General features: G+C 37.4%; 58 protein-coding genes, 1 riboswitch and 1 other annotated feature (2 of these 60 only partly in view). Of the genes, 33 read left to right on the forward strand and 25 right to left on the reverse strand.

Annotation, left to right across the window (positions count from 1 at the left end; translation table 11 throughout):
- The 25 genes from rpsO to topA form a co-directional block, all read left to right on the forward strand.
- Positions 1-222 carry the 3' portion of a 30S ribosomal protein S15 gene (rpsO, locus tag EHW90_RS05810; protein ID WP_009444716.1) on the forward strand. Its footprint begins 45 nt before the window's first position, so 222 of the gene's 267 nt are visible here — the last part of the coding sequence; its start codon lies beyond the left edge, outside the window; its stop codon occupies positions 220-222.
- A 230-nt stretch (positions 223-452) separates the two neighbouring features.
- Positions 453-2,555 carry a polyribonucleotide nucleotidyltransferase gene (locus EHW90_RS05815; RefSeq protein ID WP_124951959.1) on the forward strand — a complete coding sequence of 701 codons (2,103 nt, stop codon included), beginning with the start codon at positions 453-455 and terminating at the stop codon, positions 2,553-2,555.
- A gap of 28 nt (positions 2,556-2,583) precedes the next feature.
- Complete coding sequence (mgtE, locus tag EHW90_RS05820; RefSeq protein ID WP_009444718.1) at positions 2,584-3,933, forward strand: magnesium transporter; 1,350 nt, start codon at positions 2,584-2,586, stop codon at positions 3,931-3,933.
- A gap of 107 nt (positions 3,934-4,040) precedes the next feature.
- The gene (locus EHW90_RS05825; protein WP_124951960.1) at positions 4,041-4,649 is read left to right on the forward strand and encodes a GTP pyrophosphokinase; all 609 of its coding nucleotides are present in this window, start codon (positions 4,041-4,043) and stop codon (positions 4,647-4,649) included.
- Between the two features lie 2 nt (positions 4,650-4,651).
- The gene (locus tag EHW90_RS05830; protein ID WP_124951961.1) at positions 4,652-5,323 is read left to right on the forward strand and encodes a response regulator transcription factor; all 672 of its coding nucleotides are present in this window, start codon (positions 4,652-4,654) and stop codon (positions 5,321-5,323) included.
- Position 5,324: 1 nt separating this feature from the next.
- On the forward strand, positions 5,325-6,581 hold the full coding sequence (locus tag EHW90_RS05835; protein WP_124951962.1) for a sensor histidine kinase: 1,257 nt from the start codon (positions 5,325-5,327) through the stop codon (positions 6,579-6,581).
- 108 nt (positions 6,582-6,689) lie between these two features.
- Positions 6,690-7,322 carry a DUF421 domain-containing protein gene (locus tag EHW90_RS05840; RefSeq protein ID WP_007592062.1) on the forward strand — a complete coding sequence of 211 codons (633 nt, stop codon included), beginning with the start codon at positions 6,690-6,692 and terminating at the stop codon, positions 7,320-7,322.
- 44 nt (positions 7,323-7,366) lie between these two features.
- Complete coding sequence (locus tag EHW90_RS05845; protein ID WP_243113924.1) at positions 7,367-7,747, forward strand: TraX family protein; 381 nt, start codon at positions 7,367-7,369, stop codon at positions 7,745-7,747.
- 102 nt (positions 7,748-7,849) lie between these two features.
- Positions 7,850-7,983: a sequence feature (ribosomal protein L10 leader region), on the forward strand.
- A 43-nt stretch (positions 7,984-8,026) separates the two neighbouring features.
- Positions 8,027-8,521 (forward strand): 50S ribosomal protein L10, encoded by a 495-nt coding sequence (rplJ, locus tag EHW90_RS05850; protein WP_124951964.1) that lies wholly within the window; start codon positions 8,027-8,029, stop codon positions 8,519-8,521.
- A gap of 26 nt (positions 8,522-8,547) precedes the next feature.
- Positions 8,548-8,922: a 50S ribosomal protein L7/L12 gene (gene rplL / locus EHW90_RS05855; RefSeq protein WP_060931458.1), complete on the forward strand. Its 375-nt coding sequence runs from the start codon at positions 8,548-8,550 to the stop codon at positions 8,920-8,922.
- Between the two features lie 99 nt (positions 8,923-9,021).
- Positions 9,022-10,320 carry a dihydroorotase gene (locus EHW90_RS05860; protein WP_124951965.1) on the forward strand — a complete coding sequence of 433 codons (1,299 nt, stop codon included), beginning with the start codon at positions 9,022-9,024 and terminating at the stop codon, positions 10,318-10,320.
- 16 nt (positions 10,321-10,336) lie between these two features.
- Positions 10,337-10,762 (forward strand): HIT family protein, encoded by a 426-nt coding sequence (locus EHW90_RS05865; protein ID WP_124951966.1) that lies wholly within the window; start codon positions 10,337-10,339, stop codon positions 10,760-10,762.
- A 586-nt stretch (positions 10,763-11,348) separates the two neighbouring features.
- Positions 11,349-11,738, forward strand: coding sequence for a GntR family transcriptional regulator (locus EHW90_RS05870; protein WP_009444726.1), 390 nt, complete (start codon positions 11,349-11,351; stop codon positions 11,736-11,738).
- Between the two features lie 6 nt (positions 11,739-11,744).
- On the forward strand, positions 11,745-12,314 hold the full coding sequence (locus EHW90_RS05875; protein ID WP_124951967.1) for a UvrB/UvrC motif-containing protein: 570 nt from the start codon (positions 11,745-11,747) through the stop codon (positions 12,312-12,314).
- Positions 12,304-13,341, forward strand: a complete 1,038-nt coding sequence (locus EHW90_RS05880; RefSeq protein ID WP_124951968.1) for an ATP--guanido phosphotransferase — start codon at positions 12,304-12,306, stop codon at positions 13,339-13,341. The genes EHW90_RS05875 and EHW90_RS05880 overlap by 11 nt, the downstream gene beginning before the upstream one ends.
- A gap of 12 nt (positions 13,342-13,353) precedes the next feature.
- Positions 13,354-15,849, forward strand: coding sequence for an ATP-dependent Clp protease ATP-binding subunit (locus EHW90_RS05885; protein ID WP_124951969.1), 2,496 nt, complete (start codon positions 13,354-13,356; stop codon positions 15,847-15,849).
- A gap of 178 nt (positions 15,850-16,027) precedes the next feature.
- Complete coding sequence (locus tag EHW90_RS05890) at positions 16,028-16,705, forward strand: ABC transporter ATP-binding protein (protein ID WP_124952645.1); 678 nt, start codon at positions 16,028-16,030, stop codon at positions 16,703-16,705.
- 5 nt (positions 16,706-16,710) lie between these two features.
- Positions 16,711-18,456, forward strand: coding sequence for a COG1361 S-layer family protein (locus EHW90_RS05895; protein ID WP_124951970.1), 1,746 nt, complete (start codon positions 16,711-16,713; stop codon positions 18,454-18,456).
- On the forward strand, positions 18,456-19,814 hold the full coding sequence (locus EHW90_RS05900; protein ID WP_124951971.1) for an ABC transporter permease: 1,359 nt from the start codon (positions 18,456-18,458) through the stop codon (positions 19,812-19,814). The genes EHW90_RS05895 and EHW90_RS05900 overlap by 1 nt, the downstream gene beginning before the upstream one ends.
- 8 nt (positions 19,815-19,822) lie before the next feature.
- Positions 19,823-20,521, forward strand: coding sequence for an IMP cyclohydrolase (locus tag EHW90_RS05905; RefSeq protein WP_124951972.1), 699 nt, complete (start codon positions 19,823-19,825; stop codon positions 20,519-20,521).
- Entirely contained in the window at positions 20,521-21,699 is a 1,179-nt protein-coding gene (locus EHW90_RS05910; protein WP_124951973.1) for a phosphoribosylaminoimidazolecarboxamide formyltransferase, read from the forward strand. The genes EHW90_RS05905 and EHW90_RS05910 overlap by 1 nt, the downstream gene beginning before the upstream one ends.
- Before the next feature lie 102 nt (positions 21,700-21,801).
- Positions 21,802-22,869: a UDP-glucose 4-epimerase GalE gene (gene galE / locus EHW90_RS05915; protein WP_124951974.1), complete on the forward strand. Its 1,068-nt coding sequence runs from the start codon at positions 21,802-21,804 to the stop codon at positions 22,867-22,869.
- An 82-nt stretch (positions 22,870-22,951) separates the two neighbouring features.
- Complete coding sequence (locus tag EHW90_RS05920) at positions 22,952-24,472, forward strand: YifB family Mg chelatase-like AAA ATPase (protein WP_124951975.1); 1,521 nt, start codon at positions 22,952-22,954, stop codon at positions 24,470-24,472.
- Between the two features lie 9 nt (positions 24,473-24,481).
- Entirely contained in the window at positions 24,482-25,597 is a 1,116-nt protein-coding gene (gene dprA, locus EHW90_RS05925; RefSeq protein ID WP_124951976.1) for a DNA-processing protein DprA, read from the forward strand.
- Between the two features lie 13 nt (positions 25,598-25,610).
- Complete coding sequence (gene topA / locus EHW90_RS05930; RefSeq protein WP_124951977.1) at positions 25,611-27,686, forward strand: type I DNA topoisomerase; 2,076 nt, start codon at positions 25,611-25,613, stop codon at positions 27,684-27,686.
- 36 nt (positions 27,687-27,722) lie between these two features.
- Here the strand turns inward: topA and EHW90_RS05935 are convergent, their stop codons facing one another.
- Both EHW90_RS05935 and abc-f read right to left on the reverse strand, forming a co-directional pair.
- Positions 27,723-27,923, reverse strand: a complete 201-nt coding sequence (locus EHW90_RS05935) for a hypothetical protein (RefSeq protein ID WP_060931444.1) — start codon at positions 27,921-27,923, stop codon at positions 27,723-27,725.
- Between the two features lies 1 nt (position 27,924).
- Positions 27,925-29,850 carry a ribosomal protection-like ABC-F family protein gene (gene abc-f / locus EHW90_RS05940; RefSeq protein WP_124951978.1) on the reverse strand — a complete coding sequence of 642 codons (1,926 nt, stop codon included), beginning with the start codon at positions 29,848-29,850 and terminating at the stop codon, positions 27,925-27,927.
- A 181-nt stretch (positions 29,851-30,031) separates the two neighbouring features.
- On the opposite strand from abc-f, the gene EHW90_RS05945 reads away from it, so the two are divergent.
- From EHW90_RS05945 to EHW90_RS05980, 8 genes are read left to right on the forward strand one after another with little or no spacing between them, the layout of a single operon-like run.
- Complete coding sequence (locus tag EHW90_RS05945) at positions 30,032-30,688, forward strand: redox-sensing transcriptional repressor Rex (RefSeq protein ID WP_060931442.1); 657 nt, start codon at positions 30,032-30,034, stop codon at positions 30,686-30,688.
- The gene (acpS, locus tag EHW90_RS05950) at positions 30,681-31,049 is read left to right on the forward strand and encodes a holo-ACP synthase (RefSeq protein WP_124951979.1); all 369 of its coding nucleotides are present in this window, start codon (positions 30,681-30,683) and stop codon (positions 31,047-31,049) included. The genes EHW90_RS05945 and acpS overlap by 8 nt, the downstream gene beginning before the upstream one ends.
- 15 nt (positions 31,050-31,064) lie before the next feature.
- Positions 31,065-31,943 carry an NAD(P)H-hydrate dehydratase gene (locus EHW90_RS05955; protein ID WP_124951980.1) on the forward strand — a complete coding sequence of 293 codons (879 nt, stop codon included), beginning with the start codon at positions 31,065-31,067 and terminating at the stop codon, positions 31,941-31,943.
- Entirely contained in the window at positions 31,930-33,108 is a 1,179-nt protein-coding gene (alr, locus tag EHW90_RS05960) for an alanine racemase (protein ID WP_124951981.1), read from the forward strand. The genes EHW90_RS05955 and alr overlap by 14 nt, the downstream gene beginning before the upstream one ends.
- Before the next feature lie 39 nt (positions 33,109-33,147).
- Positions 33,148-34,494, forward strand: a complete 1,347-nt coding sequence (locus EHW90_RS05965) for a hemolysin family protein (RefSeq protein ID WP_124951982.1) — start codon at positions 33,148-33,150, stop codon at positions 34,492-34,494.
- A complete protein-coding gene (locus EHW90_RS05970; protein ID WP_243113925.1) occupies positions 34,472-35,875 on the forward strand; it encodes an MATE family efflux transporter in 1,404 nt (467 codons plus the stop codon). Before EHW90_RS05965 ends, EHW90_RS05970 begins: the two co-directional genes overlap by 23 nt.
- Before the next feature lie 46 nt (positions 35,876-35,921).
- Positions 35,922-36,650, forward strand: a complete 729-nt coding sequence (locus tag EHW90_RS05975) for a YebC/PmpR family DNA-binding transcriptional regulator (protein ID WP_009444833.1) — start codon at positions 35,922-35,924, stop codon at positions 36,648-36,650.
- A 1-nt stretch (position 36,651) separates the two neighbouring features.
- Complete coding sequence (locus EHW90_RS05980; protein WP_040457857.1) at positions 36,652-36,828, forward strand: DUF4250 domain-containing protein; 177 nt, start codon at positions 36,652-36,654, stop codon at positions 36,826-36,828.
- Positions 36,829-37,045: 217 nt separating this feature from the next.
- On the opposite strand, the gene EHW90_RS05985 is transcribed toward EHW90_RS05980, so the two are convergent.
- The 23 genes from EHW90_RS05985 to cbiD all read right to left on the reverse strand — a co-directional run.
- Positions 37,046-38,692 (reverse strand): CAP domain-containing protein, encoded by a 1,647-nt coding sequence (locus tag EHW90_RS05985; protein WP_124951983.1) that lies wholly within the window; start codon positions 38,690-38,692, stop codon positions 37,046-37,048.
- 220 nt (positions 38,693-38,912) lie between these two features.
- The gene (locus EHW90_RS05990) at positions 38,913-39,569 is read right to left on the reverse strand and encodes a precorrin-8X methylmutase (RefSeq protein ID WP_124951984.1); all 657 of its coding nucleotides are present in this window, start codon (positions 39,567-39,569) and stop codon (positions 38,913-38,915) included.
- Positions 39,570-39,580: 11 nt separating this feature from the next.
- A complete protein-coding gene (locus EHW90_RS05995; RefSeq protein ID WP_124951985.1) occupies positions 39,581-41,086 on the reverse strand; it encodes a cobyric acid synthase in 1,506 nt (501 codons plus the stop codon).
- A 3-nt stretch (positions 41,087-41,089) separates the two neighbouring features.
- A complete protein-coding gene (locus tag EHW90_RS06000) occupies positions 41,090-42,121 on the reverse strand; it encodes a pyridoxal phosphate-dependent aminotransferase (RefSeq protein ID WP_124951986.1) in 1,032 nt (343 codons plus the stop codon).
- Positions 42,108-42,869: a precorrin-4 C(11)-methyltransferase gene (cobM, locus tag EHW90_RS06005; RefSeq protein WP_124951987.1), complete on the reverse strand. Its 762-nt coding sequence runs from the start codon at positions 42,867-42,869 to the stop codon at positions 42,108-42,110. The genes EHW90_RS06000 and cobM overlap by 14 nt, the downstream gene beginning before the upstream one ends.
- Positions 42,854-43,873 (reverse strand): adenosylcobinamide-phosphate synthase CbiB, encoded by a 1,020-nt coding sequence (cbiB, locus tag EHW90_RS06010; RefSeq protein ID WP_124951988.1) that lies wholly within the window; start codon positions 43,871-43,873, stop codon positions 42,854-42,856. Before cbiB ends, cobM begins: the two co-directional genes overlap by 16 nt.
- A gap of 6 nt (positions 43,874-43,879) precedes the next feature.
- On the reverse strand, positions 43,880-44,638 hold the full coding sequence (locus tag EHW90_RS06015; RefSeq protein WP_124951989.1) for an adenosylcobinamide-GDP ribazoletransferase: 759 nt from the start codon (positions 44,636-44,638) through the stop codon (positions 43,880-43,882).
- A 2-nt stretch (positions 44,639-44,640) separates the two neighbouring features.
- The gene (locus EHW90_RS06020) at positions 44,641-45,159 is read right to left on the reverse strand and encodes a bifunctional adenosylcobinamide kinase/adenosylcobinamide-phosphate guanylyltransferase (protein ID WP_124951990.1); all 519 of its coding nucleotides are present in this window, start codon (positions 45,157-45,159) and stop codon (positions 44,641-44,643) included.
- Positions 45,156-46,316: a nicotinate-nucleotide--dimethylbenzimidazole phosphoribosyltransferase gene (locus tag EHW90_RS06025; protein WP_124951991.1), complete on the reverse strand. Its 1,161-nt coding sequence runs from the start codon at positions 46,314-46,316 to the stop codon at positions 45,156-45,158. The genes EHW90_RS06020 and EHW90_RS06025 overlap by 4 nt, the downstream gene beginning before the upstream one ends.
- Entirely contained in the window at positions 46,309-47,655 is a 1,347-nt protein-coding gene (locus EHW90_RS06030) for a cobyrinate a,c-diamide synthase (protein ID WP_124951992.1), read from the reverse strand. The genes EHW90_RS06025 and EHW90_RS06030 overlap by 8 nt, the downstream gene beginning before the upstream one ends.
- Positions 47,656-47,761: 106 nt before the next feature.
- A complete protein-coding gene (locus EHW90_RS06035; protein ID WP_124951993.1) occupies positions 47,762-48,319 on the reverse strand; it encodes a peroxidase in 558 nt (185 codons plus the stop codon).
- Positions 48,320-48,361: 42 nt separating this feature from the next.
- Positions 48,362-48,631 carry a type II toxin-antitoxin system RelB/DinJ family antitoxin gene (locus EHW90_RS06040; protein WP_124951994.1) on the reverse strand — a complete coding sequence of 90 codons (270 nt, stop codon included), beginning with the start codon at positions 48,629-48,631 and terminating at the stop codon, positions 48,362-48,364.
- A 126-nt stretch (positions 48,632-48,757) separates the two neighbouring features.
- Positions 48,758-49,072: an energy-coupling factor ABC transporter substrate-binding protein gene (locus EHW90_RS06045; RefSeq protein ID WP_060931425.1), complete on the reverse strand. Its 315-nt coding sequence runs from the start codon at positions 49,070-49,072 to the stop codon at positions 48,758-48,760.
- Complete coding sequence (locus EHW90_RS06050; protein WP_060931424.1) at positions 49,072-49,824, reverse strand: energy-coupling factor ABC transporter permease; 753 nt, start codon at positions 49,822-49,824, stop codon at positions 49,072-49,074. Before EHW90_RS06050 ends, EHW90_RS06045 begins: the two co-directional genes overlap by 1 nt.
- 30 nt (positions 49,825-49,854) lie before the next feature.
- On the reverse strand, positions 49,855-50,694 hold the full coding sequence (locus tag EHW90_RS06055; RefSeq protein ID WP_124951995.1) for an energy-coupling factor ABC transporter ATP-binding protein: 840 nt from the start codon (positions 50,692-50,694) through the stop codon (positions 49,855-49,857).
- 24 nt (positions 50,695-50,718) lie between these two features.
- Positions 50,719-51,531 (reverse strand): cobalt ECF transporter T component CbiQ, encoded by an 813-nt coding sequence (gene cbiQ / locus EHW90_RS06060; protein ID WP_124951996.1) that lies wholly within the window; start codon positions 51,529-51,531, stop codon positions 50,719-50,721.
- A gap of 145 nt (positions 51,532-51,676) precedes the next feature.
- Positions 51,677-51,855: riboswitch (cobalamin riboswitch) on the reverse strand.
- 207 nt (positions 51,856-52,062) lie between these two features.
- Entirely contained in the window at positions 52,063-52,749 is a 687-nt protein-coding gene (locus tag EHW90_RS06065) for a YoaK family protein (RefSeq protein ID WP_124951997.1), read from the reverse strand.
- Positions 52,750-52,772: 23 nt separating this feature from the next.
- The gene (locus EHW90_RS06070; RefSeq protein ID WP_124951998.1) at positions 52,773-53,888 is read right to left on the reverse strand and encodes a tetratricopeptide repeat protein; all 1,116 of its coding nucleotides are present in this window, start codon (positions 53,886-53,888) and stop codon (positions 52,773-52,775) included.
- A gap of 20 nt (positions 53,889-53,908) precedes the next feature.
- Positions 53,909-55,117 carry a precorrin-6y C5,15-methyltransferase (decarboxylating) subunit CbiE gene (gene cbiE, locus EHW90_RS06075; protein ID WP_124951999.1) on the reverse strand — a complete coding sequence of 403 codons (1,209 nt, stop codon included), beginning with the start codon at positions 55,115-55,117 and terminating at the stop codon, positions 53,909-53,911.
- 12 nt (positions 55,118-55,129) lie between these two features.
- Positions 55,130-55,879, reverse strand: a complete 750-nt coding sequence (gene cobK, locus EHW90_RS06080; protein ID WP_124952000.1) for a precorrin-6A reductase — start codon at positions 55,877-55,879, stop codon at positions 55,130-55,132.
- Positions 55,872-56,603 (reverse strand): precorrin-3B C(17)-methyltransferase, encoded by a 732-nt coding sequence (gene cobJ, locus EHW90_RS06085; RefSeq protein WP_124952001.1) that lies wholly within the window; start codon positions 56,601-56,603, stop codon positions 55,872-55,874. The genes cobK and cobJ overlap by 8 nt, the downstream gene beginning before the upstream one ends.
- Positions 56,600-57,286, reverse strand: a complete 687-nt coding sequence (gene cobI / locus EHW90_RS06090) for a precorrin-2 C(20)-methyltransferase (protein ID WP_124952002.1) — start codon at positions 57,284-57,286, stop codon at positions 56,600-56,602. The genes cobJ and cobI overlap by 4 nt, the downstream gene beginning before the upstream one ends.
- On the reverse strand, positions 57,279-57,671 hold the final stretch of the coding sequence (gene cbiD, locus EHW90_RS06095; RefSeq protein ID WP_124952003.1) for a cobalt-precorrin-5B (C(1))-methyltransferase CbiD. The gene runs 801 nt beyond the window's last position; only the last 393 of its 1,194 coding nucleotides appear in the window; its start codon lies off the right edge, out of view; it ends in the stop codon at positions 57,279-57,281. The genes cobI and cbiD overlap by 8 nt, the downstream gene beginning before the upstream one ends.

Genomic DNA, 57,671 nt, shown 5'->3' on the forward strand with positions numbered 1-57,671 from the left:
AGAAAAGCAGGCGATACAGGTTCACCTGAGGTTCAGATAGCAGTTCTTACAGCAAGAATCACAGAGCTTACAGAGCATTTGAAGGCAAATCCTAAGGACCATCACTCAAGAAGAGGTCTTTTGAAGATGGTAGGTAAGAGAAGAAATCTTTTACAGTATCTTAAGAATAAGGATCTTGAGGGCTATCGTGCACTTATAGAGAAGCTTGGACTTAGAAAGTAATAAAAGTCTTCGGTTTCACAGATTTCGTTCAAGGAAAATTCTTTAGAAACCTGTTGTGATTATAGTATCATTGGTGGAGAGTTTTTCTCCACCTTTTTTATAATTTTATTTATGGCTTGTAGCCGAAGCTAGTGATAAATACTAAAACGATTTAGTACTTATCACTAGTTCATATTTTTATGTTTCAAGAAGAGCACTTCTCGAATATCGGCAAGCCAAAAGGAGATGAAATGAGTAAGGAATTTAAGAGTTATTCAATGGAACTTGCAGGTCGTACTCTGAGAGTTGATATCGGAAGAGTGGCTGCACAGGCAAACGGTGCCGCATTTATGCACTACGGAGATACAACGGTACTATCTACAGCTACGGCATCTGATAAACCTAGAGACGGTATCGACTTCTTCCCGCTTTCTGTAGAATACGAAGAGAAGATGTACGCTGTAGGAAAGATGCCGGGAGGATACAACAAAAGAGAGGGTAAGGCAAGTGAGAATGCAATACTTACCTCGAGAGTAATTGACAGACCTATGCGTCCGCTTTTTCCTAAGGATTACAGAAACGATGTTACACTTAATAATCTTGTATTGTCTGTAGACCCTGATTGTTCACCTGAGCTTACGGCGATGCTCGGTTCTGCAATAGCAACAGCTATTTCAGACATTCCGTTTGACGGACCTTGTGCTACAACACAGATAGGTATGGTAGGCGGTTTCTTTGTTGTAAACCCTAATGAAGAGCAGATGGCAGTATCAGACCTTAAGCTGACGGTGGCATCTACAAGAGACAAAGTAATAATGATTGAAGCGGGTGCAAATGAGATACCTGATGAAAAGATGGTGGAGGCTATCTATAAGGCCGATTCCGTAAATAAAGAAATTATTGCATTTATCGACAAGATAGTTGCGGAAGTCGGCAAAGAAAAGCACTCATATACGGCATTCACCATTCCTGAGGAACTTAGTGCCGCAATCAAGGAGATTGTACCGCAGGATGAGATGGAAAAGGCTGTTTTTACAGATGAAAAGCAGATAAGAGAAGAAAACATCAAAGCTATAACACAGAAGCTTGAAGAGGCTTTTGCCGATAAGGAAGAGTGGTTGCCGCTTCTTGGTGAGGCAATCTATCAGTATCAGAAAAAGACTGTAAGAAAGATGATTCTAAAGGATCAGAAGAGACCTGACGGAAGAGCTATGACTCAGATTCGTCCGCTTGCAGCGGAGGTTGACCTTATACCTAGAGTACACGGTTCGGCTATGTTTACAAGAGGACAGACTCAGATTTGCAATATAGTTACACTTGCACCGCTTGCAGAGGCACAAAAGGTTGACGGACTTAATCAATCCGAGACTACAAAGAGATATATTCACCAGTACAACTTCCCTTCTTACTCTGTAGGAGAGACAAGACCTTCAAGAGGACCGGGAAGAAGAGAGATAGGACATGGTGCATTGGCTGAGAGAGCGCTTATTCCTGTACTTCCTACTCCTGAAGAGTTCCCGTATGCCATCAGATCAGTGTCTGAGACTTTCGAGTCAAACGGTTCAACATCTATGGCGTCCACATGTTCATCATGTATGTCTCTTATGGCTGCCGGTGTTCCGATAAAGAAGATGGTGGCAGGTATATCATGCGGACTTGTAACAGGTGATTCAGATGACGATTATGTATTACTTACAGATATTCAGGGACTTGAAGATTTCTTCGGAGATATGGACTTTAAGGTGACCGGAACAGACAGCGGTATTACAGCTATACAGATGGATATCAAGATTCACGGACTTACAAAGGACATTGTAGAGGGTGCAATAAGAAGATGCCATGAGGCAAGAGACTTTATCATGGAGACTTGTATGAAGCCGTGTATTGCGGAGCCTAGAAAAGAAATAAGCAAGTATGCACCTAAGATTGCACAGATTCAGATAAATCCTTCAAAGATCGGTGACGTTGTAGGTAAGCAGGGAAAAACTATCAATAAGATTATTGAGGACACCGGCGTAAAGATTGATATCAGCGAAGAAGGTTTGGTATCCGTTTCAGGTACTGATCAGGCTATGATTGACAAGGCCATCGACATTATAAGAGGTATTACAATAGAGATAGAAGCCGGAATGGTTATGCAGGGCAAGGTAGTCCGTATACTTGAGTTCGGTGCGTTTGTAGAATTGGCACCGGGTAAAGACGGCATGGTTCATATATCAAAGCTTTCAGACAGCAGAGTCGAGAAGGTTGAAGATGTGGTAAAGGTAGGCGATGATGTGACAGTGAAGGTAATTAAGGTTGACCCTATAAAGGGAAGAATAGATCTTTCTATGAAGCCTTCAGACATTATCTAAAATAAATTTTGCAGAGAAAGGTGGGACTATGGAAGAGAATATAAAAGAAATACTATTTGATCTTGTATCAAGAAAACAGTTCCGACAATTAAAAGAAAAACTCTGCGATATGAATGAGTTTGATATTGCTTCATTTATGGAGGAGCTGGATTCCGAAAAGCAGATAATTGTTTTCAGAATGTTGCCAAAAGAGCTTGCAAGTGATGTATTTGCCTGCTTGGAGGTGGATACTCAGGGACATATAATAAACGGCATTACAGATAAAGAGTTGGCTTATATAATTGAAGAGCTGTATGTGGATGATGCCGTAGATATGCTTGAGGAGCTGCCGGCTACAGTTGTAAAAAGAGTTTTACAAAATGCCGCTCCAAGTACAAGACTTCAGATAAATGAATTTTTAAAGTATCCTGAAAATTCGGCAGGGTCTATAATGACTGCGGAGTATATAGGTTTGAAAAAGAGTATGACCGTAGAGGAAGCTTTTGCCTATATCAGAAAACACGGCTATGATAAAGAGACGATATATACCTGCTATGTAATGGATGCAAAAAGAATGCTGGAAGGCGTAGTAACAGTAAAAGACCTTTTGATGAGTGACTATGAAGTCAAGATGGAAGACATTATGGACACAAATGTCATAAAGGCCGTTACTACAGATGATAAGGAGGAAATAGCAGACCTGTTTAACAAATACGATCTGCTCTCGCTTCCTGTGGTCGACCATGAAAACAGGCTGGTAGGTATTGTCACCATTGACGATGCTGTGGATGTAATGGAAGAAGAGGCCACAGAGGACTTTGAGAAGATGGCGGCTATGCACCCGTCTGAAAAGCCTTATCTTAAGACAGGCGTTTTTGAGCTTGCAAAGAATCGAATCGTGTGGCTGCTTGTACTTATGATAAGTTCAATGCTTACAGGCGGTATACTTACAAGATACGAGGATGCGTTTAAGGTAATGCCTCTTTTGGTATCATTTGTTCCTATGCTTACGGATACAGGCGGTAATGCCGGTTCACAGTCATCTACAATGATTATCCGTGGTATGACCATCGGTGAGATAGCAAGTTCAGATATACTGAAAGTTATCTGGAAAGAAGCAAGGGTTTCTGTTATCGTAGGTATAATTTTGGGTGCCGTCAACTTTATAAGGCTTGTAGCACAGTATCCGGGACAGCCTCTTGTAGCACTTACAGTAGTACTGGCACTTTTTGCTACGGTATTTGTGGCCAAGGTTATAGGCGGTATGCTTCCTATTGCCGCAAAGAAATTGCATCTTGACCCGGCTATTATGGCTGCTCCGCTTATCACGACAATAGTTGATGCGGTATCGCTTGTGATCTATTTCCAGATTGCGGTTGAACTTTTACATATCAAATAATTTTTAAATCTTTCTTAGGCTAAACTCCGAAAAGTTTAGCCTTTTTTCATTATTTATACACTTATTTGTGTTAGAATATATATATCAATATAAAAAGGATATATGCAATGAATATATATGGCAACTATGAAAAATATTTGGACATGATATTGGACGAATTTTCAAAGAGAGTCTATAAACTTAATGATGAATACAAGTTAAAAACCGGATATAAACTCTTTGAACATTTTATCTCAAGGATAAAGACTGATGAAAGCATGATTGAAAAGTGTAAAAGAAAGGGCTTTGAGGTAAGTACGCACAGTGCACTCAAAGAAATCAAAGATGCAATAGGTGTAAGGATAGTTTGCGGCTTTGTAGATGATATATATACTCTTGTAGGTCTGTTTAAGGATATGGAAAATATCAATGTTGTAGAGGAAAAAGATTATATACTTAATGTAAAGCCGAACGGCTATCGTTCATATCATATGATACTTGAAGTGATTACACCCTATCCTGATTGTGACAGCAATGAAAACGGAATATATTACATTGAGATTCAGTTAAGGACTATTGCAATGGATTCATGGGCGTCGCTTGAACATCAGATGAAGTATAAGAAAAATATAACCAACCATGAAAGAATCACAAAGGAGCTTAAAAGATGTGCTGATGAGCTTGCTTCCTGTGATTTGAATATGCAGACAATAAGAAAATTGATAGAGGAAGGATAGAGATGAGAATTTTATTGGCGGAAGATGAAGCGGCACTGTCAAAGGCGTATGCGCAAGTACTTATAATGCAAGGCTATGAAGTTGAGCCGGTATATGACGGAGAAGCCGCTTTGGAAGCTGCAAACAGCGGCACATATGATTTGATGATTTTTGATGTTATGATGCCTAAGATGAGCGGACTTGAGGTATTAAGGGCATTAAGAGAGGCCGGAAATACTACATATGTTATTATGCTTACCGCTATGAGTGAACTTGATGACAAGATTGAAGGTCTTGAATCAGGTGCGGATGAGTACCTTACAAAGCCGATACCGCTAAAAGAGTTGGCGGCCAGAGTTCGTTCTCTTGAGAGAAGAATAGACACAAATTATAACGAGAATGTACTTACATTCGGCAGTGTGAAGCTGAATGTGTCACAACAGGAGCTGTCGGCCAAAAATTCCATAATATTGGCAGGTAAAGAAACCAAGCTTATGGAAGTTCTTATGTTGAACAAGAATAAAAAGCTTTCGACCGAGTATATATACAATCATGTATGGAGCAAGGATGATGACTCCGATACAGGATATGTTTGGATATATATTTCATATCTGAAGCAGAAGTTAAAGGCAATCAATGCAAATGTTGATATTTTAGGAGAGGAAAACAGAGAGTTTGAACTTGTAGAGGTGTGATTTGTTTAGAAGACTTCGTTTACAATTCATTGTGGTAGCTACGATAGCGGTAAGCATAATGCTTATATCGGTAATAGGCATTTTGAATGCTTCAAAGTATGCAACAAGTGAAAAAAGAATAAATAAAATTTTGGATTTGTTGTCTGAGAATAACGGAGTTCTACCCGATGAAGAAGTAGTGGAGAAGATTCTCGGCAGAAAGACAAATCCGGATATAATAGTTCAGTACAGATATTTCAGTGCTTATGTGGACAGCAGCAATAAGGTAATCACTATGAACACTGAGCATATAGCGAATCTTTCGGATACCGATGTTATTTTTTATGTAAAAAAGATTTTATCGGGTAATAATAAATACGGCAACTTCACGACCACAGAGGGACAGAAGTTTGCATATAAGTTGAATTTACATGATGATGAAAGCAAGCTGATTGTGGTGCTTGATACTACAAGCTATATAGAGGACAGAGCGGATTTGATAGATACATCGGTCTTTATTTTCTTTTCAAATCTTGTTTTTTTCATCATTATATTTGTGATTTTTTCAGGTAAAGTAATGATGCCTTTTATGGAAAACTACAAAAATCAAAAGGCTTTTATTACAAATGCGGGGCATGAGTTAAAGACTCCTTTGGCTATAATCTCGGCAAACAATGAGCTTTGTGAGATGATAGGCGGAGAAAATGAGTGGACAAAGAGCACCAAAGAGCAGGTCGAGCGTATGACGGATCTGATAAACAGGCTTGTGGTGCTGGCAAGGTTTGAAGAAAAATCAAATGTAATTGAAAAAAATATAAATTTTTCAGATATAGTAACGAAGTCATCAAAATCATTCAAATCATTGGCTATAAAAGGAGGCAAGAATTTTGAATCGGATATTCAAAATGATATCTGTATTATGGGAGATGACGGTGCCGTATATGAACTTGTAAATATACTGATAGATAATGCAAACAAATACTGTGATAAGGGCGGAACTATCGGAGTTAAGCTTATGGTGCACGGTATCACCTTTAAAAAGGCGAAGCTTGTAGTAAGTAATACTTACAGAGACGGTAAGAATGTGGACTATTCAAAGTTTTTTGACAGATTCTACAGAGAGGACAAGTCACATAACAGCAGTGTTTCGGGTTACGGAGTAGGACTTTCCATCGCCGGAAATATTATAAACAGGCACAAGGGTAAAATACATGTCACATATAAGAATGATATTATTTATTTTAATGTATATTTTAATATGGTAACGAATACAGAATAAAATTTACTAATCATTTAAAGAGTATATTGTTTAGACTTTTGAATTGATTTTATAAAATGTATATAATATAATACAGCTTTATGATTTATTTTCAAACAGGAGGTTTTTATGAATCCGTTTTTGTTGGTAGCTGTAAAGCTTTTAATAGGCTTTTTTGCATTGGTAATAATAATAAACATATCAGGTAAGGGTAACTTGGCACCTTCATCAGCAAGTGACCAGATTGTAAATTATGTGCTTGGTGGCATTATCGGTGGTGTTATATATAACAGCAGTGTACGTATACTTGATTTTATTGCAATATTATGTATATGGTGCATTCTGGTGCTGGGCTTAAAATGGATAAAGACACATAATGTAAAGGCTAAACAGTTAATAGACGGTAAGGCCTTAACAATAATAGATGGCGGAAAAATAATTGTTGAAAATTGTAAAAAGGCAGGCTTATCCGCTCATGATGTTTCTTTTAAATTGCGTACAAACGGAATTTATTCAACAAAGGATGTAAAGAGGGCCGTACTTGAGCAAAACGGACAATTGATTTTAATTCAGTCAGGTGAGGAAAACCCTAAGTTCCCTGTTATTACAGACGGTCAGGTACAATCTGATATACTCGAGGTAATAGGTAAGGACGAGGATTGGCTTCTTGAAGAGCTGAAAAAGCAAGGTATAGAAAAATACAGTGATGTATTTTTAGGAGAATATGTTAATAATTCTCTAATACTTACAATTGACAAATAAAAGCATTTTTTATAGGGCTCGGAATTATTATTTTACCGGTTATATTGTCAATACCGGTATTACTTTTAGGCACAATGCTTGGAGGTGAAGGTGAAATATCACCTGTACTTACTCAGGTGTTTGCAATTGTAATGTTGATGATTCCAAATTTATTCACAGTAGAAGGCGGAATCTTTATGGTTCTGCTCGGTTTGATTTTTTATATTTTCAGAACAAACAGAAAAGTACAATTTTTAGTATTGATAATTCTAAGTTTTCTTGTTTTTTATACCAATCGTACAGGAGTACAGTGGATGATGGTATTTGCAATTATTCCGCTATATTTTTATAACGGAGAAAAGGGAAGAGGAGATAAAAATTTCTTTTATATATTCTATCCTGTACATATTTATATATTGTATATAGTAGCAAGCTTATTACATTAGGAAACTACTTATAAAAGTACAATCGGAAAACGGATGCAATGATATAAAATATTTTAATAAAAAGTAAAAAGTCGCTTGACAAATGTTTTTTTATTTGGTATCCTCTTTAAGGTAAAACGACCGTAGACAGTAGGTGCCTTAGGCGTAAGTATTGTATCGCCTACCGAGGAAGTGACTAAGTACTTGATGTATTATCACTCTCTGTCTTTGCGGCAGAGAGTTTTTGTTACACTTATAGAGCTTTTACGGGTTTTACTGAAACTATAAAGGAGGTTAGAAATGGCAAAAATCGAATTAAAACAGCCTATAGTTAAGGAAATTGCTGAGCTTTTAGACGGTGCACAGGCAGCTGTAGTCGTTGATTACCGTGGCCTTAGTGCTGAGCAGGATACAAAGCTTCGTAAGGAACTTAGAAAAGCAGGTGTAACTTATAAGGTTTATAAGAACACAATGATTCGTATAGCCGCTAAGGGTACTCCATTTGAGACACTTGACAGTTCACTTGAAGGACCTACAGCAATTGCAGTTTCAAAAGAAGATGCAACTGCACCGGCAAGAATACTTTACAATTTCTCTAAGACAGCTCCGGACCTTGAGTTAAAGGCCGGTGTAGTAGACGGTGTTACATATGACCAGGACGGAATCAAGGTTATAGCTACAATACCGTCAAGAGACGAGTTGATTGGAAGACTTCTTGGAAGCATTCAGTCACCTATTACAAACTTCGCTCGTGTGCTTAATCAGATCGCTGAGAGCAAAGAAGCGGAAGCATAAAAAAACATATAATGGAGGATTATTAAATGGCAAAGTTAACAACTGCAGAGTTTATCGATGCAATTAAGGAATTATCAGTTCTTGAATTAAATGAGCTTGTAAAGGCTTGTGAGGAAGAGTTTGGCGTATCAGCAGCAGCAGGCGTTGTTGTAGCAGCAGCAGGTGCAGGCGCAGCAGCAGCTGAGGAGAAGACAGAGTTCGATGTAGAGCTTACAGCAACAGGTGACCAGAAGGTTAAGGTTATCAAGGTTGTTCGTGAGGTTACAGGACTTGGACTTAAGGAAGCAAAGGATCTTGTTGACGGAGCTCCTAAGGTTCTTAAGACAGAGGTTTCTAAGGAAGAGGCTGAGGGTATCAAGAAGCAGCTTGAAGAAGTTGGAGCACAGGTTACTCTTAAGTAATTTAATAAAATTTCGGGCGATTGCGTTGCAGTCGCCTTTTTTATTTGTGCCGATATATGATATAATGTTCCCACTAAGATTAGAAAGGAAAGCATATTTATGATAATGCTCAAAAATGTCAGACTTCTTGATCCGCAGACAAGAACCGATGATATAAGAGATATACTGATATCTGAGGGAAGAGTTAGAAAGATAGATAAAGACCTCTATCTTGATGCGACACTTATGGCAAGGGCCAACGGTGAGAGACTTAAGGTATATGACTGCACAGGTCTTTGTGCCGCTCCGGGATTTGTAGATGTACATGTTCACCTTAGAGAACCGGGTTTTGAATACAAAGAGGATATAGAAAGCGGTGCAAGAGCTGCTGCAAGGGGAGGATTCACAACTATTGTGGCAATGGCAAATACGAAACCTCCTATTGATACGCCTGAGAGAGTGTTTGAAGTACTGAAAAAGGGAAAAAAGACTCCTATCAATGTAAAGACCTGTGCCTGTATCACAAAGGGTATGAAGGGTGAGGAACTGGCGGATATGAAGGAACTGCGAGAAGCCGGAGCTGTAGGATTTACAGATGACGGCAGACCGATGCTTGATGAGAATCTAACAAGAGAGGCTATGAGATGTGCCAGAAGTATAAAAATGCCTCTTTCATTTCATGAAGAAGACCCTAAATATATCAAGGAAAACGGTATCAATCACGGATACCCTTCAGATGAGATGCATATATACGGGTCCGACAGAATGGCTGAGATCTCAATGGTGGAAAGAGACTGTAAGCTTGCAAGAGAAACCGGCGCTACAATAAGTATTCAACATATCAGCGCAAAGGAGAGTGTGGAACTTGTAAGAAAGGCAAAGAAAATGGGACTTCGTGTATTTGCAGAGGCTACACCGCATCATTTTTCACTGATTGACAAAGATGTAATAAAATACGGCACATTGGCAAAGATGAATCCTCCTCTAAGAGAGGAAGCGGACAGGATGGCTATTATCGAAGGACTTAAAGACGGCACTATAGATATTATTGCTACGGACCACGCTCCTCACTCTAAAGAAGAAAAGGACAGAGACTTTGTAGATGCACCAAGCGGTATAATAGGTCTTGAGACAAGTTTTTCTTTGGGGATTATGAATCTTGTAAAACCGGGATATCTTTCACTTATGGAGCTTATAAATAAGATGAGTTATCAGCCTGCCAGACTCTACAATATGGACAGAGGGGTTTTAAGAGAAGATGAGATAGCAGATATTGTAGTCTTTGATGTTAATAAAGAGTGGAAGTATGATAAAAGTGAGAGTAAGTCAAGCAACTCACCTTGGCTTGGTGCCACTTTACAAGGTAAGATAGTCTATACTATTTGTCACGGAAATGTGGTATATGAGAACTTGGAATAAAATTTAAGGAGACAATATGAAGGACAACAATTGTGCGTACTGTATGCAGGGAGAGCTTGTAGAAAAATTCGGTTATCCGGTAGGTAAGATGCCAAGCGGATACCTTTATATCTTTAAAGAACAAAGTAAGATGGGCAGATTGATACTTGCATACAAAGATCATGTAAGTGAAATAGTTGATATTTCAGATGAGGAAAGAAATCAATTTTTTGAAGATGTCAATAAGGTTGCAAAGGCTATACATAAGATTTTCTCACCTAGCAAGGTAAATTACGGAATGTACGGAGATACGGGATGCCATTTACATATGCATCTTGTTCCTAAGTATGAAGGGGGAGATGAGTGGGGATCTACCTTTACTATGAATCCTGATAAGAAGTACTTAAAGGAAAATGAATACGAAGAAATGGCAAAGATTCTTAGAAGAGAACTTAAAATATAGTTTTGAGGCTGTCAAATGACAGCTTCTTTTATACAACGAGAAACAGCAGTCTCACGACTGCTGCTTCCCTGTTAGAGTGATATAGGAGTGCATAATGCACATTTTGTAGTGAGAGGTCAACGCAAGAAAACTCTCAACTACGGGTATTATAATAGCATAACTGAGAAGTTTATGCAATAGGAAAAAAGTTAATAAATTATGAACATTAGGTAATAATAGTGACATAAGTACAGTGAAGAGTACAATTATTTTGTGCAACTTAACTCGAGTAAATAATATTATATGTTTTTTGTCAACTTCTAATATAAAAATGTTGGTTAAAATATATAAAAATGGTGAGTGAATATAAAAACTTGAAAAGGTATAACTATGTTGCATATCATCAATTACATAGAGTACTGATAGGTTTATGCGAAGATTTATTTTTTTGTAAGCCTTTTGTAAGCTGCAAAAATCTATAAATATTGTGTTTAAAACATCATTGTGTTATACTATCGCTAGAACATTTATAACTTACTTATATAGCAACGAGCCTTTGGCAAGTTGTAAAACATATTATAGACAATTTTTGATTTGGAGTGTGAGTATGGATGTAATAATAGATTTTCATAGTGAAGAGGCTATATATATACAGTTATGTAATCAGATAATAATCGGCATTGCAACCAATCAGTACAGAGAAGGTGATATGTTGCCTTCAGTAAGACAGATGGCTGAGGATATCGGCATAAATATGCATACGGTGAACAAAGCATATGCTACACTTAAAAGAGAGGGCTTTGTAAAACTTGACAGAAGAAAAGGCGCAATGATAAAAGTGGATGCGGACAAGCTTAGAGTGCTTCGCAATATGAGAAAAGAATTCGGCACTGTAGTGGCAAGAGGTATATGCAACGGTGTTACCAGAGACGAGGCACATGAGTTGATAGATGAACTGTATAATGAGTTTGATGTACAAGAAATCGAGGAGATGTAGACAAAGATGTTATGTGAGAAGTGCAAAATAAGAGAAGCAAATGTCTTTTACACTGAGATAGTAGACGGAGACAAGAAAAATGAACATCATCTGTGTTCACAATGTGCTAAGGATTTGGACCAATATACCGGTTTGTTTGATAAGGACTTCAGTCTTTCAAAGTTGCTTTCGGGAATACTGGGAGATGTATTTGAGAATGATGAAAATAAAGACTACAGACAGATAGTATGCCCTACGTGTAATACAAGTTATGACGACTTTATAAAAAACTCAATGTTCGGCTGTAAGGACTGTTTTGAGGTATTTAACCTGCTTATAAATGACAATATCAAGCAGATTCACGGCAATGATAAGCATGTAGGTAAAATACCGAAAAATTATCACAAAAGCGACAAGATTTTACCTAAATCGGTAGTTACTGAAAGTATTGAAGCTATTTTCAGTGATGAGGATAAGGAACTTGAAATATTAAAGCAGAAATTGGAGGATGCAATCAAAATAGAGGATTTTGAACAGGCGGCAATATTAAGAGACAAGATAAAAACTATCAAAGAGGACAACGGCGATGTGGTATGATAATGTGGAACTCAGTACGGAGTATAATTACATAAGCAGTAAGATAAGATTTGCAAGAAACTTTGATGATACATTATTTCCCAACAAATTGACTGATATTGAAGCAAAAAAACTTGTAGAAAATACTCTTGGCGAGTTGTCAAATATCTCTGTGGATTTGGGGATGAATACAAGTTCATCCATGTTAAACAGAATTCCTGAGATAGAAAGAATGTCAATGTGTGAAAGAAAGATATTGAACGACACATTGGCAAAAAAGGAGACTCCTACAGGGCTTATATTAAACGACAGTGAAGACATCAGTATAATTATTAACGGAGATGATCATATTCGCTTGCAAACTATGTCATCAGGTATTAAACTATATGACTTGCTTGATAAAGCAAACAAAATTGATGACTACATAGAGGAACATTTTAATTATGCTTTTAATGACAAGTACGGATATTTGACTACATATCCGACAAATATAGGAACAGGGATGCGTGCATCAATATTGCTTCATTTGCCTGCATCCAATAAAAACAAAGGATTTTCAAAGCTTATCGCAAATGCCGGAAGATTCGGTGTATCCATAAGAGGATTGCACGGAGAAGGCAGAGAAAACTTCGGTACACTGTATGAGATAAGCAATTCAAAGACTCTGGGTATTTCTGAAAGAGAGATAATTGATACTGTAACAAAGGTTGCCAATCAATTAAATGAAAATGAAAGAAAGCTTAGAGAAGCCGAGGCTTTGGGAGAAGTGCAAAGGATTGCAAGAGAAGATGAGGCTTATAAGGCATACGGACTTTTAAAATATGCAAGAAAGTTCAACTTACGAGATGCTATGAACTGCCTAAGCCTTCTTATGAAAGGTTGTGCCGACGGTTTTATACAGATAGAATCTCCGCATAAGCTGTATTCAATAATGCTCGGCATACAAACATCAAATATATTAAATATGGCAGGCAGTCCTTTAAGTGAAGATTATATAGAGATACGCAGAGCGGAATATATAAGAGAAAATATAGGAAAATTAAAGTAGAGAGGAAAAATAATGGCGGAAAGATATACATCTCAAGCAAAGGAGGCAATCAGGTGTGCTGAAACGGCAGCCGCAGAATTGTCGCAAAACTATGTCGGTACTGAACATCTGCTTCTCGGACTTGTACAGGAAGGTAGCGGAGTAGCGGCAAGGATACTTGAGAATAACGGAATAACAGAAGAAAAGATATTGAATTTAATAGATCAGCTTATAGTGTCAAACTATAATGTTGCAATAGAGAGTAAGCAAAATTATTCTCCGCTTGCAATAGGTGTGCTGCAGAATGCTTACAGAGAGGCTACAAGATATAAGTCCGCACTTATAGGTACCGAGCATATACTTATAGCAATCATAAAAGACAGTGCCTGCATTGCACATAAGCTGCTTTTGACTATGAACATAAATATTCAAAAGATATATATGGAAATACTGTCTGCAATGGGTGAGGACACTGAGCGAAAAGAAAATTATGAGAGAAAACAGGGTAAATCAAGTTCTCTTTCAACACCTACACTTGACAAATACTCAAGAGATCTTACAGACCTTGCAAGAGAGGGCAGGCTTGACCCTGTGATAGGCAGAGACAATGAGACAAACAGGGTTATGCAGATACTCTCAAGAAGGACAAAGAACAACCCTGTACTTATAGGTGAGCCGGGAGTAGGTAAGACTGCGGTTGTAGAGGGACTTGCGGAGAGAATCGTTTCAAAGGAAGTACCTGATACATTGCTTGATAAAAGACTTGTTACACTTGACCTTCCGGCAATGATTGCAGGTTCAAAGTATCGCGGTGAGTTTGAGGAAAGAATTAAAAAAGTAATAAATGAAGTGCTTAATGCGGGAAATGTATTGCTTTTCCTTGACGAGCTTCATACAATCATAGGTGCGGGCGGTGCTGAAGGTGCCGTTGATGCGTCCAATATATTAAAGCCGCTGCTTGCAAGAGGTGAGCTGCAGCTTATAGGCGCAACGACTATAGATGAGTACAGAAAGCATATTGAAAAGGACTCCGCGCTTGAGAGAAGATTCCAGCCGATAATGGTGGAGGAGCCTTCACTTGAAGATGCCACGAAGATACTTCTCGGGCTTAAGCACAAGTATGAAGAGCATCACGCTGTTTCCATTACCGACAGAGCTATAGAGAGTGCGGTAAAACTTTCAAAAAGATATATCTCGGACAGATTTTTGCCTGACAAGGCTATCGATCTTGTGGATGAGGCGGCTTCAAAGACAAGAATCAGCAACTATATGGAGCCTGAAAAGATCAAAGAGCTGAAAGCCGAAATCGACAAGATGGAAAAAGAAAAAGAAGACGCCGTAGGTGCCGAAGAATTTGAAAGAGCCGGAGAGATAAAAGAAAAGCAGGAAAAGCTTAGAGAAAAGCAGGATAAAATAAGAGAAAAGTGGATGGAGGACAAGAGAAATAAAAAGCTTGTAGTCGATGAAGATGAAATAGCGGATGTTGTAGCCCTCTGGACAAAGATTCCTGTAAAGAAGATAACTGAAAATGATTCTCAAAGGCTAAGTAACCTTGAAAAGGTGCTTCATGAAAGAGTGGTAGGACAACAAGAAGCCGTAAGTGCGGTAGCCAGAGCTATAAGAAGAGGCAGAGTGGGGCTTAAAGATCCTAAGAGGCCTATAGGTTCGTTCTTATTTTTGGGACCTACAGGTGTAGGAAAGACGGAGCTTTCAAAGGCGCTTGCTTACAGTATGTTCGGTTCTGAAAATGCACTTATTCGTGTAGATATGAGTGAGTACATGGAGAAGCACTCCGTTTCAAAGATGGTCGGTTCACCTCCGGGATATGTAGGATATGAGGAGGGCGGACAGCTTTCTGAGAAAGTTCGCAGAAATCCGTACTCTGTAATACTCTTTGACGAGATAGAAAAGGCACATCCTGATGTGTTCAATATACTCTTGCAGGTGCTTGATGACGGACATATAACAGATTCAAGCGGCAGGATGATAGACTTTAAAAATACCGTCATAATACTTACTTCAAATGCAGGTGCTCAAAGGATCGTTGAGCCTAAGCAGCTTGGATTTGCTTCAAGCTCCGATGATAAAAAGGACTATTCCGATATGAAAAACAGTGTTATGGAAGAAGTTAAGCAGATGTTCAAGCCTGAATTCTTAAACAGAATTGACGAGACTATAGTATTCCATCAGTTGACTAAAGAAAACTTAAAAGAGATTCTTGATATACTGCTTAATGAAATCAATTCAAGACTGGATGAGCAGATGCAGATGAATCTAAGACTTAGCGATAAGGCAAAGGAATTCCTTATAGATAAGGGGTATGATAAAAAGTACGGTGCAAGGCCTCTAAAGCGTGCATTGCAAAATGAGATAGAGGACAGAATGGCTGAGCAAATCCTGCTTGGCAATATAAAGCAGGGCGATAAAATAAAGATAGATTGTAAGGGAGAGGGTAAGGATAGAGAACTTACATTTAAGCCTGTTATCAAGCGATCAAAGCCTAAGCATATGATCACAGATTCTTTTTAGAATAAACTCAATTTAATTTAACAGTATTTTGAAAAAATATAAGCTGACTGATAAATGTATACAATTTTCAGTCGGCTTTTTATTTTTATAAAAAAGTTAGGAAATATAAAAGCAAATATATAAAAAATATGATATGATAGATATTACACAGAGATTTGTTGTTATATTTAAGGTGAGTATGATGAATGAAAAAATCATAGAAGTAAAAGGACTGTATAAGTTTTATAAAGCAGGTGAGACGGTGGTACATGCTCTTGACGGACTGGATTTTACTATAAATAAGGGTGAGTTCGTGGCAATAGTCGGTCCCTCAGGTTCAGGAAAGTCTACACTTTTAAATATGCTTGCAGGACTTGAAAAGCCCACAAAGGGCGAGATAATAATAAACGGTAAACATCTTGAGAAACTTAAAGAAAACCAGCTTGTTGCGTTTAGAAGAAATAATGTGGGCTTTATTTTCCAATCTTATAATCTTTTGCCCACTATGAATGCGCTTGACAATGTGGCGCTTCCGCTTGTATTTAGAGGGGTGGACGTAAAGAAGCGAATTGAAATTGCAAAAAAATATCTGACATTAGTGGGACTTGAAAAACAGATATATCAAAACGGAAATGCTATGAGCGGCGGGCAGCAACAAAGAGTGGGAATTGCCAGAGCATTGGCGATGCAGCCCAAAATTATATTTGCAGATGAGCCTACCGGAAACCTTGACACAAAAACAAGTGCGGAGGTACTTGAACTTATGAAGCATATAGTAAAAGAAGAGAATCAGACACTTATTATGGTTACACATGACAATGATATAGCTAAGGTTGCGGACAGACAAATAAGGATCGTGGATGGAAAGGCGGTATAACGAGTATGAGAAGTATCAGGAAAATTTTCGGAATATTTTTAGTTTTTATAACGATATTGCTTTTGCCTTTGCAAAGCTTTGGCAAGCCCAAAAACATAGAGGGCAACGGAGTATTTCATCAGGACAAGATACCTGTGGGTAAGACAGGTAAGATAATGAGCGTTACCTTCTATGTGGAGACAGGTTCCGACTACGGTGACGCTTGGGCAGGTATAGCATATGATGACGGAGATGATGAAGATGATGTGGAGTTTCCTTTTGAACTTACCTCAGAGACCACGGACAGAAAGCATGTGGGTAAGATAACCAAGGGTAAAAAGAAAAATATCACTATTTCAGCCAGAGTAAGAAGGGATATTCCCGAAGGTTACTACGGCATACCTGTATATCTGGCAGATGATAAGGACAGCGGCAGGGGCATACAGGAATATATAAATGTATATATTCAAAAATCTGCCGCCAATGAAAGCAGTAATGAATCCGAAGCTGTGAAAGATGTGGATTTTACTATAGGTGAGGGACAGGCTACACCAAGGGGAAAGTATCCCGATGTTCTTAATTTCAGCCTGAATATGGCAAATACCGGAAAACTTACCGCATTTGACGTTACTGCACATATGGTAATGGATAAGGACAGTACGGTTTTTCCTTTTGAGATAAACGATGCAAACTATGACAGACATTTTGATAAGATAGAGAGCGGCGGTATGGTAAGTCTTGACTACAGCTTTGCCATACAAAAAAACACCTATACCGGATACTATCCTATAAAACTTGAGATAAATTATCGTGACAGCAGCGAAGGGGAACTAAAAAAGGCTGAGGAGCAGTTCTTTGTACATATTGATAATAAGGATAAGGATGAGACCACGACCGCTGCAGGTGAGTTTAACCCTAATGACAGAACCAAGGCAAGAATAGTGGTGGACAGCTACAGAACGGAGCCTAAGGACGTCTTTGCCGGAGAGAGCTTTGAGCTCTTTATAACAATGAAGAACGCTTCCGCAAGTGTGCCGGCAAGCAATATCTTATTTACATTGGAATCCGAAAAGGCAAATGACAGTGCGGTTTTCAGCATGGAAGAAGGTTCAAGTTCTCATGCGGTCAATTCACTGCCTGCCAATCAGACTACGGAACTTAAGCTTAGAATGACTGCAAGAGCAGGTGTCGATCAGAGATCATATTCTATAACGATAAATGAACAGTACGATTCGCCTGAGTTTAAAAATGCTACAGACAAGGTAACTGTAGATATTCCTGTAAAGCAGGTGGCAAGGATGAATGTCGGAAGCTTTGATATAAATCCCGATACAATAAGCGTAGGGGACGACTCAAATGTCACTTTTCAGATAAATAACACGGGAAAAGTGGTACTTTATAATCTTATGGCAAAATTCAGAGCGGATTCAATCAAAGAAAATGAAGCTTATATAGGTAATATAAAGCCCGGTGAAAGCGGAAATGTGGATGTGAATCTGACGGGAAAAGCGGTAACAAGCGATGACGGTAAGATAAACTTGATTATAAGTTATGAGGATGAAAACGGTAATGTAACCGAGGAGACTAAAGATTTTATATTAAATGTCACGGAAGCAGCCGAGGAAGAAACCGATATTGCAGAACCTGATATAGCGGATAATGAAACTAATCACTTTAATGTAGTTCCTTTTATTATTGCAGGTGCTTTAGTTGCGGCTGTTATATTGATTGTTGTATTGAAGAAGAGAAAGAATAAGAAGGAGCAGGTATAATGAAAGTACTTGATTTACTCAAATTAAGTATTTCAAATCTTAAAAGAAGAAAGCTGAGAACTGTGCTTACAGTGCTTGGTGTAATGATAGGTACCGCTTCCGTGGTTACGATGCTCTCGCTTGGTATAGGACTTGACGAGCTTAACAAAGAGAGTATCGCACAGTCGGGATCTTTAAAGGCGATTGATGTATCCGTTCCGTATACGAGACAGAATGATACAAGCAAAAAGTCAGAGCCCATATACATAAAAGATGAAACGATAAAATCTTTTTCAAGGCTTGAACATGTAGAGGGAGTATCGCCTGTATTGTCAACATCCGTTATTGTAATGCAGGGTCCGTATATGTTGAGAGAACAGATATACGGTGTAGGTGACGACTACATGGATGAGATACAGCTTGAGAGCGGTCACCTGCCTAAAGATAAGAAAAAACTTGAGTTTGTGTACGGGAATTTTGTAATAAGAGATTTTTTTAATCAGAAGAAGCCAAGTGAGTCTTTTTATGATACAAATAAGCTTCCGAATGTTGACTACTATAAGCCTATGTTTGTTATTTTTGATACGGATTCCTTTGAAAAGGCAAATGCAGGCGGTGAGAATGCACCAAAGCCTCCAAAGAAATACATCATTGAAACGGCAGGTGTTGTAAAGGGCGGTGCATCTATGGATGAATATGACAATTATAATAATTACAGCTACGGAATCTACTGTAATATAGATGCTCTAAAGGTGATATTAAAGAAAATATATAAAAACAGACTTATCCCGGATCAGCCCACTACAAAAAAAGGCAAACCTCTAAAGTATCTCGTATATGATTCGGCAAAGGTTTATGTGGATGATATGAAAAATGTAATGGCGGTGCAAAAACAAATCACGGAGATGGGTTATCAGGCCGAGTCACAGATGGAGTGGATTGAGCAGAGTAAGGCTTCTACAAATATGATTCAGATGGTGCTTGGCGGCATAGGAGCGGTATCACTTTTTGTTGCATCTATAGGTATCGCCAATACCATGATGATGAGTATATATGAGAGAACCAAAGAAATAGGAATCATGAAGGTCTTAGGCTGTGATATGAACCGTATCAGAGATATGTTTCTTATAGAGTCGGGTGCCATAGGACTTATAGGCGGCTTGACCGGAGTGATTTTTAGTTTTATTATTTCAATTGTAATAAATGCTTTAGGCGTTGCCGCTTCAGTTTCGGGAGTTGAGGGAGATATTTCCAGAATACCGCTTTGGTTTGTAGTATCCGCAATAATCTTTGCAGTCATAATAGGTATGCTGGCAGGATTTTTCCCTTCACTTAGGGCTATGAAGCTGAGTCCGCTTACAGCACTTAGAAACGATTAGGAGGTTTTATGTTTGATTATCTGGCAGCTAAAGAGTATCCGGGCAGAGGTATCATATTAGGCAAATCTGAGAATAACAGGGCCGTATTTGCGTACTTTATCATGGGAAGGAGTACCAACTCGAGAAACAGAGTATTTGAGGTAAGTAATGACGATATAAAGACAAAGGCTTTTGATGAGAGTCTTTTAAGCGATCCTTCACTTATAATATACTCACCTGTACGTGTTCTCGGAAAGAAAATCATTGTAACAAACGGAGATCAGACAGATACAATATATGAGTATCTTAAGGATAAAAAGACTTTTGAGGATGCGCTGTATACAAGAACTTTTGAACCTGATGCACCGAATTTCACTCCGAGAATATCAGGGCTTATAGACATTGAATCAGGACTCAAACTGAAACTTTCCATATTAAAAAGTGATGAGGGAGACGAGTCTCAAGCACTTAGATTTTTCTATAACTATGACAACCCGAAACCGGGTGAAGGATTTTTAATCCACACCTACAAAGAAAACTCGGATCCGCTAAAAAGCTTTGAAGGCGAGCCTGTTAAGGTAAGTTTAAAGGGAAGCATAGATGAATTTTGTAATTCACTGTGGAATTCTCTTAATACCGACAATAAAATATCACTTGCGGTAAGATATATTGATATGGCTACAGGCAAGTATGAGCAAATAATCAAGAATAAATTGGAGGGTATCTAATGAAGGAACTGATTTTAAAATACGGCTGCAATCCGAATCAAAAGCCTGCAAAGATTTATATGGAAAACGACAGCGAACTTCCTATAAAGGTATTATGCGGCAATCCGGGATATATCAATCTTTTAGATGCGCTGAACGGTTGGCAGCTGGTATCTGAGCTTAAAAAGGTAAGTAATATGCCTGCAGCAACAAGTTTTAAGCATGTTTCACCTGCAGGAGCTGCCATAGGTTTAGAGCTTGATGAGGTTTTAAAAAAGATATATTGGGTAGACGATCTTACACTCAGTCCGCTTGCAAGTGCCTACGCAAGAGCCAGAGGTGCGGACAGAATGTCTTCATTCGGAGACTTTATCGCACTTAGTGATATCTGTGATAAAGAGACCGCACTGCTTATAAAAAGAGAAGTATCGGACGGTGTGATAGCTCCGGGATTTTGTGATGAAGCACTTGAGATACTTAAGGCAAAGAAAAACGGCAAATACAATATTATTCAAATTGATGAAAATTACAGTCCTGACGATATTGAAAAAAAGCAGGTCTTCGGTATTACTTTTGAGCAGGGGCACAACAATCTGGATATAAATAAGTCGCTACTTGAAAATATTGTAACAAAAAATAAGAATCTTCCTGAAGATAAGAAACTTGATTTGCTCATCTCATTGATAATATTAAAGTATACTCAGTCAAATTCCGTATGCTATGTAAAAGACGGGCAGGCAATAGGTATAGGTGCCGGGCAGCAGTCAAGGATTCATTGTACAAGACTTGCAGGAAATAAGGCCGACAACTGGTTTTTAAGACAGGCAAAATGTGTACTTGATCTTCCTTTTAAAGACGGTATAAAAAGAGCCGACAGAGATAATGCAATAGATGTATATATCGGCGACAACAGTGTGGAAGAACTTTTATTAGACGGTATGTGGGAGCATCTTTTTACACAAAGGCCTAGTGAGTTTACAAGGGAAGCAAAAAAAGAGTGGTTAAAGAATCTAAGCGGAGTTTGTCTCGGCTCGGATGCATTTTTTCCTTTCAGCGACAATATAGAAAGAGCAAAAAGAAGCGGTGTGGAGTATATAGCACAACCGGGAGGTTCACTAAGAGATGACGCGGTTATAGAGTGTTGTGACAAGTACAATATGACAATGGCTTTCACAGGTATCAGGCTTTTCCACCACTAAGTTTTCAAATAAATATTTGTTGATTTAATATATATTTTATTATAAAATTTAAATAATCAATATATTTATTACAGTTTAAAAAACTGATATTTTGGAGGATTTATGTCAATATTAGTTACCGGAGGTGCCGGTTATATTGGAAGTCATACCTGCGTTGAACTCTTGAATGCAGGATATGAAGTAGTTGTAGTAGATAATTTGGTAAATTCATCAAGGGAATCTCTAAAAAGAGTTGAAGAGATTACCGGAAAGTCTTTGCGTTTCTATGAGGTGGATTTATTAAACAAAAACGCTTTAACAAAAGTGTTCAAGGAAAATAAGATAGATGCGGTTATACACTTTGCAGGACTTAAGGCCGTTGGCGAGTCCGTATATAAGCCTCTTGAGTACTATCACAACAATATCACAGGTACCTTGATTTTATGTGAAGTTATGAGAGAGTTCGGTGTTGAAAAAATAGTATTCTCTTCAAGTGCCACAGTATACGGAGACCCTAAGGTAGTGCCTATAACAGAGGATGCGCCTATGGGTGTTATTACCAACCCTTACGGAAGAACCAAGGGTATGCTTGAGCAGATTTTGACGGATATTCATACTGCAAACAATAACTTCTCCGTAATGTTGCTTAGATATTTTAACCCTATCGGAGCACATGAGTCTGGCAGAATAGGTGAAAATCCTAAGGGTATTCCGAACAATCTTTTACCGTATATTACACAGGTGGCTGTAGGCAAACTGGTTTGCCTTGGAGTGTTCGGTAATGACTATGATACTAAGGACGGTACATGTGTCAGAGATTATATCCACGTGGTAGATCTTGCAAAGGGACATGTTAAGGCCCTTGAGAAGATGATGAAGAGTCCGGGTAAGGTGGATATTTATAACCTCGGAACAGGTATAGGATACAGTGTACTCGATGTTATAAACGCCTTTGAAAAGGTAAACGACTTAAAGATCAACTATGTGTTCAAGGACAGAAGAGCAGGTGATGTACCGGCTTGTTATGCCGACCCTACAAAGGCAGCCGAAGAGCTTGGATGGAAGGCACAAAAGAACATAGAGGATATGTGCAGAGATTCGTTCAGATGGCAAAAGAACAATCCGAACGGATTTGAAGAGGACAATTCGGATATAGTTGTCAGAAAAGACGCTTCAGTTATGAGAAAGTAAATTAGTGTAGGTTTTGGGGCTTTAAGGTAATTATCCATAAAGTCCCTGACCGCTTTGTACAATTTAATAAATAAAGGAGATTATGTTAAGTCAAATAAATACAGCAGGTCTTTTGGGTATCAATGCATTTCATGTCTGTTGTGAGACCGATATAGGAGACGGACTTCCCGGAATCATTCTGATAGGCTCCTTATCAAGTGAAGTCAAAGAGGCGGCGGACAGAGTAAAGACCGCTATAAAAAATTCTAAAATTTCTTTTTATCCCAGAAAAATTGTTATAAATCTTTCACCTGCAGAAATAAAAAAAGAAGGATGCGGCTATGATTTGCCTATTGCCATATCAATACTTGAGGCACTCGGTGTTATAAAATCCGATATTCTAAACGAGTCTATGTTTGTAGGAGAGCTTTCATTAAGCGGTGAGCTTTTGCCTATAAGGGGCGTGCTTCCTATAGTTATATTTGCAAAGGAGGCGGGTTTTAAAAATATATTTCTCCCATATGACAATCTGGCGGAAGCAAATATAGTAGCAGGTATAAAAAATATCGGTATAAAAAATCTAAAAGATCTTATTGAAATTTTGAATAATGAAAAGACTTATAATGAAAATATCAATAAAGCAGTATTACCCCCACAAGAAAGAAAATACAGCGATTTCAGTGATGTTAACGGGCAAATTCTGTTAAAAAGAGCAGTTCAAATCGCAGTTGCAGGCAGACATAATATTCTTTTCATAGGTCCTGCAGGTACAGGTAAGAGTATGATCGCACAAAGAATCCCCGGAATAATGCCGAATATGACTGATGAAGAGGCACTTGAAGTATCTAAAATATACAGTGTATGCGGACTGTTAAACTCAAAGGAGCCTATTTTAAAGATAAGACCTTACAGAGCACCACATCATACGGTCTCGCCACAGGCATTGTCAGGCGGAGGCAGAGTTCCAAAGCCGGGAGAAATATCTTTGGCACATAAAGGCGTACTTTTTCTTGATGAGCTTGCAGAGTTTAAGACAAATACAATAGAGGTTTTAAGACAGCCTATGGAAAATAAGACTGTAAGTATTGCAAGAGTGAATGCAAGCATTGATTATCCTGCCGATTTTATGCTGGTGGCGGCGACAAATCCTTGCAAATGCGGCTACTATCCTGACAGAAGTAAATGCAGCTGCAATGAGGCGCAGGTGAAAAAGTATCTGTCAAGGATATCAAAGCCTCTGCTTGACAGGGTTGATATTACTGTAGAGACTTCCATGATAAAGTATGAAGAGTTAAAGGGTGATTTTCACAATGTAAGCAGTGAAGAGATGAAAAAGTATATAGAAAAAGTAAGAGATATTCAGTTAAACAGATATAAAGATTATGATTTTTCTTATAATTCAGAGATTCCTCCAAATTTAATAAACAAGTTCTGCGCTTTAAGTGAAAAGGATGATATTTTTCTTTCCAATCTATATGAAGCAAAAAAGATGAGTGTAAGAGGACTGCATAAGATATTGAAAGTAGCAAGAACGGTAGCGGATTTTAACGAGCATGAAAATATTGAACATGCGGATATATGTGAGGCGATATCATATCGCTCTTTGGAGGATAAATATTGGTAAGGAGGGAATATGCAAATTTGTGAAATGTCGGATAAGGAAAGCTTATTTTTACTTTCTTCACTTACAGAGCTTGGATATTGCTCAAAAAGAATGATTTATGAAAGAATAAGGCCGGTTAATAAGATTTTTGAAATGGATTTTGACACATTAAAGACAAGTCTTAAGTTAAGTGAAAAGCAGATAAGGGCTATCTTAAGTTTAAAGTTAAAAACAGATGAATTACATGAGGAATATTTATCACTTCCCGATAGAAAAATAAGATTTATTCTGCCGTTTGAAGACGATTACCCACAAAAACTTCTTAATATAAGGGATTATCCCTTCGGAATCTTTGTAAAAGGAGATGTTCCGCAAAATAAAAAAAGTGTAGCAATAGTCGGCAGCAGAAGTGCAAGTGAATACGGACTTGGTATGGCAAGGTTTATTGCAAGAGAGCTTGCTCAAAGCGGTGTGGATATTATAAGCGGTATGGCACTCGGGGTGGATACAAAGGCTCATGAAGGTGCGGTTGAAGGAGTCGGCAAAACCTATGCCGTACTTGGCACGGGAGTAAATGTATGTTATCCTGAGAGTAATTTTAATCTGTACAACAAACTGTGTGAAAAGGATTTCGGAGGTGTAATATCTGAATTTCCGCTTGGAACGAATCCGCTTAAGCTAAACTTTCCTATAAGAAATCGTATAATATCGGGGCTTGCGGATATTATAGTGGTGATAGAGGCAAGATTAAAGTCGGGCTCACTTATAACGGCTTCACATGCTCTTGATCAGGGCAGAGAAGTATTTGCACTTCCCGGCAGAATAACAGACTGTATGAGCCTCGGATGTAATAAGCTGATTGCGGACGGAGCAGGTATTATTTCTTCGCCAAGTGATATTTTAGAGGCACTTGACCTGAATGTTGATAGGAAAATTCAAGTATATAATGAAAAAAACCTTAATATGCTTGCAAAGAATGATAAAAAGGTTTATAGTTGCCTTGATTTAAAACCGAAGTATATTGATGACATAATTAAGGAGAGTGCTTTAGATATATCGGAAGTGCTTAGCTCACTTTTATTACTTGAATTGGAAGGTTTTATAGTACAGGTTTCATCAAATTATTATTGTAAGAGGATAAATTAAGTAAGGGGTTAAAATGGCTGGAAGTTTAGTGATAGTGGAGTCGCCTGCAAAGGTAAAGACCATAAAGAAATATTTGGGTACCGGATATGAGGTTACAGCCTCAAACGGACATGTTAGGGATTTACCCAAGTCAACTATGGGTATTGATGTGGAGCATGATTTTGAGCCGAAATATATTACTATAAGGGGAAAAGGCGAGTTGCTTGCTAAACTGAAAAAAGATGTCAAAAAGGCTGATAAGATATATCTTGCGACCGACCCCGACCGAGAGGGAGAGGCTATAAGTTGGCATTTGTCAAAGGCTCTTAAGCTTGACGATACGGACAAGAAGGTATACCGTATCAGTTTCAATGAGATTACAAAAAATGCTATAAAGGATGCCATCAAACATCCAAGGCAGCTTGATATGAATCTGGTAGATGCACAACAGGCAAGAAGAGTGCTTGACAGAATGGTGGGTTACTCTATAAGTCCGCTTCTTTGGGCAAAGGTAAAGAGGGGACTTTCCGCAGGTAGAGTTCAGTCTGTAGCGCTTAGAATGATTTGTGACAGAGAAGCGCAGATAGATGCGTTCATACCTGAGGAGTATTGGAGCCTTGAAGCGGAGCTTTTGACCGAGTATTCCAAAAAAAGTGTAAATGCCAAGTTCTACGGTACCAATACGAAGCTTGCTATAAATAATAAAGAAGAGATGGATAAAATCCTTGAAGCCTTAAAGGATGCAAAATATGTGGTTTCAGAGATAAATGAGGGTGAGAGAGTAAAAAAGGCGCCTATTCCTTTTACAACATCCACTCTTCAACAGGAAGCCAGCAAGAAGTTAAATTATTCCACGCAAAAGACAATGAGACTTGCACAACAGTTATATGAAGGTGTGGATATAGAGGGCAAGGGTACGATTGCACTTATCACATATCTGCGTACAGACTCTACAAGAGTTGCCGCAGAGGCGGATACTGCAGCAAGAGAGTTTGTCGGTAAGACATATGGCGATGAATATGTATCAAAGAATACTGTCACAAAGAATGCAAAGACAAATGTTCAAGATGCGCATGAGGCTATCAGACCTACAGATGTTACACTTACTCCTGCTATGGTAAAAGAATCTTTACCCAGAGAACTTTTCAGACTGTATCAACTTATCTGGAAAAGGTTTGTTGCAAGCAGAATGGAAAATGCAAAGTATAAAACAACGTCAGTAAAGCTTGGTGCAGGTGAATATATTTTTACAATGTCAGGTTCAAAGATTGTATTTGACGGATTTATGAGTGTATATACAGATGACGATGAAGAAAAGGCAAGTTCGGATGCCGTCATAGGTAAGCTAAAAGTCGGAGATGAGCTGGAGCTTGTAAAGCTTATAGATTTACAGCATTTTACACAGCCGCCTGCACACTATACCGAGGCAAGTCTTGTAAAAGCACTTGAAGAGCAGGGAATAGGTCGTCCGTCTACATACGCACCTACCATTACAACTATTATGGCAAGGCATTATGTGGTAAAAGAGCAAAAAAATCTGTATGTCACTGAGCTTGGTCAGATAGTGAACTCTATGATGGTAAATTACTTCGGAAGTATTGTGGATAAGGAATTTACAGCCAATTTGGAGCAGTTGCTTGACTCTGTCGGAGACGGTAAGGTAAATTGGAAGACTGTAGTATCAAACTTTTATCCGGATCTTGAGTCTGCTGTAGATCAGGCTTCAAAGGAGCTTGAGAATGTAAAGATAGCCGATGAGGTTACCGATGTTATTTGTGAGAACTGTGGCAGAAATATGGTTATAAAATACGGACCGCACGGAAAGTTCTTAGCCTGTCCGGGCTTCCCTGAGTGTAAGAACACCAAGCCTTACTTTGAAAAGATCGGGGTGTCCTGCCCGAAATGTGGCGGTGATGTGGTTATCAAAAAGACAAAGAAGGGCAGAATCTATTACGGATGCAGCAATGCTCCTGAATGTGACTTTATGTCATGGAATAAGCCTTCAGCAATAAAATGTCCGAAATGCGGTTCATATATGGTGGAAAAGGGAAACAAACTTCTATGTATGAATGAAGAATGCGGATATACGGAAAATAAGCCTAAAGAGTAATAAAAAGACCTGTGAGAGATTTTCTCACAGGCTTTTTTATTCCTCATCCTTTTTATCAAGGTTTCTTATCTGTTTTGTTATTATTATATACGCATAGACTATTACAGGCATTACAATATCTATAAAAAGAAAGACAAAGAGCAACTTTGTATTACTTGTAAATATTGCGACATAGACTGTAGCAAGTAAGCTGAAAATAAGTATCAAAAGCAGTATTATTGCAAAAATTCTCTTCATTCTATTCCTCCATCTGTAGGGTAAGCTCTTCCCAGTCTTCCATCAGCTTATCAAGCCTTTTTTCAAGAGCCTCTTTTTGTTTTTGAAGTTCCATAAGTTTGCCGACATTTGAAGCATTCTCAGGGTTTGCAAATTCCTCATCAATCGATTGTAATTTATCCTCAATCTCTGAAATCTCTTTTTCACATTTGTTTAGAGCATTCTTTACTTTCTTTTTTTGAGCCAGTGCGGTCTTATTGTCAATCCATTCTTTCTTTGACTCTGAAACATCTACCGGTTTTTCAGCCTGTTCGGTGCTTGTAAGGTTTGCGGCTTCCTCTACGGCTTCTCTTTTTTCAATGTAATAATCGTAGTTTCCTATATAGTTTAAAAGTCGGTTTTCAGTAAGGTCAAGTATTCTTGTAGCGGTCTTATTGATAAAGTATCTGTCATGTGAAACATAGCAGACAGTGCCCGGAAAGTTGTTCAAAGCATTTTCAAGTACATCCTTACTTACTATATCAAGGTGGTTTGTAGGCTCATCCAAAAGTAAAAAATTTGCTTTTGAGAGCATAAGCTTTACCAGAGATACTCTACCTCTTTCACCACCTGAGAGATCTGCTATCTTTTTGTATACATCCTCCCCGGTAAAGAGAAATGCCGCCAAAATATTTCTTATCTGAGTATTTGTCATCTCGGGATAGGTATCTGAAAGCTCGTCAAACAAAGTCTTGTCCATATGAAGTACCTGATGTTCCTGGTCATAGTAGGCAACGGATACATTTGATCCGTAGATGACTTCACCTGTATCCGGTTCTAAAAGACCGTTTATAATTTTTAAAAGTGTAGTCTTTCCTGTACCGTTGTCACCTATTATAGCGACTCTTTCACCTCTTTTTATCTCAAAGTTTATATCCCAAAATAGTTTTTTGTGATCAAAGCTCTTTGAAAGATTGTGTACGGTTAAAACATCCTTGCCGCTTTCCTTTGAGATATCTAAAGACAGTCTCATATTTTCACTGTATGTCTGCGGTGCTTCTACCCTTTCTATCTTTTCAAGCTGTTTTTGCCTGCTTTCGGCTCTCTTTATTGATTTTTCTCTGTTAAACTGCTTAAGCTTTGTAATAACTGCTTCCTGATGCTTGATTTCCTGCTGCTGATTCAGATATTCCTTCATCTTGGCATCCAAGAGCATCTGCTTTTTATTTGAGAAGTCTGTATAGTTACCGAGATACATCTGTACATTACCGTTTTCTATATCAATAACCTTGCTTACTATCTTATCAAGAAAATATCTGTCGTGAGATACAATAATTACAGCACCCTTATAGTTTAAAAGATATGATTCAAGCCACTCTATACTTCTTAAGTCAAGGTGGTTTGTAGGCTCGTCCAAAAGTATAATGTCAGGTTCTTCAAGCAAAAGCTTTGCAAGGAAAACTCTTGTTTTTTGACCTCCTGACAATGTGTTTATTTTTCTGTCAAAGTCGATTTCTTCAAAGCCAAGTCCCTTTAAGATACCTACAACTCTGCTTTTGGCGGCGTATCCGTCCATAAGTTCATAGCTATGTGTAAGAGCGGTGTAAGAAGAGTATAACTCCTCCAATTCACTGCCTGTCAAATGCTTCATATCTTCCTGCATTTGTGACATTCTCTTTTCCATATTCAATATAGGTTCTATAACTGTATATAATTCATCAATAATGCTTAGTGCAGAGTCCACATTATTGATCTGGCGTAAATATCCGAGTTTTGCGTCCTTTGCAAGTGTAATGCTGCCGCTATCGGCGCTCTCTTCTCCGGTAAGTATTTTCAAAAGTGTGGTTTTTCCGGCACCGTTTACACCTACAATGGCTACCTTTTCATGTTCATTGACAAGAAAGGTTGCATCCTTTATTATCTCATTACTTCCAAATGATTTTGATATATTAGTGGCATTTAAAATCAAACAATTTGCCTCCTTACTATATAATACACATAAGTATATCCTATACATGCAATTGAATGCAAGGGTAAAGAATGCCGTTATTATCTGTATTGACAATTATATTGATAAATAATATACTAATTGTAGAATTCTTAACAAAGAAATAGCTATGCATTATATGCATAGTTTAGATGGAGATATAATGGAAGAAAGAAAAATATCAAGAGCGGTTATTTCAAGGCTGCCAAGATACTATAGATATTTGGGAGAACTTTCAGAAGAAGGAGTTGAAAGAATCTCTTCAAAAGAGCTTAGTGAAAGGATGAAGGTAACCGCTTCTCAAATAAGGCAGGACCTTAACAATTTCGGCGGATTCGGTCAACAAGGCTACGGCTACAATGTAAGATATTTGTATAATGAGATAGCAAAGATATTGGGCATTGATCGCCAGCACAATATTATTATAATTGGTGCCGGACACCTGGGCCAGGCTATTGCAAATTATGCAAACTTCGAGAGAAGAGGATTTTTGATTCAGGCAATGTTTGATGTGGACCCGAATCTTTTCGGAAAGACTGTAAGGGGTGCAAGAGTTTATTCACTTGACAGCCTTGAGAAGTTTATTTCGGAAAACGATATTCAAATCGCGGCACTTACCATACCGAAGGCAAGAGCCATGGAAGTAGCTGACAGGCTTGTAAAATCAGGTATAAAGGCGATTTGGAATTTTGCACATACAGATCTTACGGTTCCTGACGATGTAATAGTTGAAAATGTACATCTGTCGGAGTCCTTAATGAGACTCTCATACAGAGTCAGCAATATGGATGCGATACCTTTTGAAGGAAAGTATGATTAGAGGTATAGGAACCGACATAATAGAAATAGACAGAATATCAAGAGCAATAAAAAAAGATTATTTTTTGAAAAGGGCTTTTACTGACAGCGAAATTGTTATGGCTAAGGAAAGGAATACCGATGTTTTTCTTGCAGGCAATTTTGCTGTAAAAGAGGCTTTTGTCAAAGCATTAGGAATAGGTTTTAGAGGTATCGGACTGAAGGATTTGGAAGTGCTTAGGGATAAATACGGCAAACCCTTTATAAGGATTTGCAATCCTGAAAATATTCATCTTATGGATATCAATGAGAAAAATATTTATGTATCTATAAGCAATACAAATTCATTAGCCGTTGCAATGGTGGTAATAGAAGTTGATTGATATGTGGAGATAGATATGAGGATACTTGATGAGACTGCATTAAAATATATACCTGACAGAATAGAAGATGCAAATAAGGGCAGTTACGGACATGTACTTGTGATTGCCGGGAGCAACGGCATGAGCGGTGCCGCTTTTCTCAGTTCTATGGCAGCGTATCGTTCCGGTGCCGGACTTGTAAGAATACTTACAGTGAGCAAAAACAGAACGATTTTGCAGACACTGCTGCCTGAAGCAATTATTACAACTTACGATGAGAGAGAGGCGTTTGAAAGTAAAGACTGCTTATTAAGTAAGATAAAGCAATGTCTTGACTGGGCAAGTGTTGTAGTACTCGGTCCGGGGCTTTCCACGGAGTACTATTCAAAGATTATTGTGGAATATGTTTTGTCTGAGTGCTATGTACCTATGATAATAGATGCCGATGCACTTAATATAATTGCTTATGATAATTCGCTTACCAAGTATTATACAGACAATATTATTATCACACCTCATATCGGAGAGATGTCAAGGCTTATAAATATACCTATCGAGGATATACTTGCAGATACACAAAAGTACGCAAAGGAGTATGCAAATAAATATGGTATCACAGTGGTCTTAAAATCACATAGAAGTGTGATTGCCGCCAAAGAAGATACTTTTATCAATGAATCGGGGACTCCGGCTATGGCAAAGGCGGGAAGCGGAGATGTACTCTGCGGTATAATAGCGGGAATGTTCTGCCTCGGAATAGAAGATGATTTGGCTGTAGCACTTGGCGTTTACATACACGGACTTGCAGGAAATCTGGCAGGACAAAAGCAGGGAGAGCACAGTATTATTGCAAGAGATATACTGGACAATATAGGAGAGGTACTGAATAGAAGGAAGAGAAATGGACTCATATAAACGAGCTTATGCAAAAGTAGATTTGGATGCTATAAAACATAATTTGACAGTGACAAAAAATGCACTGAAAAAGGACATGAAGTTGGCTGCGATTGTAAAGGCGGACGGCTACGGGCACGGAAGTGTTCCGGTATCACTGTATATAGAAGATATTGTGGATTTTTTCTGTGTGGCTACACTTGAAGAAGGAATTAACTTAAGGTATCACGGGATCACAAAGCCTATTTTGATACTTGCCTGTATTCCAAGAGAAAGCTACAAGGAATCAATAGTTTTTGATATAAGAGAATCGGTATTTACACTTGATCAGGCTAAAAAGATCAATGAAGAAGCAAAACAGATGGGCAAGAAGATGGCTGTTCATATCGCAATAGACACCGGAATGAACAGAATAGGATTTAAGCCTACAAAGGAAAGCGCAGATATCATAAAAGAAATAAATGATATGGAAAATATCGAGGTGGAGGGTATTTTCACACATTTTCACAGTGCGGATGACAGTGACTTGACTTCCGCCCACAAACAAAAGAAGCTTTTTAGTGACTTTTTGGAGCTGTTACACAGTATGGGAGTTGAACCTAAGATTGCACATGCTTCCAATTCGGCAGGCATTGTAAACGGCATCGGAACGGACCTGGATATGGTTCGATGCGGCATCACGATGTACGGTATCGCACCTTCAAGTGATGTTGATTTAAAAGACTTTGATTACAGGCCTGCTTTAAGTATTTATTCAACAATTACATATATAAAGCGGATCTGTGCCGGAGAAAGTGTAAGTTACGGTGCCACATTCACAGCAAAAAAGGATATGAAGGTCGCAACGATATCATTCGGATATGCAGACGGATATCCCAGAGATTTAAGCAACAAAGGATATGTGCTGATTCACGGCAATAAATGTAATATACTTGGCAGGATCTGTATGGATCAGACAATAGTGGATGTCAGCGAAGTTAAGGATGTAAAGATAGGAGATAGAGTGGTTATTTTGGGAAAGAGCGAAAACAGCGTAATTACTGTGGATGAACTGACCAAAAGTTCCAATACCTTTTCCTATGAGTTTATCTGCGGTATCAACAAAAGGGTACCGAGGCTTTACTATTGCAAAGATGAATATATAGGGAAAAAGGACTATATAAGAGACTTGTATACTGTGATATAGTGTACTTAAATTTTAATATTGGATAAGTAGGAGATTTTCATGGACGATGCTCATTCGGCATTATTGATTATTAGTATTATAATTGTATTGTTTGTCAATTTTTCAATTCACTCATTCAATTCCGCATTGCGTGAATTGGATAATTCGGATATAGAAGAAGAGGGTAAAGAGGGAAAGAAAGAGGACAGGTTAAGGAAATTCTTAGAAAAAAAGGATAAGGTGCTTTACTGTACACATATAGTAAATATACTTTCCGTAAGTTTCCTCGGATGGTATTTTGTCAGGACATTCGGAAGTATTATAAAGAATAAACTGCCGAATACTTTACCTGTATCACTCTCAAGCGGTATTTCAATACTTATTGTTGTTGTAATCTTTTGTATTCTGTTTGTTATATTCGGGATATCATTGCCAAATAAGCTTGCAAGGAAGGTACCGAAAAAAAGTGTATATACCTTTATGTGGATATCGGCTGTACTGATGTTTTTATTGTCACCGATTATATTTATAATTGACGGAGTTTCATATATTATATTAAAGCTTTTCGGAGTGGATATAAAGGCACAGGCGGAGACAGTAAGTGAAGAAGATATAGTAAGTATGTTAAACGAGGGACATGAACAGGGTATCTTTGAAGGATCTGAGGCCGAAATGATTACAAATATCTTTGAGCTTAACGATAAGCAGGCCAGAGATGTAATGACACACAGAAAAAGTGTTGTATTTATAGACAGTAAAGATACTTTGCAAGAGGCTATTGACTTCATGCTGACTACAGGTAATAACACAAGATATCCTGTATACGATGAAAACATTGACAATATAATGGGTATTCTTAATATGAAGGATGCTCTTATATGTGAGAATACTACCAATTATCAAAATACAGCCATCAAGGATATTCCGAACATACTCAGAAAGACCATATTCGTTCCGGAGAATAAAAATCTGAATACATTATTTAAAGAGATGCAGTCACATAAAAATCATATGGTAGTGGTAGTGGATGAGTACGGTCAGACATCAGGTATTGTCACAATGGAGGATATACTTGAGGAGATTGTAGGAAATATTTTGGATGAGTACGATGTGGATGAAGAGCTTATAAAAAAGCTTGCAGACGGTTCATATATAATAAAAGGAATGACACCTCTATCTGATATTGAAGATATTCTTGATATAAAATTTGATGAAGAGGAGTTGGAGAATTTTGATACTATAAACGGTCTTATGATATCCCGACTTGACAGAATACCTGAAGATAATGAGAAGTTTGATATTATAATGCATGGATATGAGTTCAAAGCGCTGAAGGTGTCAAACAGGACGATTAACACCATTAAAGTAACAAAATTAAAAGAGGATGAGGAGCTTAAAGAAGAATAGCGGATTGCTTGGTCCGCTTGGTATGTTTGAAGACAGGGAGTATATAGGCAGGGTTTTGTCTATTGCACTGCCTGTGTCACTTCAAATGTTATTGAAGATGATTGTCAATTTTATTGACACTGTAATGATAGGCAAGTTGGGGGAGAGCGCCATTGCAGGTGTAGGTTTGGCAAACAAATACTTTTTTGTATTTGTATTGCTGGTATTCGGCGTTGAAAGCGGTAGCGGAGTGTTGGCTTCACAGTACATGGGAAATAATGATATAAAAAATATCAGGAAGGTACTTGGACTCGGGCTTTTGCTGTCGGTGGTCGGAGGAATAATTTTTGCAACAACGGCTTTTATTATGCCGGACAGGTTGATGAAAATTTTTACAAATTCACAAGATGCCATAACAATAGGTGCCGCATATCTTGGAGTTGTATGTATTTCATATCCGTTTACGGCGGCGACAGACATCTATGTTGCGATAATGAGAGCAGTGGGAGAGGTTAAAGTACCTGTTATATCAAGTATCTTTGCCATTGTGGTAAATATCATTCTAAACTATATACTGATATTCGGAAAGTTTACATTTCCGGCACTTGGTGTGGTAGGTGCGGCGATTGCAACTGTAGTAGCCAGAATATTTGAATTTTTATTGACGATTATACTTATAAAGCTAAAGAATTCACCGCTTATCTGTTCTTTGAAGAATCTGAATCCTTTCTCAAAGGATTTGATAAATCAGTTTTTTGTAACCGCATTCCCCGTAATAATCAATGAGTCGCTGTGGGGGCTTGGCACCACGCTTTATTCCGTAGTATACGGCAGAATGGGAGATGCGGCCATAGCGGCAATAACCATTTCCACCGCCTTGCAGGATTTATTGGTGGTTTCATTCCAAGGAATTGCACTTGCCGCTGTAGTAATACTTGGAAACGAGATGGGAGCCGACAATCTGAAAAAGGCGAAGGTATACGGTTCATATACCTGGATACTTACAATCATAGTCAGCATATCAGTTTCAATACTTATAGTATTACTTAGAGTACCTTTTGTAAGACTCTACAATGTGTCTGATGATTTGATGAGTGATATAAAGCTTTGCTTACTGGTATTTGCCATATTCTTACCGTTTAAGGCGGTGGCTACAGTGAATTTGGTAGGTATACTCAGAAGCGGTGGGGATACACTTTTTTGTCTGTTTATGGACTTGTCAGGAGTTTGGCTTATCGGAGTACCTATGGCTTTTATCGGAGGTCTGTACTTTAAACTTCCTATATATATAGTATATGGAATGGTGCTTTCTGCAGAAATTTATAAGACAGTACTGGGATATATAAGGTATAAGCAGGGAAAGTGGTTGAAAAACTTAGCTATAGAATTGACAGCAAAATAATTTAAGTATAAAATAGTTTTTTGGATTAGTATATAAAGGAGAAAATATGTCAGGACATTCAAAATTTGCAAATATTAAACATAAAAAAGAGAAAAATGATGCCGCTAAGGGCAAAATTTTTACTGTAATCGGAAGAGAGATTGCAGTTGCGGTAAAAGAGGGCGGACCGGACCCGAACAATAACTCAAGACTTAGAGATGTTATTGCAAAAGCAAAGGCAAACAATGTACCAAATGATACAATTGAAAGAGGTATCAAAAAGGCGGCAGGAGATGTCAATTCTGTAAACTATGAGCAGAACACCTATGAAGGTTACGGCCCGAACGGAGTTGCAATTATTGTAGAAACTTTAACAGATAATAAGAACAGAACTGCGGCAAATGTAAGAGCGGCTTTTACAAAGGGTGGCGGAAATATCGGAACACCGGGATGTGTGTCTTTTATGTTTGACAAGAAGGGACAGATTATCATAGATAAGGAAGAATGTGATATGGACCCGGATGAACTTATGATGACTGCACTTGACCTTGGTGCCGAGGATTTCAATGAGGAAGAAGACAGCTATGAGATTTTAACAGATCCTGATAATTTCTCAGCTGTAAGAGAAGGACTTGAAAAACTGGGTATTCCGATGGCTGATGCAGAGGTTACAATGATTCCGCAAAACTGGGTAACATTGTCAGATGAGGAAGATATCAAGAAGATGAATCGTATTCTTGACCTTTTGGATGTTGAGGATGATGTACAGAATGTATATCATAGCTGGGATGAGTAATATGACATTGCCAAAAGATCCCGTGATGTTATTATCACTTATAAATACCAAGCTTAGAGATTTTAATTCTTCGTTGGATGATTTTTGTAAAGAAAATAATCTAAATGAGGATGAGATAAAGAAAAAGCTTGAGATGATTGATTATCACTATAACGAAGATAGAAATCAATTTGTATAATTATATTTGTTACTAAAAATAGTATTTAAATAGTTGGTTTAGGCTGATTATTTAAATACTATTTTTATTTGAAGAGTAGTTTGCCCGGTAAATATTCAATATATAACTATTCGCAAAACTCAAGTTTAACGCATAGTTATGCAATTTAAATATAGGGAGCTATTATGATAATAACTCCCCAATATTGCGTTTATACAAACATAAATATGTTTATAGCTTATTTAATCCATGCACCGTTTGCATCCACTCTGTATCCGTCAGGTGTTGTAGTGTTTACATACAGCGCACAACTTGAGTCAAAGCAATACCACTTTCCGTTTATCTGTAACCACTGACTGACTGCGCTATATCCTCCTGCCTGTGTATAATACCACTTATTACCTAAGTAAAGCCATTCATTCTCGGATATATATCCTCCCGCCTTTGCATAGAACCATGAATTGTTTACTTTCAACCAGTTGTTCTCAATCAAACTGCCGTCTGCACTAAGATAAAACCAATGTCCGTTATCTTTTACCCAATCATTTCTTACAGGTAAAGCTGATCCGTTTCTAAAATAATTCCAACTTCCGTTACTTAATTTAACCCAGGTTCCGCCGGAGGATTGACTTGTATTACTGTCTGTATTGATAAATCCCCATGTGAATGTAGTTTTTGACCTTCCGGAGCCGCCGCCTGATGAGCCGCCGCCTGAGCGACCGCCACCTCCGCCACCGGATTTGCCTGACTTACCTGAGCCGCCTGTATGTACACTTGTACTGCCGTCTTTTTCAACTATAAGACCTTTTTTGCCGAAACTCTTATTCCCATATAAGCTGAAGAAATCTACAGTATATTCTATAGGATCATATGCATTTCCGTGATTATCCTTAAGTCCTTCAACTTTGACCAGATATCTGTCACCTGCATTATATTTTATCTTTGCGTCAAAAATAACAGCCTGATGTAATGAGCCGTAGCCGCCTGTATTTATATTAAAGAATTCGCCTGTAGTACTCTTATCGCTCTTATCAAAATAATATGACTTGTTTGTTTTTAAATTTGTAAGAGTAACCTTTACATCATTTTCATTTGCACTGAAGTAGTCGGAGTTCAATGAGATAGACCAAGGGCCGTACATATATTCTGCAGGCATCTTACTTGCAGGCCATGTCAAAAAGTCCACGTCACTACCGCTACTTGAACTGCCGAAGAACGAATTCCACAAGTCTGTACCTGTATAGATGCAATACATGGATGTATATTCATTGTTGCGTCCAGGCCCTACGGAAATACCGAATGATGTCTTTTCAAGTCCCGGGGAAATTGCCCACCTTCTATGTCCTACTCTATCTATATTAGAAGGGTCTCCGTCTCCCATCCAACCATATAGTATGGCCTCTGAAATTGTATCATAACCTGCACCTAGATTTGAATGCTTTGCACCGTAGGCACCATTGATGTATAACTCATCGGATACACCGGCTTTTCTTTCAGGATTATGTGTGATACCGCCTATTCCGATCATAAGTGTTGATGATGCCTGTGCATACTTTTCGGTATCATAGTCATAGCTTGCTTCATTAAGTCCGGCAACATACCTCATGACATTTAAAGTGTTGAGAGCGTTTTGTCTTGAAGCATCACTTAACTCTCCTGCTATATTGTTCTTGTAGTCAGGTGTAACCTTCCAAGTATCAGGTTTTGTAACATCGAAAGGATGACTGCTTAGGTAAGCTTTTATATCTTCCTCACTTCTTTGTGTAGCCATCTTTGCATTAGACGGCGTTCCGGCTACGGTAAACGGATATGCTGCAACATCCATGCTGTAAAGCCCGACAACGGCAAGGCTGATTGCAACCAGTGACAATAGTTTTTTGACCATATATACCTCCACGCAGATACTTAAAATATAAGATTTAAATATCCTTAATATTTTATAAATATTATATTACAGATACAAAAGTCTTTCAATAATTGTATGCTATTATCACATTTATCGTTACATTGTACAATAAAAACTTTAAAATATGTAACATATGATAATTTTTTTAAAACTAAAAAACTGTTACCCGATAAGTTCATTCATCAGGTAACAGTCTTTATCATACCATTTGCAATAATACAGCATTTATTATTGCGGCACAGACATTGCTTCCGCCCTTATTGCCGTCACAAATAATTGCAGGTATATTGCTCTGTTTTATAAGCTCCTTGGCTTCGATAACATTTACAAAGCCTACAGGTGCCGCGATAATAAAATCAGGTGTATATTTGTCCAAAAGCTCATGGATTCTTATCAGTGCCGTAGGTGCATTACCTACAGCAAATACTATAGGGATCTTTTTGCCTTTATTTAAATCCTGTTTTTCATCGCGAATTTGATAAGCCAAATCAACGGAGGCCGTCGCTCTTGTAGTGTTGTTTTTCTTTGCATATTCAATCGTATCAGGCTCCGCAATAAGACAGCGCGGAGTTATAGAAAACTTGCCTGTCAATATCCTTTTATTGATACCGCTTAGTGCCATATTTGTATCTGTAAAAATCATTGCATCTGATTGTATACAATGTTTTAAAGTTTCAATTGCATTATTTTGAAATATAACATTGTATTGATAGTCAAAGTCAGCCGTGGTATGTATAGTTCTTTTTACAACCAAAAGCTCATCATCGGTATAAAACTTCAGTCTGTCCTTATCCATCTGTGATGTAAGTATTTCAAAACTCTTTTTCTCTATATCCTCAGGTTTTATCTGTAGCATAAATCACCTTTCTATTTTTCGATATTTAAAATATTCATTATTCTTTCTATATCCAAAGACTCTTCCACCAGATCTGCCAAAAGCTCATACTGTGAGTCCTTATAGCTTTCAAAATCGGTTATATTATCATTAAGACTGATCTTTTTACCTGTCTTTTTGATAAGACCGCTTATCAGACAGTCTACAAACCTATCATTTTCAAATATACCGTGCATATATGTACCAAGTATATTTTTGTTTACAAAGCCTCCGTTTTCACTTATATCTGATATTGTAAAATACTTTTCATCTGCATCTATGGTGCTGCCCATATGTATCTCATAACCTGTTATGGCAGTATCGCTAAGATTATCAATAAAATCCGGCAAATTCATTATCTTTGTTTTAGTCTGCCTTGTAGTCTTTTTCTTGGCAAATACAGTACTGAAGTTTAGGAGTTGAAGTCCTGTTTCAGAGCCTCCCTCTTCCACTCCTACCTCATCGGTTAAGTTGTTTCCAAGCATTTGAAAACCTCCGCATATGCCGATAAGATTTTTATTTATCAGATTATTACGATTAAAGCCTTTATCTTTCAGCCATCGAAGATCATAGAGTGTATTTTTTGATCCGGGTAATATTACAAGGTCCGCATCTGCCATCTCATTCGGAGAGGTGATATACTTAAGTACAATCTCAGACCTTCGCTCAAGCGGATTGAAATCTGTAAAGTTTGAAATATGCGGCAGTCTTATTACCGCAATATTTATCTTATCCTTTGAAAATTCGGTACTTGCAGTATCAAGTCTTGAAGATAAGCTGTCCTCATCGTCTATATCAATCTTTGTCATAGGTATAACACCTACTACAGGTATTTTGACACCTATTTTAGCAAAGTGATCTTTGAGCATATCAAAGCCCGGAGTGAGCAAAGTTTTATCACCTCTGAACTTATTTATCACAATACCCTTTATCCTTTTTTGACTTTCATTGTCCAAAAGAGCTACAGTACCGAAAACAGATGCGAATACGCCACCTCTGTCAATATCGGCCACCAATAGTACAGGTGAATCCACAAGCTTTGCCAGCCCCATATTCACTATATCATTTTCATTTAAGTTTATCTCTGCAGGTGAACCGGCACCTTCTATAACAATAATGTCGTATTCACTGTCAAGTTTTTTGTAAGCATCCATTACATAAGGGATAAAGCTCTTTTTGTTGGCGTAATAATCGCTTGCACTCATATTTGCATAGACTTTACCGTTTAATATTACCTGACTTCCGGTATTTGATGTAGGTTTTAAAAGTATCGGATTCATACAGGCGTCAGGCGCTACCTTAGCCGCCTCAGCCTGCATAACCTGAGCTCGCCCCATCTCCAAGCCGTCTTTTGTTATAAAGGAGTTTAGAGCCATATTCTGTGACTTAAAAGGCGCCACCTTAAAGCCCATTCTTTTAAACATTCTGCAAAGTCCGGCAACCAAAAAGCTCTTACCTGAGTTTGACATGGTTCCCTGAACCATTATAACCTTTGCCATAAACTACCCCCTAAGTATCTTATGTATTGTATCAACAAGTATATTATTTTCAGCCTCTGTTTTAACCGCCACTCTGAAGTAGGTATCATCAAGTCCTACAAAATCCGAGCAGTCTCTGACTATTATTCCATATGTCAAAAGCTTTTTTGACATATTCTTTTTATACTTACAAAGTAAAAAGTTTGCCATGGAGTGAAAAGTAACTATACCTAAATCCTCTAATTTATGTGCTAAAACAGTCTTCTCTTTTTGGATAGACTCGACAACGGAGTCCATATTTTGTGTCAGTGAGTACTTGGCGGCTTCAAGCGCAAGTGTATTTATATCCCATGACGGTGTAAGCTTTTTAAGCTTCTTCATTATTGTATTATTATGTGTGAGCAAATATCCGAAGCGAAGCCCCGGAAAAGCATACAGCTTTGTAAGGGATCTTAGTATAGCTATATTCTCAAAATCATTCAGTTTATCGCACATCGAGTAATTTTCACCGTTTTCTACAAACTCCAAAAAGCACTCATCAAGCAGAACAAAAATATCTTTTTGCTTACAGTATTTGATTATTTTATGCAATAACTTATTTTCAACAATAAATCCTGTCGGATTATTGGGGTTTGTAAGTACAAGTATATCAATATCATCAGACAATATATCAAATATATCTTCACTTATATGAAGATTTGGCATATTGTAGTAGATTAAATTTGCATCTACTGATTCGGCAGCCAGTCTGTATGATTCAAAGCTCGGTACCGGTATACATATATTTATCCCTTTTTTAAAGGTTTGAAACAGCCTGAATATAATACTGTTTGCACCGTTTCCAAGATAAATATCACCTGTATCCACATTATGTTTTTTACTTATTATGTCATTTATTTCACTATAATTTCCGTTCGGATAATGCTCCAAAGTTAAGATGGAATCTGTCAGAATTTTTTTTAAGTTACTGTCAAGTCCGTATGGATTGATGCTTGCGGAAAAGTCGATAAATTTTTTTCCTGTCTTGGCATATTCTAAGAATCTACCTCCGTGCATCTTGAGCCTCTCTGAACTCATGAGAAAAATGCTTGTCATAGAGCTTGCTGAGTTCAAACTCATCTGCAAGGAATCTGCCTACATATACAAGTGCCGTCTTATTTATATCGGCTTCTTTAACCTTATCTGCAATACATTCAAGAGTTGACACTATTATCTTTTGATCAGGCCAGCTTGCCTTATATACTACAGCAGCCGGTGTATCCTTAGGATATGAAGTCATAAGCTTTTTTGCAAGTTCATCTATACTTGCTATACTTAGAAAAATCGCCATACTTGCCTGTATCTTTGCAAGGTTTTCAATACTTTCAGCTTCAGGAACAGGTGTCCTGCCTGCCATTCTTGTAAGAATAAGAGTCTGTGTGACTCCCGGCAGAGTAAATTCTTTTTTCATTGCGGCAGCGCCTGCAAAAACGGAACTTACTCCCGGAATTACCTCATATTCTATACCTTCCTTATCAAGAGCAACCATCTGTTCTCTGATAGCTCCGTACATAGACGGATCACCTGTATGAACTCGTGCAACACTCAAGCCTTTGGCGGTTGAATCAAATATAATATCAAGCACCTCGTCAAGACTTAGAGAAGCGGAGTTTATAAGCTTTGCACCTTCTTTAATATCTGTAAATAATTCTTTGTTTACAAGAGAACCTGTATAAATAATAACATCCGAACTGTCAATAATTCTTTTGCCCTTGACAGTCAAAAGTTCAGGATCTCCTGAGCCTGCACCTATAAAATAAAGCATATTATGCCTCCAATTATTAAATTTATTATAAGCAATACCGTGTAAGCAAAATACATAATATTGTTTACTTCTATTATATCATCAGCCTTTATGGCTGCATTACCGTCTCCGATACTTTTCTTTTTGACAAGCTTGCCGAAATAATATGCATCACCAAGCAGCTTGGTATTAAAAAAGCCTGCAATAATACTCTCTGTCTGCCCTGCATTCGGACTGGAATGTACATATCTGTATTTAATAAAGGCCTGTAATGAGTTTGTAAATGTTATAAAACTGCCTTTAAACAAAGATAATATAAATATCACAAAAAGTAAGATAATGGCGGAAAATCTGGCAGGTAAGAAATTGACTATGTCATCAAGCTTGGCAGCCGCCTTACCTATATAAAAATATTTTTCATCCTTGTATCCTATCATGGAGTCCATAGTATTTACAGTCTTATATATTATAGGAAGTACCAAGATAAGCCATATAAGTTCGGTGTTAAACGCCGCTATTATACTGCCCAGTGTAGCATAAAACCAAGGAGCCACAATACCGTCCGACATATTCTCGGCAACAGTCTCTATAACCGCCTTTATGATATGTTCATAGTCAAGTCTGTCGGTGTCCCTGCCCACTATCATGGAGAGTGCTTTTCTTGATTTTTCTATATCATTGCCCTTTATAGCATGGTACACCTTCATACTCTCAAATCTAAGTGAAGCCTTTGAAAATATTTGAAAGAACAGAAAGCTTTCCAATAAAAAGGCAAGCAAAGTATTCACCTTATATAAGAAAGTATCTATAAGGTATGCTGCCACACCCCAAATAAGGATGTTAAAAAAGACGATAAGAAAGCCTGAAAAAAGCAGTCCTGTATTCGACTTGAAAACTTTTCTGAAAAGCTTTTCAAAAGCTGAAATTGTATTACCTATAAATCTTACCATATGTGGAAAATTTTCAAAATCTCTGATAAAAAAATCCAATATAAATCCACATAAAAAAGCAAAAAAATGAATCATTTTACTCTAAGGTGCCAATGCAAGTACCAAAACAACTACAAGCTCTGCCAGCTGCAAAAAATAGCCTGCAAGGTCACCTGTAATACCCCCAAACTCTTCAAAAGATTTTACCCTGTAAAATAAAAAGACCAAAAATATAGCTATCGCACAAAGCAGACCGTAGTTTACACTTATCGCTATCATAGCCACACTTCCAAAGCCGATAAATAAAAGCAATACTATTCTGTTGATGTAAATAAGGCTCTTATCGGCAAATTCAAAAGCCAGACCGTTGCCTCTTGCATTTTTAAATACTGTCAAAGCCAGTGCGCTGTACGCCCTTATAAGCATATATGCAACGGCAAGTATACATATTTTTGTAAAACTCTTTATAGACAACATACCGGCAAAGTATAAAATTATATATACAAGCCCACCGATTATGGCAAAGGCGCCTGAATTGGAATCCTTCATTATACTAAGTTTTTTTTCTTTGGGTTGATTTGAACCCAGTGCGTCCATAGTGTCAAGGAACCCGTCCATATGTATGCCGCCTGTATACAATATCGGAAAACTTGTAAGTATCGCCGCAACAAGGAATTCATTCACTTTTAATTTACTGAAAAATATAGAAAATAAAACCAAAAAAATCCCTTCCACTATACCCACAACAGGTAAGAATAAAAGGCAATATTTCATATTTTCTTTTTTCCACTCAAAACTCCTGACCGGAAGCTTTGAGTACATGGCAAAGGTTATTGCCATCGACTTTATTATATTTATCATCTTTACTTTCTGTCATAGGGCAGCCCGTAAATCACTTCGACCACTCTATCTGCAATATCAATTATTTTTTGATGTAAAGAGAAAAGACAGTCTATAAACATATCCAGTTCTTTACTTTGGTTTCTTTTTGTAGAGAAAATATCATTTCCCACAATAAAAAGAGAATTACATCTCTTTTCAAGTTCAATTATATCAGAAAAAATTGTTTCTGTAATCTCTTTGGAGTCGGATTTCATACCGTTTTCATCAAAAATATTGTTGGAAAGCAGATTGGTCAAATCCTCAAGCAAAATATTATTGTCACTGTGTATATTTATGTTGCTTAGATATCTGGGCTCTTCAACGGTGAAAAAGTTCTTATCAGCTCTTTGCTTAAGGTGCTTTTGTATCCTTTGTTTTGCATAACTTCCGGTATTTTCCATTGTTGCAAGATAAATTTTATTTTCAAAACTTTTTGAAATCAACTCTTCGGCATACTCCGACTTTCCGCTTGATACGCCGCCGTAAATATATACTATCATACAAATCTTTTATACTCTTCTATCTTAATATCCGAAAAACTTGCATTCTTTGTATAAATCTCCAAGACCATGTCAAGGAGCGGAAAAAGCATGGCACATCCGCTGCCCTCGCCAAGTGCCAATGAAGCATCTATAACAGGCTTTAAGCCTAAAATATCAAAGATAATGCTTGCTACAGGTTCACGACTCAGATGTGAGGCAATCATATACTCCTTACAGAGCGGATTGATAAAATACGCAAACAAAGCTGCAACCTCCGAGATTACACCGTCTATAACTATCGGCAATTTATATATACTTCCGCCGATAAAGATACCTGTAAGTGTTGCAATATCAAGTCCGCCTAAAGATGAAAGTAAATCAAGCACAGCCAAGACTCTTACACTTTTATCTTCGGACTTTATGCTGTCTAAAAAAAGCTTATCTCTAAAACCGTACTTTTCTATACCCTCTTTTATAATATCCATCTTTTTCTTTAATTTGACATCGTCAAGTCCTGCACCGCGACCTGTTACATCCTCAACAGGCAAATTAAGTATGGCGGCGGAAAGTGCGGATGATGTGGTAGTATTTCCTATTCCCATCTCACCCGTACCGATAATTTTAGTCTTATTGTCTTTCAGTTCACTTACTGTGCTTATACCTGTAAGTAGTGCTCTAAGTGTAATATCAAGCGGCATCGCTTTTTCTTTTATAAAGTTGTTTGTGCCGTGCATCAGTTTGTGATTGATTACACCAAGTGAATATATCTCAGTATCAAAGCTGTCAATTCCCATATCAAAGACCATCATTTTGGAGCCTGCAGCTTTTGACAGCACTGCAATACTTGAAGTTCCAAGTGCCATACTCTTTGCAACGGCTAAGGTAACATCCTTGTCGGACTGTGATATGCCTTCTTTTACAATTCCGTTGTCGGCACACATTACTGTGATACATTTGTTTGAAATATCGGGGATTTCATTTTCATATATTGCAGAAAAATTCTGGAAGATTTTTTCAAACTCACCCAGACTGTCAAGCGGTTTTGCAATACTGTCCCAATGCTTTTTTGCCAGCTGTCTGTGACTTTGTGATGTAGTAGTTACTAAAGCTATGAGATTTTCAAATTCAAGTAATAAATCACTTTGTATCATTGTCAAATCAGGTAGTCTATACATCTTTTTTCCTTTCTAAAAATGAAATCAGATTTTGTAATAAAAATTCATAACCGCGCAAATAAATATGAGGAAAACCTGCAAATATATTGTCGTGGGCGTTGATACAGTCCCATTCCTTACTCTTATTGGCCTTTATAGCATGAGCATAGTCTCCGTTGCAGGTGGAGTCATAGTAGTGAAACTCATGGCTGCGAATCCTTTGGTTTCTTTTCATCAAGATACTCTCAGATAGGGCTTCTATTTCAATATATCCGAATCTGACAAGTTTCTTTGTTTTAAAGGCATTTCCGGCTATCAGACCTACACCTTTAAAACTTTCACCTTCATTATTTTCAAAGTTCTTATGCAGATATATAAAGCCTCCGCATTCTGCAATTATAGGAATGTCGGCATTATAAATACTCTCAAGCATGGAGGTATTTGAAGACAACTCTCTTGCATAAAGCTCCGGATAACCGCCTGAGAGCCAAAGCACGTCTATATTGTCAGGGAGTTTTTTATCATGTATCGGACTGAACTTCACTATCTCAAAGCCGTATTCTTCCAAAACCTTTATATTTTCTTCATAGGTGAAAGAAAAAGCTTCATCATAGGCAAAGGCAAGGCGATATTTTTTTTGCTTTATATTTAAAGCCTCAGCAGTGACATCTGTGTAATGTGGTACTTCAACTTGGAAATCTTCAAGCATAGTAAAATCCAATGTCTTTGAAAGTTCATCAGATACCTTATCTACTATATTGAAAATATCTTTTTGAGGCTCATACAGACCGAGATGCCTGCTTTCAATATGAAAATTTGTATCAAAATACAGGTATCCTATCAGAAAAAGTCCAAGTTCATTTAACCTTGATCTTATCATATTGATGTCTGCATTTTTTTCAACTTTATTTACTATCACAGCTTTTACACGGTGTGTAAAGCTTTGCAAATATGCAGACAGATTGTCAAGCTCATCCATATCGACAACCATAATTACATCTATATTCAGCTCTTCGGATACAATACAGGCACTGCATCTTTTTCCCTCTCCGTAGATGCCGTCAAACAGTCCCATTGCTCCTTCTATTATGGCGATATCTCCTTTAAGGTTTCTAAAAAAAAGTTTCTTCAGTTCACCCGGTTTAAACGAGGGCTCCAAAAAGTACGGATCCAGATTTGTGGACGGTGAACCTGCTATCTTCTCGTGATACATTGTATCTATATAGTCCGGTCCTGTTTTGTAGATGGAAACGGATTTGCCCGCTCTTTTTAATATATTTATAAGGCCTAGGGTAATAAGCGTCTTACCGCTGCCTGATTTCATTGCTGAAACCATAAAGGCCTGTTTTTTAGAGTTCATTGTAATAATGCTCCTTTTTATAGAATTTACCATAAAATTATATAATAAAAATACAATAAAATAAAGAGCCTGCACTAATGCAAGCTCTGATAATAGTATATTTTATTTAAGATTCATCTTCAACATCCCAATCATAGTCATCTTCATTAAAGTCATCTTCAAGGAAGCCTTCAATAACCCTGTCATTATGACTGCCGTCAGCCTTCGTTTCAAGCAATACCCAGTTTAAATCATCTTCCTCAGCCCTTGGGTTTCCTTCGTCAAGAAAAGAATAAAACTTTGATATTACAGCTTTTGTATAGATTTGTAAAAATCTCTCGGCTTCTTCATCAGTAAAGCAGGCATTAAATTTGTCAAGAAGATCCTTATCATCCTCATAGAAGTCATCAGCCAGCTCCAGATTGCCTTCAATATCTCTTACAATCTTTTGCATTTCCTTAAATACGGACATCCTGGCAAATTGCGGTATATTCTCTGTCACCTCACTGTATGCGGCAGGTATATTGTTTCTAAAGCCGGCCTTATCCATCTTTATAACAAGGTCAAGTATCGCCTTTTGCTTTTTAGCGTCCAAATTAGCGATACCCGATAAATAAAACTCCTTGGCATTATCACTTAAATTCGAGTCTTCAATAATCTTTTTTAATTGTTCAAATGTATTCACAGTCCCCTCCTGAAAAATATTTAATTTTACTCTATATTATCCTTATACATCCAGCGCATCTCTCAGTTCTTTAATGCTTTTATATCCTTTGACCGAATTGTCATTAAAGAGCTTACGTCCTTCTTCAATTGCAGCCTTTGTATCCTTGTTAGGTGTGTCAAGCTTCAGCTCAAAAGGGATGCCGTTTTCTCTGACTGCGGTTCTCAAAAACATATTTATAGCTGTTGTCATGTTGAGTCCAAGCTGGTTGAAAATTTCTTCAGCCTGATCCTTTATATTTTTATCAGTTCTTATATTTAGATTTGTGGTCATATATCTACCTCCAATATCTAAAATATAGTTTAAAATTCGTGCAATGTCAACACAATATGATGATAATAAATAGTTTATATACAAAAAAGGATTTCAAGCTCAAAGAACCTAAAATCCTTTTGTAGGTTATTTATTTTTATCTTCCTGTTTTTTTCTTTCTACAAATCTACCCATAAAGAATGCGAAGACGCCTACACCTATACCTGTCTGTACACAGAAAAGTAAGCTCTCCACCTCACCCGGAAGCTCCTTACCGATCAGTGTCTCTATAACAGGAGTGAACCAAGGCTCGTACTCTTTACCCTGAATTTCTGAAACGACCTGACTTCCGGCATCATCCGAACCTCCGAACTCCGCATTCTTGAGAGTTAAAAGGGGAACAAGTGCCAATAATACTATTATTATAAGTGAAACTATTACAATCTTTTTATTCTTTGACATCAGTTTGCACCTCCCTCTAAAAATCCGATTTCCTTAAGTTCAGACTGTGCATATGTTCTGAGACCGATGATAATAACTACAGTCAAAAGACCCTCTATTATAGCAAGCGGTACCTGTGTAGGCGCAAATACAAGTAAGAACTTTCCTGCAGAAGCCATAACACCGCCCTCCTTCATAGGGTAAGCAAGTGCAAGCTGGAATGAAGTAACAACATAAGTAAGTAAATCACCGAGGAATGCTGCAAGGAATATTGAAATATTGTCACTTACCTTTGCCTTCTTGCAAATCTTATAAACGGCAAATGAAACAAAAGGTCCTGCTATAGCCATAGAGAAAGTATTTGCTCCAAGTGTTGTGAGACCGCCATGTGCCAAAAGAATTGCCTGGAATATAAGTACTATAATACCAAGTATACTTACCGCACTCGGACCGAAAAGAATGGCTGCAAGTCCTGTACCTGTCATATGTGAACAAGATCCTGTAACTGAAGGAATCTTAAGTGAAGAAAGAACAAAGACAAATGCACCTGACATAGCTATAAGTGTAATTGTTCTTCTGTCCTTACTTACAGTCTTTTTGATAGACAGATATCCGGCTATCAAGAAAGGTAATGAAATAAGACCCCAAGCCACACAGTATCCTACAGGTAAATAACCCTCCATGATATGCATAGCGTTGCCGTTAAAAGGCAGTGCAAAACTGAAAGCAAATAAAATTGCCAAGCTCATGAAAATTTTTTCTTTTCTCTTCATATAATCCTCCTATAAAAAATTTATATTAACTCAAGCCTTTGCCTGAGAAATAATCAAATCTCTAAACTCCTCGACGCTTCTTACCGGAACACAGTCTTCCTTAACTATGGAGTTCTGGGCAAGAATATCAAAAACATCAAGAAGAATAGGCTTTTTAAGGTTTGCCATTTTTAAAACCTTACTGTCACTTAATACATCTACAGGCTTACCGTCGGCTATTATATTTCCGTCACAGAACACAACAATTCTGTCGGCGAAACGATAAGCAAACTCTATATCATGTGTGGATATAACCAAAGTTTTGCCGTCGCTGCTCATCTTATCAAGAGCCTCTTCAAATATAGCGACATTTTTCGGATCAAGTGACGCGGTAGGCTCATCAAAAATAATTATCTTTGAGTCCATGGCGATAATATCTGCAATACTGACCCTTTTTTTCTCGCCTCCGCTTAGATAATGTGGCGGCCTGTCTATCAAATGATGAATATTCATATAATTTAGCGCATCATCGACTCTTTTTTTGACTTCTTCTTTGCTTAGTCCAAGATTCATAGGACCGAAGCTCACCTCAGCCCTTACGCTTGAGGCTATTATCTGATTGTCCGCATCCTGAAAAACTATACCGACATTTTTTCGAAGCTCTTTGATACTCGACTTGTCTATAAGCTTATCCTTATAATAAACCTCTCCGCTCTCAGGCTTTAATACTCCGTTGATATTTAGGAAAAATGTCGACTTTCCGGAGCCGTTTGCACCTAGAATAACCAAACGTTCTTTTTCATGTATATCAAGGGAAACACCCTTTAGAGCTTCTTTATCACTATCATAAGAATAATGAATATTCTCAGCTTTTAATATTACATCGTTCATATAACCAATCTCCTTATGTTAAAACTATACTGAAAATGGAAACTTAAGTTTTAAACTGACAATCCATATAAAAAACATAAATAATACAAATAAAAATACTGCCAATATATTTTTGCCGTAAAGTCTCTTTTCATCCTGTAAAAAATTCAAATCTCCGTCAAAGCATCTTGCTTCCATAGCCGTATAGTATGCGTTGGCTTTTTTCAGTGAGACTATAAGGATATTACTTGCAATATTTCCGAAACTTGTCATAGAAGTTTTGAAGTTTCTATAGCCAAGCCTTGAAGCGGCCGAGTTTTGCATATTCATATAGCTTTCTATAAGTATGAATATAAATCTGTATATAAGATTCATAAGCTCCACCAAAAGTTTAGGTAAACGCATATTTCTGAGAGCATTTATTATCTCATAAGGCATTGTGGAAAGTATCAGGCTTTGCATAATACTTACACAGGCAAATACCTTTATTACAAGTTTGAGAGTCATTACAATCTGAGCTTTTGAAGTATAAATATACAGACTTCCAAGCTTTAAATTAAAGTCTCCGCTTTCATGAAAAGACAGTCCGAGTGCAATGCCGATACTTGCTAAAACTATAAAACTGAAAGGTGCTATAAACATTGATAGATACTCTTTTGCATCCATACCGCCAAGCAAAACACTTACAAAGAACATAGTGATAAATGCATAAGCACTGACGTATATATTGTTTAATGTAATTGTCAAAATGAGTGCAACTAAAGCGGATATTAACTTAAACTCGGGATTTATCCCCTTAAGCTTTGAATGAAAAGCGTATAAGTCTATGGAATAATATCCACCATGCTGATGTGCCATAAAACCTCCTACAAAAAAACTGTACACAATGGGTTCGAAACTCATTGTATACAGTTTATTTACATACAAAATCAAGACACCATAAAAACAGTATCTTAAACCTAACTATAAAATTAACCGGATATTTTTGAGATCGAAAAATTCCATATATAACAGTACACAGATGTATCCTGACTTAAATTCCGATAAAGACATCGAAAGATCCGACCTTCCCGCTTTTGGCAGTGGTATATAGGATCTATTATTATCACAGTAGCGTTCCTGTGTGGGATTCTCACCCAACTTCCTATGTCGAAACATAAAATCCATGTACAACGATGCCTAGAATACCACAATATATCATTAAAATCAAGTATAATTTCTGTATTTATAATAAAAATGACATAAAAAAATTTTAATAGTTAGGTTTAGTTAACGTTTTATATGTTTTTATAGCATATAAAGAGCAAATATTTATAAAATTATACCAAAACCCCCTTGGGTATAATGTGTAATTACAGAATCTCTTATCCGGATATAAAAAAGCCGATATCAAATATCGGTGTATTTGATATCGGCTTTTTTTATATTGTAGCAGTAATATATAAGCATTACTGTCAGTGCTGTTGATATAAGCCAAACAGATTTGGTTTGAAAAATTGAAGTAAAAGCTGCGGAAATTACTCCGCCGCTTATAAAGCTTATAACTATCAGTCCGTAGTTGATTGCCTGACGCTTAAACTCGGCTGTATCTCCTTTTCCTTGTATCAACCTGTATATAGCCATAAGCATCTTTCTGTAATTTCCTGAAGTCATCAATATGGTAAAAGGGTGATCTTCTATAAGGCTTCCTGAAAATGTGAGCATCATTATACCGGTTACAAATGCAATTAGAGAAACACTGATATACTTGTGAAAGTCAAACAGAGGCAATAATAATGTTATTATAAGCAATGGTAGCAATGAGTAAGCACGCCAATATGCAGTCTTTCGTCTGTCTTTTATAAAAATACCGACAATAAATCCTGTTGAAAAGAAAACTATGGATAGACATCTTAATACAAAGTCATATATATTTTGGCTCTTAACATTAGCTATCAAAAGTATAATATTACCTGTCTGTGTAGCTACCAATACATCATAGTGCATATGACAAAACACATCCAATGCTCCGCCTATAAAACCTAAGAGTACAGCCATAAATCGTGTATTCTGAGGCAGTAGTTGTTGCTGTGACATAATCACCTCCATAAAACATTTAATTAAAACTTATGCACCACACAGTCTGTCAAATAACATGAATACTCAGGATACAGTGAAAGCTTTATTTTAGGCTTTTTTATACCTGATTTTATACGGGATATCATTTCCTCAAAATAACAGGCATCTCTCTCCCATGCTTTAACCGTTTCTTCTCTGTCCTGTTCACTTTCATAATCATCATCTTCTTTTGCTTCTTTGACGGCATCCTTAAAATATTTGCGATTTTCTTCCACAAGTTTATTAAAGAAGTCCTTTTCATCATTTATCCAGAGAGCATAAAAATAATAGTCCCAGTCCGCAATAGAGTAATATGTATATACATCTTCATCGTTAAGGTATTTTAAAAAGATATCATATTCATCCATTACATAGTAGGCGTCAAAGATATCACACTCTGAAATATTGTCGGTATTTAAAGAATAGTTACTGTCTTCATCAGGTTTTACCTGTTCCAAATATCTTTTTGCACTTTCCTTATTGCCAAGAAATATATCACAATAGGCGATGCTTAATAACAGTCTCATTCTGTTTTTATACTGCCTTAACAGCTCTGTGAATATATCCTTAGCCTGTTTATACTCCTTAAGCTCATATAAGCATACGGCATAGCTGAAAGTATCTTCATAACTTTCTGTCATATCCTTTGCAATCTTATAATATTTTTTACCAAGATAAAGACTGTCTGACGAGTCATTGTCCTGATATTGACTGAAGTGATACTCTCCAAGTCCCCTATATGTCTCTATAAAAGGTGATTTCAGCTTGTATGCCATATATAAATATTTCAGGCAAAGTGGAGTGTTGTCCTCATAAAATGCAATATTTGTATATATTCTTGCCTTTTGTTTGTCATTCAAGCGATTGGAAAAGTTATCTAAGAAATCTTTTAACAGCTTACTGCAATCACTCTCGGCATATCTAAGAGTCAGTATGACAGATGCAAGTGTACAGACAGAATCAATATCAAAAGGATTCTTATCAAGCCTTTTTTGAAGATAGCCTTCCATCTTTTCAAGATATTCCTTTGACTTTTCAAAATCATTCATGAATTTTTCATTATATTTACTTTCATACTCTTTTTGTAACTTGTACCAATATGACTTTATTTCTTCCATCACCTATACCCGTTATTTATCTACCACAGCTTTGCTATAAATACCATGTTTTGTGCGATCATCATATTGTAGGGACCGACTTCCTTTGACTTTGAAACATTGATTGCAGTCACCTCCGTATCATAGCCGTACTCTTTGGCCTTTTTTAAAATATCACTTATCTGTGCAACCGTTTCTAATGTAATAGCCGAGATGACTATTGTAGGATGTTTTTGTGAAGCAAATATTATATCCATTACAGCATTCAGCTCGCCGCCGCTTCCGCCTATAAATATCTTATCCGCTTCAAGGATATGCTCCAGGCCCTCAGGTGCTTTGGCAAAAATAAGCTCTATATTTTCAGCATTGAAATTATGTATATTCTTTTTTATAAGCTCGACAGCCACCGGATTTTTCTCTACAGCATAGACTTTACCCTCATAGGCAAGTCCTGCCATCTCTATACTTACAGAGCCGCTGCCTGCACCTATATCATAGCAAATACTGTCAGCGTTTATATCAAGTTTACTTAAGATTACCGCTCTTACTTCAGACTTTGTTATCGGCACTTTATCCCTTATAAAAACTTCATCAGGAAGACCGAAACTTATAGATTTTTCACTGTCGGGATTATATATGATCATACAGTTTAAATCAGATATATCCATATCAAGGAATTCATTTGGCTTTGCGGTAGTGATTCTTTCATTCTCATAGGAGAGATTTTCACCTATTGTAACATCAAGATCAAAGAATCCGAAGCTTATAAGTTTTCTACAGATTTCCTTTGCTCCCTCACCTTTTGATGTGATTATAAAAGTATACTCATTTGAGTCTATGTTGTGATATAAAAGCTCATCTTTTCCGTGAAAAGACAGTATTTTAACCTTAGCCACATCCGTATTTGTCTTTGCACATAGATAACTTAGGCTTGATATACCGGGGAATGTATTTATCTTACAGTTCTTAAAAGCTTTCAATCTTTCAAACAGTTTAGAACTGCCGCTAAAGAGTGAAATATCACCGCTGAACACTACAGCAATTTCACTGCTTGTATTTGACTTTATTATATCCAGTATTTTTTCTGTGTTGTATTCTGTAAAGTAAGTCTTATCGGAAAAATCGGACTTTATACTCTCCACTATTCTTTTTGCACCTATTATGATATTTGAATTTGATATGGCTGTATATGCAGCCTTTGTCAAAAGATTCGGGTTTCCAAGTCCTATTCCTATCAAGTTAATATTCATACTTTTCCCTCTTTAAAGATTTTTTACATTTTGTATACATTCATCAAGGCTTATTCCCACATCCTCTGATTGCGGCAATATAATTACAGGTATGCAACCTGTGTTCTCACAGGCTTCTATCTTCTCATCAAAGCCGCCGCTCTTGCCTGAAACCTTTGTAACAAGATACTTACAGTGTAATTCCTTTATTATTGCTTCATTCAGGTTTCTTGAAAACGGACCTTGCATAGCTATTATATTTTTAGACGCCACACCTGCGCTTATACAGGCATTTATAGAATCCACGCTTGGGAGTACTCTTGCAAATATACGGTCACAAAGTTTAGCAAACTGCGCGATTTCTTTGCTGCCGGTTGTAAGGAGTATATTTCCCTTTGTCTTTAAAAGGTATTCTATAGCCTCATTATTTGAATTAAACTCAAGATTATGTCCTTTAGTAACATCCATAGACTCCCTTTTTACTCTGAAAAATTTAACCTCTTTTGAGAGAGACTTTATAGCGGCAAGTATATTCTTTGAAATCTCATAAGCATAGGGATGAGTGGCATCTATAACACAGTCAATCCGGTTTTCTTCTATCAGACTTACTATTTCATCTGTATTAAGTCTTTTTTCACTGACCTTTACATGATAAAACTGTGGTAAAACTTCTCTGCCGTACTCTGTAGCCACACAAAGTATTGTATCCAGTTTCAGTTTATCACATACCGTTGCAAGTTCTCTGCCCTCTGTAGTACCTCCGAATATCAGGATTTTACTCATTGGTATAGCCTCTTGGAGTTACAAGTTTGTTATCAATTACCTTTGTCATTGAATTGCCTATGAATACGGTTTCAAACATTCCGGCTTTAATATCTTTTAATTCCTCTAAAGTATAGACGGTATAATCCTCTCCGTCTCTTCCTATATTCTTTGCTATTGCACATGGAGTAGAAGCATCTTTATGCTTTAAAAGTATTTCACAGGCTTTTTCAAGGTAGTCTGCACGCTTTTTGCTGCCGGGGTTATAAAGACAGATACAAAAATCTCCTATTGCGGCACATTCAAGTCTCTTTTCTATCTTTTCCCAAGGTGTTAAAAGATCACTAAGGCTGATTACCGCAAAGTCATGTATCAGCGGTGCTCCTATAAGTGCAGCGCCTGAAAGTGCCGCAGTTACACCGGCTACAGTCTTTACCTCAACTTCTTTATACTGCGGCGCTATACCCAGCATAAGTCCTGATAAACCGTAGACTCCTGCATCTCCCGAGCAGACAAGTGCTACGGTTTTCCCCTTATTTGCCTCTTCAAAAGCAAGCACACATCTGTCATATTCCTTTGTCATAGGAGTTGAAAGACAGTTTTTATCAGGCCAAATCTCCTTTATAAGATCTGTATACACCGTATATCCTATGACAACATCACTTTCTTCTATCTTCTTAACAGCCTCGATTGTCATCTGATCATACTTACCCGGTCCCATACCTACTATATAAATTTTTTTCATTTCAGTCCCCTTACTATAATTGTTGTAAAATATCCGCTTGTTTCAGGAAGATTATTTGCTCCAACAAACAGTCTTTCATTTTCCATACCACAATTTTCCACCATGTATACATCACAATGCGGTTTATTTTCACGTATATATGATACCAGACTTTCATAACTCTTTCCCGACTTCATAAGTACCAAAGTACCTTTCAGGCTGAAGGCTTCCTCAAAAGAATATGATGAAGGAATAACATGAAGTTCTTCATCCGCCAAGGTAAGCGGTATTCCAAGCTTTGCAGCCGCAGCGCTGAAAGATGTAATTCCCGGTATAGTAACCACCTTTATATCATCGGCTCTAAGTCTTTGTGCAATATATGAATATGTGGCATAAATCCCCGGGTCTCCAAGTGTAAGAAGTGCCACATCACCTTCTTTTAAAAGCTCCTTAATTTGTGCGGATATCTTTGAATGTGACTCTTCAAGTACATATTGGTTTTTAGTCATAGGAAAGTCAATACATACTTTTTTCTTTTTGTTTATCTCAGGCATTGCCTTTTTTGCAATATTAAAAGCGATTGATGTATCTTCACTTTTACCTGCAAAACATATAACTTTTGATTTTTTTATAGCATTTAAAGCTTTTACAGTCATAAGGTCGGGATCTCCCGGACCTACACCTACTCCATATAATTTACTCATTTTCTTCTCCTGTATCTATTACCGTTTCATTATCGCTGAATGCAATAATTCTTATTTGTAAGTTCTTTTTGAACTCGTCAATACTTGCAAATTTATTCTTATGATAGAATATTTCCGCCTTAAATGCACGATTATATGCATAATAAAGCATCTTATTTGCAATTATATCAAAACATCTCTCCAATTTATATTCTTTTATTATGGCGATGGCTGCTGTCGTGGTCTTTTGCTTTAAGATATCCAAAAGAATCGGAGTCAGCAAAGAAAAATCTATATCATCATCCTCCAGCACATCTTTTATAACTGCCGCAAGCAAAAGTTCAAGCCTTGAATCAGAATCATTTGAATGTGTATTCATTATTCCGCCTGAAAGCTTTATCAGCTT

The sequence above is a fragment of the Lachnoanaerobaculum orale genome (genome assembly GCF_003862485.1).
GTDB lineage: Bacteria > Bacillota > Clostridia > Lachnospirales > Lachnospiraceae > Lachnoanaerobaculum > Lachnoanaerobaculum orale.

Excerpts from the sequence above, each read along its gene's own strand:
- EHW90_RS06045 (WP_060931425.1), bottom strand. The coding sequence starts at position 49,072 with ATGTCAAAGAATAAAAAGATTGTAATAGTTTCACTTATAATAATAGTA.
- EHW90_RS05990 (WP_124951984.1), bottom strand. The coding sequence starts at position 39,569 with ATGCTACAGATAAAACCTGAGGATATAGAGAAAAAGAGTTTTGAAATA.
- cbiB (WP_124951988.1), bottom strand. The coding sequence starts at position 43,873 with ATGATTCATTTTTTTGCTTTTTTATGTGGATTTATATTGGATTTTTTT.
- EHW90_RS06070 (WP_124951998.1), bottom strand. The coding sequence starts at position 53,888 with ATGGAAGAAATAAAGTCATATTGGTACAAGTTACAAAAAGAGTATGAA.
- EHW90_RS06000 (WP_124951986.1), bottom strand. The coding sequence starts at position 42,121 with ATGCACGGAGGTAGATTCTTAGAATATGCCAAGACAGGAAAAAAATTT.
- EHW90_RS06065 (WP_124951997.1), bottom strand. The coding sequence starts at position 52,749 with ATGTCACAGCAACAACTACTGCCTCAGAATACACGATTTATGGCTGTA.
- EHW90_RS05825 (WP_124951960.1), top strand. The coding sequence starts at position 4,041 with ATGAATATATATGGCAACTATGAAAAATATTTGGACATGATATTGGAC.
- acpS (WP_124951979.1), top strand. The coding sequence starts at position 30,681 with ATGATTAGAGGTATAGGAACCGACATAATAGAAATAGACAGAATATCA.
- EHW90_RS05900 (WP_124951971.1), top strand. The coding sequence starts at position 18,456 with ATGAAAGTACTTGATTTACTCAAATTAAGTATTTCAAATCTTAAAAGA.
- EHW90_RS05865 (WP_124951966.1), top strand. The coding sequence starts at position 10,337 with ATGAAGGACAACAATTGTGCGTACTGTATGCAGGGAGAGCTTGTAGAA.
- rplL (WP_060931458.1), top strand. The coding sequence starts at position 8,548 with ATGGCAAAGTTAACAACTGCAGAGTTTATCGATGCAATTAAGGAATTA.
- EHW90_RS06055 (WP_124951995.1), bottom strand. The coding sequence starts at position 50,694 with ATGAACGATGTAATATTAAAAGCTGAGAATATTCATTATTCTTATGAT.
- dprA (WP_124951976.1), top strand. The coding sequence starts at position 24,482 with ATGCAAATTTGTGAAATGTCGGATAAGGAAAGCTTATTTTTACTTTCT.
- EHW90_RS05840 (WP_007592062.1), top strand. The coding sequence starts at position 6,690 with ATGAATCCGTTTTTGTTGGTAGCTGTAAAGCTTTTAATAGGCTTTTTT.
- EHW90_RS06040 (WP_124951994.1), bottom strand. The coding sequence starts at position 48,631 with ATGACCACAAATCTAAATATAAGAACTGATAAAAATATAAAGGATCAG.
- EHW90_RS06030 (WP_124951992.1), bottom strand. The coding sequence starts at position 47,655 with ATGAACTCTAAAAAACAGGCCTTTATGGTTTCAGCAATGAAATCAGGC.
- EHW90_RS06020 (WP_124951990.1), bottom strand. The coding sequence starts at position 45,159 with ATGATAGTATATATTTACGGCGGCGTATCAAGCGGAAAGTCGGAGTAT.
- EHW90_RS05920 (WP_124951975.1), top strand. The coding sequence starts at position 22,952 with ATGTTAAGTCAAATAAATACAGCAGGTCTTTTGGGTATCAATGCATTT.
- cbiE (WP_124951999.1), bottom strand. The coding sequence starts at position 55,117 with ATGAATATTAACTTGATAGGAATAGGACTTGGAAACCCGAATCTTTTG.
- EHW90_RS05880 (WP_124951968.1), top strand. The coding sequence starts at position 12,304 with ATGTGGTATGATAATGTGGAACTCAGTACGGAGTATAATTACATAAGC.
- rplJ (WP_124951964.1), top strand. The coding sequence starts at position 8,027 with ATGGCAAAAATCGAATTAAAACAGCCTATAGTTAAGGAAATTGCTGAG.
- mgtE (WP_009444718.1), top strand. The coding sequence starts at position 2,584 with ATGGAAGAGAATATAAAAGAAATACTATTTGATCTTGTATCAAGAAAA.
- EHW90_RS05905 (WP_124951972.1), top strand. The coding sequence starts at position 19,823 with ATGTTTGATTATCTGGCAGCTAAAGAGTATCCGGGCAGAGGTATCATA.
- EHW90_RS05910 (WP_124951973.1), top strand. The coding sequence starts at position 20,521 with ATGAAGGAACTGATTTTAAAATACGGCTGCAATCCGAATCAAAAGCCT.
- EHW90_RS05985 (WP_124951983.1), bottom strand. The coding sequence starts at position 38,692 with ATGGTCAAAAAACTATTGTCACTGGTTGCAATCAGCCTTGCCGTTGTC.
- EHW90_RS05870 (WP_009444726.1), top strand. The coding sequence starts at position 11,349 with ATGGATGTAATAATAGATTTTCATAGTGAAGAGGCTATATATATACAG.
- EHW90_RS05875 (WP_124951967.1), top strand. The coding sequence starts at position 11,745 with ATGTTATGTGAGAAGTGCAAAATAAGAGAAGCAAATGTCTTTTACACT.
- galE (WP_124951974.1), top strand. The coding sequence starts at position 21,802 with ATGTCAATATTAGTTACCGGAGGTGCCGGTTATATTGGAAGTCATACC.
- EHW90_RS05945 (WP_060931442.1), top strand. The coding sequence starts at position 30,032 with ATGGAAGAAAGAAAAATATCAAGAGCGGTTATTTCAAGGCTGCCAAGA.
- EHW90_RS05975 (WP_009444833.1), top strand. The coding sequence starts at position 35,922 with ATGTCAGGACATTCAAAATTTGCAAATATTAAACATAAAAAAGAGAAA.
- EHW90_RS05885 (WP_124951969.1), top strand. The coding sequence starts at position 13,354 with ATGGCGGAAAGATATACATCTCAAGCAAAGGAGGCAATCAGGTGTGCT.
- topA (WP_124951977.1), top strand. The coding sequence starts at position 25,611 with ATGGCTGGAAGTTTAGTGATAGTGGAGTCGCCTGCAAAGGTAAAGACC.
- EHW90_RS05965 (WP_124951982.1), top strand. The coding sequence starts at position 33,148 with ATGGACGATGCTCATTCGGCATTATTGATTATTAGTATTATAATTGTA.
- EHW90_RS05980 (WP_040457857.1), top strand. The coding sequence starts at position 36,652 with ATGACATTGCCAAAAGATCCCGTGATGTTATTATCACTTATAAATACC.
- cobI (WP_124952002.1), bottom strand. The coding sequence starts at position 57,286 with ATGAGTAAATTATATGGAGTAGGTGTAGGTCCGGGAGATCCCGACCTT.
- cobK (WP_124952000.1), bottom strand. The coding sequence starts at position 55,879 with ATGAGTAAAATCCTGATATTCGGAGGTACTACAGAGGGCAGAGAACTT.
- EHW90_RS05860 (WP_124951965.1), top strand. The coding sequence starts at position 9,022 with ATGATAATGCTCAAAAATGTCAGACTTCTTGATCCGCAGACAAGAACC.
- EHW90_RS06050 (WP_060931424.1), bottom strand. The coding sequence starts at position 49,824 with ATGAAGAGAAAAGAAAAAATTTTCATGAGCTTGGCAATTTTATTTGCT.
- EHW90_RS06015 (WP_124951989.1), bottom strand. The coding sequence starts at position 44,638 with ATGATAAATATAATAAAGTCGATGGCAATAACCTTTGCCATGTACTCA.
- EHW90_RS05970 (WP_243113925.1), top strand. The coding sequence starts at position 34,472 with ATGAGGAGCTTAAAGAAGAATAGCGGATTGCTTGGTCCGCTTGGTATG.
- EHW90_RS05955 (WP_124951980.1), top strand. The coding sequence starts at position 31,065 with ATGAGGATACTTGATGAGACTGCATTAAAATATATACCTGACAGAATA.
- alr (WP_124951981.1), top strand. The coding sequence starts at position 31,930 with ATGGACTCATATAAACGAGCTTATGCAAAAGTAGATTTGGATGCTATA.
- EHW90_RS05830 (WP_124951961.1), top strand. The coding sequence starts at position 4,652 with ATGAGAATTTTATTGGCGGAAGATGAAGCGGCACTGTCAAAGGCGTAT.
- EHW90_RS06025 (WP_124951991.1), bottom strand. The coding sequence starts at position 46,316 with ATGTATAGACTACCTGATTTGACAATGATACAAAGTGATTTATTACTT.
- cbiQ (WP_124951996.1), bottom strand. The coding sequence starts at position 51,531 with ATGGCACATCAGCATGGTGGATATTATTCCATAGACTTATACGCTTTT.
- EHW90_RS05935 (WP_060931444.1), bottom strand. The coding sequence starts at position 27,923 with ATGAAGAGAATTTTTGCAATAATACTGCTTTTGATACTTATTTTCAGC.
- cobM (WP_124951987.1), bottom strand. The coding sequence starts at position 42,869 with ATGCTTTATTTTATAGGTGCAGGCTCAGGAGATCCTGAACTTTTGACT.
- EHW90_RS05815 (WP_124951959.1), top strand. The coding sequence starts at position 453 with ATGAGTAAGGAATTTAAGAGTTATTCAATGGAACTTGCAGGTCGTACT.
- EHW90_RS05890 (WP_124952645.1), top strand. The coding sequence starts at position 16,028 with ATGATGAATGAAAAAATCATAGAAGTAAAAGGACTGTATAAGTTTTAT.
- EHW90_RS05895 (WP_124951970.1), top strand. The coding sequence starts at position 16,711 with ATGAGAAGTATCAGGAAAATTTTCGGAATATTTTTAGTTTTTATAACG.
- cobJ (WP_124952001.1), bottom strand. The coding sequence starts at position 56,603 with ATGAAAAAAATTTATATAGTAGGTATGGGACCGGGTAAGTATGATCAG.
- EHW90_RS05995 (WP_124951985.1), bottom strand. The coding sequence starts at position 41,086 with ATGGCAAAGGTTATAATGGTTCAGGGAACCATGTCAAACTCAGGTAAG.